Source organism: Candidatus Nitrospira neuquenensis, assembly GCF_979578155.1.
This window is the reverse complement of record NZ_CEFZDU010000037.1, coordinates 1-51,353: the sequence shown is the minus strand read 5'-3', so window position 1 is coordinate 51,353 and position 51,353 is coordinate 1. Positions and strand designations below refer to the sequence as shown.

The following is a 51,353-nucleotide window of genomic DNA, read 5'->3' as shown; positions in this document are numbered from 1 at the left end:
GCCGGCTGCTCCGGACGGGCGAGCAGCGCCGCAAGGTGGATGGGGGCGGGCGGTTCAGCTTCGAGGGCCGGTGGTATGCCGTGCCGGACTCGAACGCCTGGCGGGACTGGGTGTGGGTCCGATACCACCCCTATGAGTTTCCGGCGGTCGAGGCGGTGTGGCGCGGCGAGGCGGGCGTGCCCCGGGCCATCTGGCGCTGCCAGCCGCTCGCGGTGCGCGAGGACGGCTGGCTGGAGGATACGGCGCGGCCCGGCACGATTCGCCGGCCGGCCGCGACGGTCACGCAGCGGGCGCAGCCGGAGCTGGAGCGGGTGGCCAGCGAGACCTTCGGCGTCACGTGGACCGGCACGGGCGACAAGCGGCGCGCGGAGGCGCCGGCGCTGGGGATGCACCGGGTGGCGGTCTTCGGCCGCGAGGCGGAGGCCGCCGCGGGCCTGGTCACGCTGCCCCAGGCCGGCACGCCGCTGCCGATCGCGGACCCCGAGGCCGAGCGGCGGCTCACGCTCATGCAGCTCTTGGGCGAGCTGCATCAGGCGCTGGGCCGGTGGCTCACGCCGGAGGAGAACGCCCGCGTGCGGCAGGCCTGGCCCGAGGGCGTGCCGCTCCGCGAGCTCGGCGCGGTGATCGAGACGTTCACGCCGACACGAAAGGAGGACGACGATGCCGACCGCACGATCGCAGCCGGCTAAGCCGGCCGCGCCCCCCCGCCCGGCACCCCGGGCCGGCGGCGGGCTCCCCGCCGCCTATCAATTGCCCCAGGTGGCCCTCGCCCTCACGCGGGTCCTGCGGGACTGCGGCGTCTCCGACGAGCAGGCCGCCGCGGCGTTCGGCGTCAGCCGGACCACCTTCCTGAACGTCCGGACCCGCCGGGGCTACTACCCCGGGTTCGCCGCGGCCAAGTCGCGGCGACAGACCGAGGCCGAGCGCGCCGCCTGGCGCGCCCGGGTGGAGGCCTGGGTCTGGCGGCACCCGAAAATGCAGCAGTGGCTCTGCGTCCGCGGGCTGGACGTGGCCGCGATCTGGGAGGAGACCGAGGGGCTGCACCGCCGGATGCCGGCGGGCTTCAGTCGGCATCGACACTACCACAAACCGGACCACATCGAGGACGGGGCCCTGATCCCCTGGGAGGTGGAGATGTTGGACAGCAAAATCCTCAAGCATTTCCGGCTCTTTCGCAATCCCTTCGCGCTGGAGATCGAGCGGGATCGGGATCTCTTCTTCGGCGAGGAGCACCGGTACGTCTACGACTGCCTCTGGCAGGTGGCGCACGAGGCCGGCTTCTGTGCCCTGGTCGGGGAAGTGGGGTCGGGCAAGAGCACGCTGCGGGACAAGCTCTTCCGCGACCTCGCGCAGGAGGACCAGGTCACCGTGGTCTTTCCCCAGACCATCGACAAGACCCGCCTGACGGCGGAGTACATCGCCGATGCCATCGTGCTGGACATCAGCGGCGAGCAGCCGGCCCTACGGCTGGAGGCCAAGGCCCGGCAGATGGTCCGCCTGCTGCGGGAACGCGCGGCGGCCGGCCGCAAGCATCTGCTGGTCCTGGAGGAGGCCCACCTGCTCCAGCAGCGGACGCTGCGGTACCTGAAGCAGTTCTGGGAGTTCACGCTGACCACCGGCGAGGGTACCCAGCGCCTGCTCGGGATCCTGCTGATCGGCCAGCTCGAGCTCAAGGCCAAGCTCGCCGAGCGCGGCGACGGCTGGGGCATCCGCGAGATGGTCCGGCGCTGCCAGCTCGTCGAGCTGGGCCCCCTGAACGGCGACAGCCGCGCGTACCTGCAGCATCTGATGACGCGCGCCGGCGGGGCGCTCGATCGCGTGATCACCCCCGAGGCGGTGGACGCCCTGGCCGAGCGGCTCAAGACCCGAGACGCGAGCGGCCGGCGCACCGTGAGCCACACCTATCCCCTCATGCTCCACCGGTGGCTCGCGAAAGCGATGCGGGAGGCGGCGTTGCGGGGCGAGAGCACGGTGACGGCCGACATCGTGCGGGAGATTGGGGCATGCTGACCGCGGCGGACGTGCTCATCCTCGGCGTGGGCAGCTTCGCGCTGGGGCTCCTCATGGGGCTGGGCGCGGGACTGTGCCTGGCCCTGGCGGGACGCGACGATGACTGACGACGTCCGCCCCCACTGTCCGGCGTGCGGCGTCGCGCGGCTGCGCCCCGACGAATGCGAGGTGCGGCTCACCGCGGCGGACGCGCGCGCGATCGTCCAGGACGTCCTGGTCCTGCGCCGGGCGACCTGCGTGGCGCCGGATCAGACGCCGTGGCTCGACCGACTGGTCAATACGCTCGTGCTGCACGTCGCCGAGGCGACCGGCGTGCAGCTCATCCTCGACCCGCCGCAGGAGGTGGCCCATGGTGCTCGGCGCCGTCGTCCATAACCGCTGCCAGGGGCCCGGCTGCGCGCGCGCGGAGGCGGTCCTGGTCCTCGTGGCCACGCGCCACGGCCTGGTGGCGCTGTGTCCGGTCTGCAAGGCGGCTCGGGACCGCGTCATTCAACGGCACTTTGACCGCCGCACCGCCCAGGCCGCCAGCGCGGCCTTCTGGCGGAGGCGGGACCACAAGAAAGGAATGCCGGCATGACCGACGCCCCCACGTTATCCATCATCGAAACCCTGACCAAACGGTATGCGGAGGCCCGCGCCGGGCTGAGTGCGCGCGTCGGCGAGCTGCAAGCCGAGCTCGATGCGCTCAAGCGCAAGCGGCTGCTGGGGATCAAGACGGCGCTCGCGCACGCGGCGGAGGCCGAGGCGGCCCTGCGGACCGCGATCGAGGCCGCCCCGCACCTGTTCGTGCGGCCCAAGACCCTCGTGCTGCATGGGGTCAAGATCGGCTTCCGCAAGGCGCCGGGCAAGCTGGTCTGGGATGACGCCGACCAAGTGGTGGCGCTCATCAAGCGTCACCTGCCAGACCAAGCGGACGTCCTGATCGTGACGAAGGAGACGCCGAGCAAGCCGGCGCTGGCGCAGCTCCCCGCCGCGGACCTCAAGCGGCTCGGGGTGCGCGTGATCGAGACGGGCGAAGAGGTGATCGTCGCGCCGACGGACAGCGAGGTCGACAAATTGGTGGACGCGCTGCTGAAGGATGCGCGGGACACCGCGACGGAGGCGGCGTGAAGCAGTACTGCGAATGCGGGCGCCCCGCGCTGGTGCGGCTGCATCCGGGACGGAACCCGCACTCCTCCAAGCTCGGCCGCGCCGTCGCGATCCCCCAGCATCCGATTTGTCGGCAGTGCTGGCGCTCGCTGATCGCGCCGCATCTGACCGCCCAGCAGGTGGCCAAGGAGGCCGCCCGTCATGGAGCCTGACCGCGCCTGCATGAGCCCCGAGGAGGTCCTGCTCTGGGATCTCGTGAGCGGCCATCGCGGCCAGGCGCGGGCCATCGAGGTGGCGGCGCTGGCCTCGATGACGGGGCTCGACGAGCGCGTCGTGCGGCGGACGGTGAAACACCTGATCGAGCAGTTCGGCTGCCCGATCGCCTCGACGACCGAGCCCCCCTACGGCTATTTCGTGCCGTCCACGCTGGAGGAAGAGGAGCGGTACTACGCGTCGCTCCGATCGCGGGGGCTGTCCATCCTGGGGCGCGCGGCCGCCTTTCGCCATGTCACCTTGCCGGCGCTGTTGGGCCAGTTGGCCATGGACCTGCACAGCCAGGTGAGCCCGGAGGCCTCTGATGCGAACCCCGGCCACGCTGCCGATTAGCACAGACCAAATCAAGGCCATCAAGACGGCGCAGCGTGCACACGGGCTGTCGGACGAGACCTACCGCGCGATGCTCTGGTCGCTGTTCCGGGTCACGTCCTGCACGCAGCTCACGCAGGCCCAAGCCCGCGCGGTGCTAGACCGGCTGAACGGGCGTGGGACCTCACCGACCCGGCCGGCGCGGCCCGTGGTGGGCCGGCCACACACCTGGCCCTTCGACCCGGCTCAGGGCAGGCGCCGGCCGGGGAAGCCACGGTGGCCGAGCGGTCCGGATCCCGAGATCACGCCGAGGCAGCAGGCCTACCTCGATGGGCTCTTCGCGCGCCTGGGCTGGGATGCGATCCGGCGCGGCGCATTCTGTCAGAAGCTGATCGGCACGCCCTGGCCGCAGACGAATCGCCAGGTCACCGCGCTGCTCCAGGTCCTGCGGCCGCTGGTGACCCGCTACCCGCAGGGGTACGAGCGGGCGGGAACGAAGGAGGGCACGACATCCTGACGCACGCGGAGGCCTGGGTGATCGCTGAGGACCTGGTCGCGGAGATCCGCCCCTGTTGTGCTCGGATCGAGATTGCGGGGAGCGTGCGGCGGCGCACGCCAGGGGACGGACTGTTGGATCTCGCCACGGGAGAGGTGCTCCCCGTGACGTCCGAGCGGGATCTCTTCGCCCGACGGAATCTCCCCTATCGCGAGCCCTGGGAGCGGGACGCATGAGGCGCACGGACTGTCTGACCGAGCTGCTGGCCGACTTGACCCGCCAGGATCCGGGCCGGCTCCCGCTGGCCGCCGCGGAGGCCTGGCTGGAGGCCGTGGTGGATGTGCTCGCCGCGCTGCCCTGGCCGGGGGAACGGGCGATCTGGATGGAGGGCGTGGCCACGCTCCTGACCCAACACGAAGGCCGCCTGCTCCGGGCCGCGCGCCGCCGCTTCTGCCTGGCCGTCCTCCGCGAACGGGTGGCCCAGGCGGCCGCCAACCGACGAGGATGACGGACGACACCCTCCCACTCCTCTGTGAGGACCCGCTCGGCGAACTCCCCCGGCGGTCGCTCTATACCGTCGAGGAAGTCGCGGCCTATTTTCGCGTCGCGCCCAGCACCGTCTATCGCTGGATCGACGCCCTGGAGTTGCCCGCCGTGAAGGTCGGCGGCGTCATCCGCATCCCCCGCAGCGCCATCCAGAAAAAACTTTCGCATACATCGGAATAGTAGGCAATTTTACTGGCGCGCCTCCGCGGCGGCGGGTATGGTCCGCGTGGATGATTCGCGACCTCGCGGCACTCCATCCCCACGTGCGCGCCTTGGCGGAAGCGTTGCTCGCGGCCTGCGGGCAGGCCGGCCTGGACGTCCGGATCATTGAGACCTATCGCACGGACGAGCGCCAGGCGGCGCTGTATGCGATCGGCCGGACCACGAATCTCCACCTCCGGCCCGTCACCAACGCGCAGCCGGGCGAGTCGCTGCATGGGTACCGGCTCGCCTTCGATGCCGCCCCCTTCATCGCCGGCCAGCCGGCCTGGGACCGGACGGACCTCTTCACGCAGATGGGCGAGATTGGGGAACGCGTGGGGCTCCGCTGGGGTGGGCGGTGGCGGACACCGGACCGGCCACACTTCGAGTGGACAGGCGGACTCACGTTGGCGGCCCTGCGCGCCGGACAACGCCCTGCGGTCCCGGAGGGGCACACCGCATGAGCCGGGGGATGATCCTCGGCCTGCTGCTGCTTGGCACCCTGGCCGTGCCGGCGGGCGCGCAGGACGAGGTCGTCGCCTGGCACGTGCTGCGGAACAGCCTCGTCGAGCTCCAGCTCGATCGGGACGGCGACGGCGTCGCGGACCGGACGGAGCTGCATGTGGTGGCCCGCTGGGGGCGCACCGTGCTGACGGATGCCGAGCTGGACGCCCAAGCCGTGCAGGACCACGTGTGGCTGTTCATCGTGGAGGAGGACGACGGGCGGGTCATCTACTGGGTGCAGCCCGAGGTGCTGATGGACGGTGACGCACCCTGCACGAGGAGGGACGAACCATGTTGGCATTTCTGAGCGGCAAAAAGACGTATCTGATCGCGCTCACGGGCCTGGCCGTCATCGGGGCCTGGATGATGGGATGGGTGGACGGCGACGTGGCGGAGAAGGCGCTCGCGGCCCTGGGCTTCGGCGGCGCCATCACGCTGCGCGCGGGCCTGGCCAAGGTCAGCTGAGCCGTCGATGGACTGGGGCGCCCTCCTCCTGGGGATCGTGGCGCTGCTGGCGGCGATCCTGGATGAGCGGCGCCGGACGGCGCCGGCACGGGCGCGGCACGCCTTGGAGACGGACTATGACGATGCGGTGCGCCGAGCGACGGCGGCCCTGTCCCGCGGCGACGCCGACGCGCTCGCCCGGCTCTTCGAGACGGAGCGGCAGGCGGCGCTGCGTCGTGGGGATCTGGATCCTCGCGGCCCTGGGGCTGAGCTGCGCCCCGACCCCGGCGCCGCTGACCGCGGACCGGGCGATCGTGCCGCAGGGTGACGGGCGGTACCTGGTGACAGAGACGTGGCTGCTCGAACGCTACCAGCTCGAGCGGAGTCTCCGGCTGCGGCTCGAGCGCTGCGAGGCCCGGCCGGCGGCGGGGGGCGCCGCCGTGCTCCCGGCCCTGGGGCCGCCATGAGACGAGCCCTGCTCGTCAGCCTGATCGGGATCGGCGTCCTCACGCTGGTGCGGACGCTGGTCGCCGCGGCGACCGATCCGACGCCGCCTGGTCAGCCGTCGGCGGATCCGCTGGAGCTGCTGAAGTGGGGCGGGCCGTGGGTGGCGTTCGTCGTGTACGCGCTGAAGGAGCTGCGCGAGCGGCGGCAGGTGGACGAGGTCCTCCGGCACTACGAGCAGATGCAGCAGGACCATGTCCTGCATCTGACCCGGAACACCGAGGCGCTCACGCAGGTGGTCGAGCGGCTCAAGGCGGCCTCCAAGGAGACGGGGCCGCTGGTGGAGCACCTCACCTACAACACGCGGGTGCTCACGCAACTGGCGGAACGCCTCGAGGCCTGGGGGACGCGGAACGATGCATGAAGAGCGGCTGGCGATGCATGAAGAGCGGCTGGCGTTGAAGGGGCAGCTCGCCGAGTGCGAGCGGGACCTGCGGGCGCTGGAGCTCCAGGCCGAGGGCCAGGTCCTGATCCTGCGGATGAAGGCGCCCCCGACCGCGACGCTCGGGGAGCTGGACACCCAGGCGCTCGTGGCGGCCGCCGGCGAACTGGCGCGGCTCCGGCTCCTGGCCGACGGGATGCAGCAGAAAATCACGCGGCTGCGGGCGGCGCTGGGGGAGCGGTGATGGCCAAGAAGGCCGCGCTCTACGACGAGGCCCGGCGGCGGTATGTCGAGGATGGGCAGACGCTGGCGGCGATCGGGAAGGCGCTGCAGGTCTCCCCGACCACGCTCGTCGGCTGGAAAAAGGCCGGCGACTGGGAGCGGGATCGGGCCCGCCACCGCCAGCAGGTGGACTCGATCTGGGACATGATCCCCACCATCGTGCGCCGGACCTGCGAGCGCGTGCAGCAGGACCTCGATCGCGGCGAGGTGGATCCGCAGAAGCTGCACGCGGTCCGCGCGCTCTTGGGGCTCGTGATCAAGCCGCGCAAGGTGGAGGTCGCCGTGGCGACGCCCCCCGCGGACGGGGAGGCGCGGACACCCTCCCCGCACGAGCTGCGCCGCCTGATCGAGCAGATCCTGCAGACGGAGTACGGCGTCCGTGGCTAAGACGGTGCTCTACCCCTATCAGCGGCGGTGGGTCGAGGACCCGCGCCGCCTCAAGCTCTGGCTCGCCAGCCGCCAGATCGGCAAATCGTTCGCGCTGGCGTGTGAGGCGGTGCGCCTGGCGCTCCGCGGCAAGTGCGCCGTGCTCATCCTCTCCGCCTCCGAGCGGCAGAGCCGCGAGGTGATGGAGAAGGTGCTCAGTCACCTGCGGGCGCTCACGGCGATTGCGCGGCTCATGGGGCAGGCGCTGGTCCCCACGGAGAGCAAGACCGAATGCCGGCTGCCGAACGGCTCGCGCATTCTGAGCCTGCCGGCCGCGCCGAACACGGTGCGCGGCTTCTCCGGCCACGTGTTCCTCGATGAGTTCGCGTTCCATGAGGATGCGCGCGCGATCTACCGCGCCATGCTGCCCACGATTCTCCACGGCTACCAGCTCCGCATCGCCAGCACGCCGAACGGCCGGAGCGGGCTGTTCTATGAGCTCTGGCAGGACGAGGCCAACGGCTTCGCGCGCCACCGGACCACGATCTATGAGGCCCTGGCCGACGGCCTGGCCGTGGACCTGGCCCTGCTCCGCCAGGCGTGCCCCCATCCCGACGACTGGGCCCAGGAGTACGAGTGCGCCTTCCTGGACGAAGCCACCGCATGGCTGAGCTACGAGCTGATCAGTGCGTGCGAGGTGCCTGGGCCCCGGACCGAGCCGCCCAGCGGGCCGCTGTTCCTCGGCGTGGACATCGGCCGGCACCGGGACCTGACGGTGCTCTGGCAGGTGGAACAGGTGGGGGACGTGCTGTGGACGCGGGAGGTCCGCGTGCTGGAGCGGGCGCCCTTCGCGGTCCAGCGGGAGGTGCTCTTCAGCCTGCTGCCCTCCGTCCGGCGGGCGTGTCTGGATGCGAGCGGCCTCGGCATGCAGCTCGCCGAGGAGGCGCAACAGCGCTTCGGGGCGGCGCGGGTCGAGGCCGTCACCTTCAGCGGCGCGGTGAAGGAGGCGCTGGCCGAGGGCCTCCGGCGCCGCTGCGAAGATCGCACCGTGCGGATTCCCGCCGACCGGGCCATCCGCGAGGACCTGCACAGCGTCAAGCGGCTCGTGACGGCCACGGGCGCCGCGCGGTTCGACGCCGACCGGCACGACCGCTCGCACGCCGACCGGTTCTGGGCGCTGGCCCTGGCCTGCGAGGCCGCCGGCACGCCGGTCGGGCCGATCGAGTACGCGAGCGCCACGCGGTCCGCCTGGCGCGGGCCGATGCGCGACGACCGAGGGCCGGGCCCCGCCGCGCGCCCGTCCCCCGCGTCGGTCTTCGGTGGCTGGCGCGCCAGCCCGCACTGTGGATGGTGACCATGGCGACCCCGGCTCCGCCGCTCGTCGATCAGTTCGGCCGGCCCGTGTCGTCGCGGGAGGCCCCCGCGCCGAACCGCCTCGCCGTCGCCTCCGTGCGGGACACCTGGTACCAGTATCCCTCGCACGGGCTCACGCCCGAGCGGCTCGCGACGATCCTCAAGGAGGCGGACGCCGGCGACCCCGCGCGGCAGGCCGAGCTGTTCGAGGAGATGATCGAGAAGGACGGCAAGCTCGGCTCCCTGCTGCAGATGCGGATCCTGGCGGTGGAGGCGCTCGACTGGGCGATCGAGCCGGCGGACGGCTCGCCGGAGGCGAGGCGCGCCGCCGACTTCGCCCGCGAGGCGCTCCCGGCGGAGGTCCTGGGCGGGGCGATCGCGCATCTGCTCCAGGCCATTCCCTACGGGTACGCCGGCGCGGAGCTGCTCTGGGCCCGCGTCGGCCGCGTGCTGACCCTCTCGGCCATCGAGCCGGTGGAGACCCGGCGCTTCACGTGGCTGCCGCGCGGGTCCGAGCCGCTCCCGGCCGCGCCACGGCTCCTGACCGACGAGGCGCCGGTCTATGGCCGCGAGCTCCCGCCCTGGAAATTCGTCCTGCACCGGTACCGGGCCCGGGCCGGCTCGGTGACGCGGGCCGGGCTCATGCGCGCCTGCGCGTGGCTCTACCTCGTCAAGCACTACGCCTGGAAGGACTGGGTGGCCTTCGCGGAAGTCTATGGGATGCCGCTGCGGCTCGGGAAGTACCAGCCGGGAGCCAGCCAGGACGACCGCGAGGCGCTGCTCGCCGCCGTGCGGGCGATCGGCCACGACGCGGCCGGGATCATCTCCGCCTCCACCGAGATCGAGTTCATCAAGGCGGCGGAGCGGCCGGGGCCGGACCTCTACCAGCTGCTGATCGAGCTCTGCAACAAGGAAATGGCCCTGGCCGTCCTCGGGCAGACGCTGACCAGCGAGGTGGGGACCATCGGCTCGCTGGCTGCCGCGAAGGTCCATGAGCAGGTCCGCTTCGAGCTGACCGTCGCGGACAGCCAGGCGCTCAGCCGGACCGTCACCGCCCACATCCTCCGGCCCCTGGTCGGGTTCAACCTCGGCTGGGAGGTCCCGATCCCGCGCTTCCGGCCTCTGATCGAGCCGCCCGAGGACCTCCTGCAGACCGCGACGATGCTCAAGACGCTGGTCGAGGCCGGCGGCGCGCCGATGATCCCGGCGGCCTATGTGCACGAGAAGTTCAAGATCCGGCGACCGAACGCTGGGGAGCCGACGCTCGCGGACATGCAGCCGCCCGGCCCCGGCGGGTCCGCCGCGCTGAAGGTGCTGCCGCTGGCCGCCCGGCCGGCGGGCGAGACCTTCGCCGCCGCGGAGACGCTCACCGATCATCTGACGGATGAGGAGTGGGCGCGCGTCCTCGTGCCCCTGCTGGAGCCGCTGCACCGGCTCGCGCAGGAGGCCACGTCGCTGGAGGACTTTCGCGCCCGCCTGGCGGACGCCTATCGGGAGGCCGACCCCGCCCTGCTGGCACGGGCCCTGGCGCTGGCGATGCGGTGGGGATGGATTGATGCCGATGGCGCGAGGCGCGAGGCACGAGGCCATGAGTGAAGCTGGACTGGCTCATTGGATTGCTGGACCTGCCGCCGGGGGCGGCGGACGCGTACTTCCGCCAGAAGGGCTACGCCGTCACGTGGGACTGGCGGGAGCTGTGGCAGGAGGCGCATCACCGGGCGTTCACCGTGGCGAAGGTGCTGAGCTTGGAGCTGCTCAGGGATCTGCGCCAGGAGGTCGACCGAGCGATCCGCGAGGGCATCAGCTACAGCGAGTTCGAGCGGGCGCTGATCCCGGCGCTCAAACGGCACGGCTGGCTCCCGCACGACAGCGAGGGCTGGCCCACGCAGGAGTCGGCGACGATCCGTGGACCGGACGGGCAGCGGGCCCGCGTCGGCCCCTGGCGGCTGCGGACGATCTACGACACCAATCTCACGGTCGCCACGCAGGTCGGCCGGTGGCAGGAGATGACCAGCCCGGAGGTCCTGGCCGCGCGGCCCTATTGGCGGTACGCCTCGATCCTGGATGGCCGGACGACGCCCGCCTGCCGGGCCCGGCACGGCGAGATCCGGCGCGCGGACGATCCCTGGTGGCGCACGAACTATCCGCCGAACCACTGGGGCTGCCGGGCGACCGTCGTGACGCTGAGCGACGCGGAGCTGGACGAGTTCGGGTGGCGGGATCGGGTGACGGCCGGTGGGCCGAATGTCTGGGAGCAGGCCGGCACGGCCGGCGAGGGCTGGGGCTTCAACCCAGGCCTCACCGCCTGGCAGCCGGATGCCGACCGGTATCCGCCCGAGCTACGGAGGCATCTCAGGCCGTGAGGGGGGCGCCGACATGAAATCGACTTGCACGACGGAGCGAAAAACGCACGGAGAGGCGTCGAGGATGCCGCAAACGGCCTGGGGGCCAGTTCGACCCGCCCGACGCCTACAATCGGCGTTGACAGGGGGTTTGACTCGAATTGACAGGGGTCTTGCTTCCATCCCCCGACCGGATTGCCATCCAGGGCACCGGGTCCAGACCGGGAACAGCAAAAAGAGGTGCTGCCATGGAGTAGTGACCCACGGTAGCACGTCTGGCCACGTTCACGGACTTGAGCGCCGCCTCATTAGCGGCGCTGACCCCGGCCTGGACACGGTGTCCGCTGGACGTGGCCTCTTTTTTTCAGGCGACACGCCTGTTCAGGAGGTGTGTGATGGAGAAGTCTGCGCAGTCCCCCCGTCCGTCCCCGTCCAGTCCCGATCCGACCTTCGGCGGATCGGGCCGGAAAGGAGCGGCCATGAACCAGCGTCGCACGGTGCGCTTTGGCATGAAGTGCGAGGTCTGCGGACAGGATGACTGGATCGTCTACCAAGGCCACAATCGGTGCGCCTGCGGTCAAGTCATCTGGATCGAACGCTGGGCTGACCATGCCTGGCCGCAGAGCAACAAGAGCCAAGGGCCGGCCGCGCGATTCCGGTATCGGCAGGGGCCAGCCCTACCGGAGGACTATCGAGGCTGGGCCTTCGAGACGGAGTGAACTGGCCGGTGGGCGGGGCCCGGTGCCCCGCCCACCACTCAAGTGAGTGGGAAGCATGACGACGAGCAAACAGGCACGCGACATGGACGTCCTGGCGGCGCGGCTCGTGCCGCTGTCCGCCGAGTCCGGGGCGGCCATGCCGCCCACCGAAATCCAGCTCATCCCGGCCGGCTGGGTGGAGACCGAGACGCGGGGCCGGTTTCTGCTGGACGCCGAGGCGATCCGGGCCATCCAGGACGCCTTCTCGACGTCCGGCCGCCAGCTCGTGCTGGATTACGAGCACCAGACCCTCACGGGCGAGGAAGCGCCGGCCGCCGGCTGGATCACGCAGCTCCTGGACAAAGGCGAGGCCGGCCTGTGGGGTGCCGTGTCCTGGACCCCGCGCGGCGCGGACTATGTCCGGAATCGTGAATACCGGTATCTCTCCCCCGTCGTCCTGGTCCGCCAATCGGACCGCCGGGCCGTGCAGCTCCATTCCGTCGCGCTGACGAACACGCCGGAAATTCGCCACCTGCGGCCACTCATCGCCAAAGCGGCGTGCAGCTATCCGCTCGCCGCTCACAGCCACAGCCACGAGGAGGAGCCTATGCGAGAGCAATTGATCACACTCCTGACGATGAAACAGGATGCCACGGACGAGGAGATCCTCGCCGCCCTCACCGCGCGCCTCACGCCGCACGTCCCGTCGGCGGTCGTCGAGGCGCTGAGCCTCCAGGCCGATGCCACGGTGTCCGAGGCCGTGGCGACCATCCACGCCCTCAAGCAGGCGCAGGCGACGGCGCCCACGGTCGCCGCGCTGCAGGCCGAGCTGACGGCGCTCAAGCAGCAGCTCGCCAGCCGCGAGGCCGACGAGGCGGTGGCGCGGGCGCTCGAGGCCGGCAAGCTCACCCCGGCCCAGGAGGAGTGGGCCAAGGCCTACGCGCGCCGCGACCCGGCGGGCTTCGAGGTCTTCATCGCGAAGGCCCCGGTGGTCGTGCCGCCGGGGATGGTGGCCAGTCCGATGAGGCCGCCCGATCCCCACGCGGCCCTCGACGACGCCCAGCGGCGCGTGAATCGGCTGCTGGGGGTCAGCGACGAGTCGTTCCAGCGGTACGCGGTATAGGCCATCACCCACCCCTCTCCCCTCACCCGGTGCCACGGAAGGGCCCCGGGTCCCGGGGAGAGGGCGAGCATCGAACATCGAACTCGTAACCGGAGGACCCTATGGCTGCACTCACGAAGGATCGCAACACCCCCCGCCGGGCGGGCGAGCGGGTCTCGCTGCCCGTCGAGGCGGCCACCAAGCTCTACGCCGGGGCGATGATCGCCCGGAACGCGGACGGTCGGGCGGTGCCGGCGGCGAACACGGCCGGCCTGGTCGTGGTCGGCCGCGCCGAGCACCAGGCCGACAACAGCGCCGGCGCCGCGGGCGACCTCACCATCGAGATCCAGACCGGGCTCTTCGCCTACGCGCACGGCGGCCTGACCCGGGCGGACATCGGGAAAACGGTCTATGCCGCCGACGACCAGACCGTGACGCTGACGCCCGGCAACCGGGTCGTGGCCGGCGTCCTGGTGGACGTGGACGACCAGGGTGCCTGGGTCCGCATCGGGCCCGAGGCCCCGATGACGCCCGCGGACGCCCAGGCGGCGATCGCGACGGCCGACGCCGCCGTGGCCGCTGGCGCGTCCCCGACGAAGGCCGAGTTCGACGCGGTGGTGGCGCTGGCGAACGAGACGAAGGCGGTGGTCAACGGCCTGCTGACCAAGCTGGCGGCGGCACGCCTCCTGGCGTCGTCGTAAGGCCGAGGACGGACACACACTCACAACTGAAGGAGGACACCCGTGGGAACCAGAGTGCGCACCCTAGTGGCCGTGATGTTCGTCGCGGCCCTCGTCTGTGGCATGGCGGGAGGCGACGGCTTGGCGGCCGTCGCGCCCGCGCCGGTCGGGGGCGGCGAGGCCGACCTGTTCACCGTGCTGCTGAGCCTCGCCGTCGGGATCGGGATGGTCATCAACCAGGGCAATCTCCGGGCGATGTATCAGAGCTTCCGGGCGATCTTCCAGGAGGCCTTTCAAGGGGTCACCCCCACCTGGCCGCGGGTGGCGATGGAGGTCCCTTCGACCACGCGGCACGAAGTGTACGCCTGGCTCGGCGCCTTTCCACGATTGCGCGAGTGGATCGGCGATCGCCAGGTGCAGAACCTGCGGCTCCACGACTATACGATCAAGAACCGGGACTGGGAATCCACCATCGAGGTGGACCGCAACGACATCGAGGATGACACGCTGGGGATCTACCGGCCGATCGTCCAGGAGATGGGGCGGGCGGCCGCGATCCATCCCGACGAGCTCGTCTGGGGGCTGCTCCCCGCGGGCTTCAGCGCGGTCGGCTACGACGGCAAGCCGTTCTTCGCCACGGACCACCCGGTGGGGGATGGCACCGCCTCCAACACCGGGGGCGGCACCGGCACGCCCTGGTTCCTGCTCGACGTGTCGCGGGCCATCAAGCCGCTCATCTTCCAGAGCCGCCGCCCGCCGCAGTTCGTCTCGCTGGACCAGCCGGACGACCAGAATGTGTTCATGCGGAAGACGTACGTCTACGGCACCGACCGGCGGGACAACGCGGGCTACGGGCTCTGGCAGCTCGCCTATGCGAGCAAGCAGCCCCTCAGCCTGACGACCTACGCGGCGGCCCGGGCGGCCATGCTGGGCTTCAAGAACGACGCCGGCGTGCCGCTGGGCATCCTGCCAAACCTGCTGGTGGTCGGCCCGACGCTCGAGGAGAAGGCGCGGGAGATCCTCCAGGCGGAGCGCACCGCGTCGGGGGCCACGAACGTCTGGCGGGGCTCGGCCGACCTGCTGGTCGTGCCCTGGCTGATCTGAGGACGCTTCGCGCCGGCCCCCACGGGGGCGGGCGCGGGCTCGGATGAGGGGACATGTACGCGACCCGCGCGGACCTCGAAAAGCACCTGGCCCCAGAGGAGCTGATCCAACTCACCGACGACGACCGGGACGGCGCGGCGGACGCGGGCGTGATCGAGCAGGCGCTGGCCGACGCGCAGGCGGAGATCGACGGCTATGTGGCCACGCGGTACCAGCTGCCGCTCGCCGAGACGCCGGCGCTGCTCCGCCGGGTGGCCGTGGATCTCGCGCTCGCCCGGCTCTATGCGCGGCGGGATCTCACGACCGAGGCGCGGGCCAAGCAGCATGACGACGCGGTGGCGCTGCTCAAGCGCCTGGCGGACGGGACCGTGACCCTGGGGCTGACGCCCTCGTCGCGGGCGACCCCGCCGCCGTCCATCGTGAGCGGGGACCGGCTCTTCACCCGGGCCCGCACGCGGGGCTTCTAGGAGGGCCGGATGCCGGAGGTCTATGCGGTCTGGGACGATGCGGAGGCGCGGCGGACGCGGGCGTGATCGAGCAGGCGCTGGCCGACGCGCAGGCGGAGATCGACGGCTATGTGGCCACGCGGTACCAGCTGCCGCTCGCCGAGACGCCGGCGCTGCTCCGCCGGGTGGCCGTGGATCTCGCGCTCGCCCGGCTCTATGCGCGGCGGGATCTCACGACCGAGGCGCGGGCCAAGCAGCATGACGACGCGGTGGCGCTGCTCAAGCGCCTGGCGGACGGGACCGTGACCCTGGGGCTGACGCCCTCGTCGCGGGCGACCCCGCCGCCGTCCATCGTGAGCGGGGACCGGCTCTTCACCCGGGCCCGCACGCGGGGCTTCTAGGAGGGCCGGATGCCGGAGGTCTATGCGGTCTGGGACGATGCGGAGGCGCGGCGGTGGTTCGCGCGGCTCCCCCGGCGCCTGCAGAATCTCACCCCGTTCATGCGCCAGATCGGCGACCGGCTGATGCTCTCGACGCGGTTGCGGTTCGAGCAGGGCCGTGAGCCGCGTGACCCGCAGCAGGGGCTCACCGGCCGGCCGTGGCAGCCGGCCGGGCCCGGCGCGCCGTCGCGCCAGCGGGGCGGCCCGCCGCTCTCCGGACGGCACCTCGCCCGGCCCGGCCTCGGCTATGCGTATCAGGCGAGGCCAGATCGGCTCGAGCTGGGGACGCGCCTGCCGTACGGGCTGATCCATCACTTCGGGACCGTCGGCGCCGGCGGCTCGATGCCGGACCTCGTGCCGACGAGGGCCAAGGCGCTCACGATTCCCTATCCGGGCGTGACGCGGACGGCCCGGAGCTATGCCGACACGTTCATCGCGCAGGCCACGATCTTTCAGCGCCGGCGGCGGGGCCGGCCCAGGCCGCTCTTTCTTTTGCGCCGGCGGGTGGCGCTCCCGCCGCGGCCGATCTTCGGGGTCGAGGAGGGGGACTGGGCCTCTATCCGGGAGCTGTTCCGGCAGGCGGTGCTGGGGACATGATGCCCACGCTGACGGCGATCGAGGATCAGCTCCTCGCGCGCCTCACGGCCACGCTGCCGGCCGGGGTCGCGATCGAGAGCTGGCCGGCCAAGGGCCTCGAGCAGTGGGTCCAGAGCGGCGGCGCGAAACGGGCCGCGACCGTGCTCATCCATTACGTCGGCTCGGAGTTCCGCGAGCCGGAGACGCCGCGGCATAGCCGCCTCGTGCAAGCCCGGCTCGTGACGTACCGGGTCTTTGTCGTGGCCCGCTCGCTCCGGGATGCGAGCGCGGCGGCCCGCGGGGCCTATGCCCTCCTCGACGCGGTCCGGAGCGCCCTCACCGGCCTCGATCTCGGCGGGCCGGGCCGGCTGCGCCCGGCGGGGGAAGAGGTCGTGGAGCTGAGCGACACGCTGGCGATGTTCGCCGCCGAGTTCGACGCCGAGCTGCTCTGGATCGAGCCGAGCGAGGAGACCGGCCCGGCCTTCACGCGGGGCACGACGATCGACACGTTGCAGGGACCGTCCGTCTAGCCGCCCGCGCCGCGTGGCGGGCCACAAGGAGGAGACGCTATGCCAGCGAACTATCTGCATGGACTGGAGATGATCGAGGTCTCGGCCGGCGTCCGGCCGATCCGCACGGTCAAGACGGCCGTGATCGGCCTGGTGGGCACGGCACCGACCGGGCCGATCCACACCCCCACGCTGATCCTCAGTGAGCAGCAGGCGCAGGCGACGTTCGGCGCCCTGCAGACGCAGGGCTATTCGATCCCGGCGGCGCTGGACGCGATCTACGATCAGGGCGCCGGCACGGTGATCGTGGTCAACGTGTTCGACCCGGCGGTCCACCAGACCACCATCCTGGATGAGGCCCAGACCTTCACCCCCGACACCCTCACCCTCGCCCACCACGACGTGAGCGCCGTGGTGGTGACCAATGCGGACGGGACGGTCACCTACCTTGCCGGCACGGACTATACGGTGGACGCGGCGGCCGGCACGATCACCCGGGTGGCCGGGGGGGCCATCACGCCCGGGCAAGCCGTGAAGGTGGACTACGCCTACGCCGACGTGACGAAGGTGCAGGCGGCCGACCTGGTCGGCGTGGCCGGGCCGCCGCGCACCGGCCTGCAGGCCTTCCTCGACTGCCAAGGCCTCTTCGGGTTCAAGCCGAAGATCCTGATCGCGCCCGCCTGGTCGGACCAGGCCGCCGTCCGGACGGAGCTCATCGTCAAGGCCGACGCGCTCCGCGCGATCGCGCTGGTGGACGTGGCCAAGGGGCAGACGCCGCAGCAGGTACTCACGGCCCGGGGCGCCGGGCAGCCGCTCAACAGCGCCAGCCCGCGCGTGGTCTTCTGTTACCCCCACGTCAAGGTGATCGACGGGCAGGGCCAGGAGGTCCTGCAGCCGCTCTCCGGCCGGCTGGCCGGCGTGATCGCGGCCAAGGACCTCAAGCAGGGCTACTGGTGGTCGCCGTCCAACACGGAGATCCAGGGCATCGTGGGGGTGGAGCGGGCCCTCACCGCCGACATCACCGATGCGACCTCGGAGGTCAACCTCCTCAACGAGCAGGGAATCCTCACGATCTTCAATGCCTATGCGACCGGGTACCGCACGTGGGGGAACCGCTCGGCCGCCTGGCCCACCGAGACGCAGCCGAGCAACTTCATCAACGTGCAGCGGGTGGCGGACATCCTGCATGAGAGCATCGAATACTCGATGCTGCCGTTCCTGGATCGGCCGATCGTGCCGGCGCTGATCGACGAGATCGTCGCGAGCGTGAACGCCTTCATCCGCACCCTGATCGGGCGCGGCGCGTTGGTGGACGGCTCCTGCCGGTACGATCCGGCGGACAACCCCCAGACGGAGCTGGCGCTGGGGCATCTCACGTTCCGGCTGGACTTTATGCCGCCGACGCCGGCCGAACGGATCACGTTCCGCAGCTTCATCGATCTCGGACTGCTGCAGGCGGTGAACCAGGCTCGGTAGGGAGGGACCATGGACATCTATCGTCTGACGAACGCCAACGTCTATCTCAACGGGAACAACTTCTTTGGCCGAGCGGAAGAACTCGAGCTGCCGAAGGTCGCCCACAAGTACGCCGAGCACAAGGCGCTCGGCATGGCGGGCACGGCGGAGTTCTGGGCGGGGATCGACAAGCTGGAGGCCAAGATCAAGTGGAGCGCGCTGTATCCCGAGGCCTACGCCGCCATGGCGAACCCGACCCAGGTGGTGGCGCTCACCGTGCGGGCCTCGCTGGAGCAGTACGACGGCACGGAGGGCCGGACCGCGCAGCTCCCCGTGCGGGCCGAGCTCCGCGGCGCCTTCAAGGAGTTCCCGATGGGCACGTTCAAGCCCAAGGAGAACGTCGAGTTCGACTCCACGATGTCCGTCTACTACGCCAAACTGGTCGTGGACGGCCAGGAGCTGTTCGAGATCGACGTGCTGAACAACCTCTACAAGGTGGACGGCGCCGACCTGCTCGACCAGTACCGCGCCAACCTCGGGCTGTAACGGCTTTCACGAGGAGATCTATGCACATTCAGAAAGTGGACAGCGCCACGCCCGCCTACCAGGCGGTGCAGGTCCGCGATCCCTTGGTCGAGGACCTCATTCAAGCGGAACGCATGACGGGGAAGGAGCGGGGCATCGAGTTTGCCGTGGCCGTTGTGTCGCGGATCGCGACCTTCGATGGCCGGCACCTGCCGCCCGAGGATCTCCGACAGCTGGCGGTGCGAGATTTTTTGCTGCTCTCGGCCGCGCTGGAAATGACTGGCCTCGAGGCGTTGGCCAAGGAGCTTGTCTCCTCGCCCGGGAAGGCGGCTGGACCTACCGAGAGCTCCGCGAGTTAACCGTCGCGGAATTTGTATACTGGCTGGGGAAGCTGGACGCCACGCTGCGGATGCTCTATCGGGCACAACCCGACCGCAAGATTTGAGCGCGATCGTGAGGCTATCGGCGTAGCGCGCGCAGGACATCCCCGATGAGAGAGAGCGCCAGCACGGGCAAGACGAGAAAGAGGATGACGGCCACGAACGTATCCCACATAAGGCACCTCCACGATCGCCATGGATAGCGTATTCAAAATCGCGCTGGTCTTGCAAGGGGTGGACTACCTCACCGGGCCGTTGCGGAAAGTGACGGAGACGGTGAAGGGGGTCACCGCCCATGTCGAGCGGCTCTCCCGGGCGTCCGAACGACTCCATAACGTAGGAAAGAGCCTGCAAGCCGTGGGAAAAGGTGTCGCTCTGGGCGGCGTCGGCGGCGCCGCGCTCTTCGGCCTCGATCAGGTACCCTTCGCGGCACTGACGGCAGAGCATCGACTCCGTGCACTGGGCAATGTCGGCGGGTTGGCGAATCCCCAACTCCTCCAGATGCGCGGTCAACTCCTGGAAATCTCGCGGCTCACCAATCAAATGCAGGACGATCTCTTGAGCGGCGTGGAAGTCTTAGTCGCCGCCGGGATGGACGTGCAGGAGGCGCTGAATCTTCAGCCCGTGATCGGGAAGACGTCCACGGCCACGCAGGCCAGTGTCGAGGATCTCGCGAAGACCGGATTTGCGATGCGCGACAACTTAAAAGTCGCTGCCCAGGAGATGCAGTGGGCCATCGACGTGCTGAACCAGTCCGGGAAGGAGGGCCGATTCGAACTCAAAAACATGGCGCAGTTCTTTCCGGCTATCACCGCCGGGGCCGCGTCGTTGGGTATGAAGGGCGTGCCAGCTGTCGCCTCCTTGGGCGCGGCGCTGCAGGTCGCCATGAAGGGTGCCGGTGATCCATCCCAGGCCGCGAATAACCTCGTCAACTTTCTTGCGAAGATCACGGCCCCAGAAACCGTGAGGAATTTTGAACAGTTCGGGGTGGACATCCAGTACGAACTGCGCCGCGCCCTGACGCCTGGCAAGGACACGCTCTTCGAGTTGGTCAACCTGATCCACCAAGTGACCGGGGGCGATCGATTTGTCGTGAGTCAAATCTTCGGCGACCTGCAGGTGATGAGCTTTTTGAATCCGATGCTGCAAAACATGCAGGAATACCAACGCATCAGAAAAGAAGCACTTGCGGCGCAAGGCGTGACCGAGCGGGACTTCCAGCAGATGATGGACACGACGCTGGAGCAGTGGCAGAAGCTCAAGATCAATCTGGCCACGATCGCGATGCCCCTGCTGTTCAAGCCCATCGAGAAGTTGAATGCCTGGCTGGAGGCCGCCAACCAACACAGCACCCTCCTCACCGCCACGGTGTACGGCATCGGCGGCGCCATCATTGGAGGAGGGGCCCTGTTTGCGTTGGGCACGATCGTGACGATGGTGGCGAAAGGACTCTCGGGGGTCGCGACGCTGGTCCAGGGCGTGAGCTGGCTCATCAGCACAGGGCCGATGCTGGCCCACGGTTGGCAGATCGCAGTGGCCTGGGTGCGACGGCAAGCGTTCGAGGTATCCCGACTGATCGGCTGGCAACGTCTGCTCGCGGCGATCGACTATCGCGGGGGCTTCTGGAACGCGTTTCAATATTGGTTGATGATCGGCCGGTACCGAATGCTGGAATTGATCGCCACGTCGCGCGCCTGGATTGCGACGAACCTCCTCACGAGCGCGGGGCTCAAAGGTCTGGCCGCCGCGACCTGGGCGTGGACCACCGCGCTGCTGGCCAACCCGTGGACCTGGGTGGCGGTCGCCGTCGTGGGCGTGGCCCTGCTGATCTGGAAATTCTGGCAGCCGATCGCGAATTTCTTTGTCGGGTTCTGGCGCGGGCTCAGGGAGGGGGCGGCCGAGTTCGCGCCGGCCTTTGCGCCGCTGCTCCCGCTCGTCCGAGGGCTCGGGACGGCGCTCGCCTGGGTGCTGACCCCGTTCCGCTGGCTGTGGAATCTCCTGACCCGGCTCGTGACACCCGTGGAGGGCTTGGGCTCGGCGGGCGAGTCCCTGGGGGTGCGCTGGGGGCGCGGCGTGATGCGGATGCTGGCCGCGCTGGGGGGCCTCCCGGCGAAGATGCTGGCGGCCGGGGCCCAGATGGTCGACAGTCTCTGGCAGGGCATCCAGGAGGGCTTCGGAGCGCTGTACGCCCAGCTCCATGGCCCGCTGGAGAAGCTCCTCGGGTTCTGGCCGCGGTCGCCGGCCAAGGAGGGGCCGCTCCGGGATCTGCACCGGATCCGGCTCGTCGAGACGATCGCGGAGACGGTGCGGCCGGCGCCGCTGGTGGACGCGCTCTCGCGCACCGCGGCGGCGGCGGCCCTGACCGTGCCGCTGACCGTGACCCCGGCCCTGGCGGCCTTGCCGGCGCTGGCGGTGCCGCCGGCCGTGCAGCAGGTCCATCAGCAGCTCGAGCCGCTCCGGGCCGCGCCCGCCCTGACCGCGCCGCTGACCGTGCCCCCGGCCCTCACCCGGCGCGCGGGGGCCGGGCCGACCGGCGCGCCGGGGCTGGCCACCGCGTCGCTCGTCCAGACGGTGTCATCCGTCACCCGCACGGTCGAGCGCGCGCGCGGCGGACCGGCGGATGGCGCCGGGGCGGGGCCGATCACGATTCACTACGCCCCGCAGATCACGCTGGGCCCTGGCGCGGCCGCGGCCGGCGCCGGCGCCGTGCGCGAGGCGCTCCAGAGCCAGCTGCGACAGGATGCCGACGCACTGCTCCGGTTGATCGAGGCGGCCCAGCGCCGGCGCGACCGGACGAAGTACTGAGGCGGGCGCCATGCCGTGGGCCACCTTGGGCGACATCGCCTTCCAGCTCCTGCTCCCGGCCGTCACGTCGGCCGAGCTGACCGAGGGCTTCCGCTTTGTCGAGCACGAGCGGATCGGCCGGAAGCCGGCGCTGCAGTTCACCGGGCCGACGCGCCGGCGGGTCGCGCTCACGGTGGCGCTCTCACGGGCGTTTGGGGATCCCGAGGCCGAGCTGGCGAAGCTCCGCGCCGCCGCCGCGGCGGCCCAGGTCCTGCCCTTCACCTGGGGCCATGGCGAGCCGGCAGGGGATTTTGTCGTCGAAGAGGTGACGGTGCGCCTCCAGAAGACCCAGGCCGACGGGCGCGTGATCGCGATGGAGCTGGACCTGAAGCTGACAGAGCATGCCGGGCCGACGACGAAGCCGCCGGCGCCGGCGGTGAAGAAACGGTAGGACGAGGGGCTGCGTGCCATCAGCCCCTCCCACTGTTCAGACACAGTGCGGTGGCCAACTCATCGCAGCGAGGGCGGGATTGAGGTGCTGACCGTGGACGTGCTCCCGGGCGACCGGTGGGATCTGCTCGCCGACCGCCAGTATGGGGACCCCTACGGCTATGTGCGGCTCCTGCGGGCGAATCCGCCGGCGACGATCGGCGTGCCGGCCCCGATCTTCGCGGCGCGCGCCACCCTCACCGTCCCGATCATCGAGGCGGCAATCTCCGTGGAGGACCTGCCCCCATGGCTCCGCTAGCCGTCGCCACGGTCCCCCAGCCGCTGGTGCAGATCACGTACCAGGGCCAGGACGTCACGCGCGAGCTCGCGCCGATGCTGCTGGCCGCCACCTATACCGATCATGATCATGGCCAGAGCGACGAGATCGAGCTGCAGCTCGAGGATGTGGCCGGCCGGTGGCGGCAGCGCTGGCGCCCGAAGGCCGGGGACCGGGTGCGGCTGGCCCTGGGGTACGTCGGCGGCCGGCGGATGGACCAGTGGGTCGAGGGCACGGTGGACGAGATCGAGCACGCCGGCCCGCCCAGCACGGTCACAATCCGGGCGCTGGTCAGCGCGATCACGCAGGCGCTCCGGAGCCCGAAGACCGAAGCCTACGAGGGGCTGTCGCTGCGTGGCATCGCTGAGCGGATCGCGGCGCGGCATCACCTGACGGTGCGGGGCGAGGTGCCGGCGGCCACGCTCCAGTACGTGCTCCAGCACGACGAGTCGGACCTCGAATTCCTCCAGCGGCTGGCGGAGACGCACGGGCTGATCGTGACGGTGAAGGCGGACCGCCTGACCTTCCAACGGGCGGACGCGGACCGGCCCAGCCCGCCGCCGTCGGTGATGACCCTGCGGCCGGAGGCCCTCAGCCGCTGGACGCTCCTGGAGCAGATGTCGAAGACCGTGCAGGCGGCCGAGGTGCGCTACCACGACCCGGACGGGGCCCTGCATCAGGGGGTGGTCTCCACGTCGGAGGTGCCCTCGGCCGACGTGCTCCGGCTCAGCCAGCGGGTGGAGACCCAGGCCCAGGCCGACGCGGTCGCGGAGGCCGCCCTGGTGCAGGCGAACAAAGACCGCTTCCGGTTCACGGCGGACCTCGCCGGCGAGCCCCGGCTCGTGGCCGGCCTGACGGTCACCCTGGCCGGCTGGGGGGCCTATGATGCGGACTACTACATCGAGACGGCGCGGCATCGGGTGACCAGGGCGGCCGGGTACCAGACCTCGATTGAGGCCCGGTATGGGCGGCCGATCAAAACCGCACGAGGGCGTCGATGAGTCCCACCCCGGTGCCGTCCGGCGGCCAGATCCGCCTCGGTCGGGTGGTCCAGCAGGATCCGTCGCGCGCCCGGGTGCGGGTGGAGTTCCCCGACTGGCGCGACAGCCAGTCCCAGCCCGTCGTCTCCTGGTGGCTCCCGGTGGTCACCCACAAGACGCAGGCGGACCAGGTCTACTGGATGCCGGATCTCCAGGAGCACGTGGTCGTCGCGCTCTTCGGGCACGGGGTCGAAGACGGCGTGGTCCTGGGGGCGATCTACTCCCCGCCGTCCCCGCCGCCGATCGCGGAGCTCGACGTGGCCTACGTCGGCTTCCAGGATGGGACCTCGCTCGCCTACGATCGGGCCAAGTCGGAAGGCCGGGCCCTGCTGATGGGGGATGGGCAGGCGCAGCTCCTGGGAGACTTGCAGCTGCTGGTGGGGCAGGCGCTGAAGATCCTGGCGCTTGAGGGGATCGCGCTCGATGGGGGCTCGTCGGATCTCTCCGGGGTCGTGACGCGGGACTGCATCTGCGCCTTCACGGGGCGCCCGCACCCGCAGGCGTCGCGGAACGTGACGGCGAGCCGCGGGTAACGGCCCCGCTCCCCTTGCGGGAGAGGGGGAGGGGGAGGGGAACGATGGCGCTGTCGGCCGGTGTGCTCTCGGGGCTGATGCAGGCCCAGCTCCGCGCGCGGGGCTTCACCGAGGGGGAGTACGAGTCCTGGCGGATCCTCTGCGACGCGCTGGCTGAAGCCGTGGTGGCGCATCTCACCCAGGCGGCGCGGGCCGTGGGGACGGACTCGCGGGGGGACAGTCATGACCTGCCCATCGTCTGAGGGGACCGGCTCCGTGACGGGTGACGAGGGGACCGATGGCCGTCTGTGACTTCATCCATGCCGAGGTGGCGCGGGTCGAGGCCGACCTGCAGCGGCTGCTCGCGGTGCGGAACGCCCTCCGCCGGGCGGCGTCGGTCCTGAACAGCGTCCCGGACACCGTGGCCGATCTGCTCCCGCCGGTGCCGTCGCTGCCCACGGCGACCGAATGGCTCGCGGCGGCTGAGTCCTGTCCCTGGATCGCGGCGTTGCTCCCACCGGGCTTCGGCCCCGACAGTGTCCTGCCGCTGGCCCAGCTGCGCCAGCTGCAAGCGGGCTTCCGGGCCCAGATCGCCGCGGCGCTCCATGGCCCGATCGGGCGCGGGGTGCGCCTCCTCCAGATCGGCGCGGCGGCGCTGGCGCCGGTGAGCCTCCTGCTCGGGCAGCTCCAGCAGCTGGAGCAGTGTCTGTCCGGAGTCTGCCACCAGGTGGGGCGCGCGGCCCAGTGGGTGGACGAGTTTGAGTTCGACAGTCTGGGCAATCCCCTGATCGCCGCGAGCGAGCAGGCCCAGGCGAAGGCGTCGGCGGCGAAGGCCGCGATCGACGCCAAGCTGGCCCTGATCAATAGCTGGGCGTGATGACGTGGGCGAGCCTCAAGCTGGGGACGTTCGGGACCCTCGTGGAGGACCTGGAGGATGTCCGCCAGTGCCTCGGGATCATCCTCCGCACGCCGACCGGGACCGTCCCCCATCGTCCGGATTTCGGGTGCGACGCCTGGCAGTGGCTGGACGCGCCGCTCCCCGTCGCGACCCCCCGCCTCGTCGCGGCCGTCAGCGCGGCCATCCAGGCGCACGAGCCGCGCGTGACCGTGGAGCGGGTGCAGGTGCACCCGGGCGAGGCCCCAGGCCACGTGGTCGTGGTGATCACGGTGCGGATCCGGGAGACCGAGGAGCCCCTGACGGTGGCGGTCCCACTGGCCGCCTAAGCGGTCCCCACTCTCGGGCGCCCCTTGCACCTGCAAGAGCAAGGGGCACCCCGGGAGAGGGTCAGGGTGAGGGGACGCATGAGCGAGACCATCCAGCCCCCACAATTCGTCGAGGTCGATCCCGCCAGGATCACGCGGGACCTGATCGCCGACTACGAAGCGCGGACCGGCCGCACGCTCTATCCGGCCCAGCCCGAGCGGATCTGGCTCGATCTGCTCGCGTACCGGGAGACGCTGCTCCGCCAGGCGATTCAGCACGCGGCCGAGATGTCCCTGGTGCGGTGGGCGACCGGCCCCTACCTGGAGGAATTGGGCGTCCTGGTCGGCGTGACGAGGCTGGCGGCGCGGCCGGCCGAGGCCACCTGGACGGTCACCCGGACCGCCCCGCCCACGGGGAGCCTGACCGTGCCGATCGGGACCGAGGCCACGATTCACGGGACCCAGGTCCGCTTCACGACCACGGCCGACCTGGTCCTGGGGGACGGCGTGGCGAGCGGGACGGTCCGGGTCCAGGCGGTGGAGCCCGGCCCGGAGGGGAACGACTGGGCGGTCGGGACGCCGCTGACCTTGACGGTGCCGATCAGCGGGGTGGCGAGCGTCGTGTTCGCCTCGGTCCCGGCCGGGGGGGCCGAGATCGAGGACGATGCGCGCCTCCGGGAGCGGATCATCCTCGCCCCGGAGGCATTCAGCGTCGCGGGGCCGGCCGGGGCCTATCGGTTCTGGGCGCTCTCCGCCCACCGGGACATCGTGGACGTGTCCGTGGGCCTCGTCGCGCCCGGCCATGTGCTCGTCACGGTGCTGGCGGCGGTCCTGCCGGTCCCGGCGGCTATCCTGGACGCCGTCGCGGCGACGCTCTCGGACGAGTCGGTCCGCCCCCTGTGCGACACCGTGACCGTGCAGGGCGCGACTGCGGTGGACTATGCGATTGCGGTGGAGCTGATCGTGCTCCAGCACACGATCTATCCCGAGATCCTCAGTGCGGCCCAGGCGACCCTGGCTGCGTACGCGGAGGCGCTCCGGCGCCGGCTGGGCGCGGATCTCGTGCCCGCCCACCTGATCGGCCAGCTCCGCCAGATCCCCGGCGTGCATGACGTGGTGGTGGTCCAGCCGGCGGCGCGGGTGCTGAGTGGCACCGAGGTCGCGGTCCTGACCGGGACCCCGACGGTCACGATTACCGGCGAAGTGGAGGGCTGATGCCGGATCCGCTGCTGCCGCCCAGTCTGCGTCAGGACCCGAACGTCGCGGCCCTCGCCGACGTGCTGGCGGCCGCGATGCCCGTGGCCCTGCTCGACCGCGTGCTGGTCTACCGGATCGACCAGATCCCGGCCGCGGCCTTGCCCGTGCTGGCGCAGCAGTGGCACGCCGACTGGTGGGACGCGGAGTTGCCCGACGAGCAGCAGCGGGCGGTGGTCTCCGCCCTGCTGTTGGGGCATCGACGGAAGGGGACCGTCTGGAGCGTCCGGGAGGCCCTGGCGCGGCTGGGTCAGCCGGATGCCACACTGGTGGAGGGGGCGCAGGCGCACCGGCACGATGGCCAGATCCTGCGGGAGGGGTCCTGGTACTTCGATGGGCATCCCGCGGGGTGGGCCACCTATGCGGTCCGGCTCACGGCACCGATGACCGTGGACCGGGCGGGCCGGCTGGCGCGGGCCATCCGGAGCCAAGCGCCCGCCCGGTGCCGGCTGGTCCGGCTGCACTACCCGGAGGCGGGCATCCGCTATAACGGGGCGGTCCTCCACGATGGATCGTACACGCGCGGCGTCGTGGACGCCGTGTCCTGGGAGTAGGGGGAGACGATGGCGAATCTGGACGAAACGATCCAATGGGAAGCGGGGATCTACCAGCTGGAGACCACGGACCCGGTGGTGGGCGGGCCGAATGGGATCGATAACCTGCCCCACAAGCTGCTGGCGAACCGGACGCAGTACCTGCGGGCGGCGCTGGATCGCCTGAGCACCCAGGGCCCTGATCAGACCACCGCCGGAGGCGTGCTCACGCTGCCGGCGGCCGGGGGTTACTTCGTCGTCGCCGGCACGGAACCCCTCACCGAGATCTCCGCGCGCCCCCCCGGCGAGGTCCTGCGCCTCTGCTTTGCGGCTGTCCGCTCCATCCAGCATAATGCCGCGAAGCTGCGCCTCCCCAACGCGGTGAGCCTCACGGTCGCGGAGGGCGAGGTGACGACCTGGATCGCCGAGGCGACCGGCCTCTGGCGCCTGGCATCCCCTCGCGAGCCCGTCGGCCGGATCACGATGCACGGCGGTGGCGCGGCCCCCTCCGGCTGGCTCGTCTGCGATGGCTCAGCCGTCAGCCGGAGCACGTATGCCGGGCTGTTCAGCGTCCTGGGGACCACCTGGGGCGCGGGCGACGGCACGACGACCTTCAACCTCCCGGATTTGCGGGGGCGGACCCCCATCGGGGCCGGTCAAGGGAGTGGGCTCACGAACCGGACGCTCGGCCAAGCCGGCGGTGAGGAGGCGCATTCGCTGACCGTCAACGAACTCCCGTCACATACCCACGAGTTCTTTTCCTCCTGGGGAGATACGGGCTATCAAGTGATCAGTCCGGCGTCTGACCTCGGCCGCCGGAAACCCCACCCCGATGACAATACAACCCAATACCCCACGGAGGCCACGGGTGGGGGGCAAACGCACAACAACATGCCCCCGTTCGCGGTGGTGCAGTTTATCATCAAGACATGAGGAGCCGATGCAATTCCATCATCACCCAGACGGGCTGATCTACCTACGCACGGACCACGGCGTGTACGAGGACACGGTCGAGCACTTCGAGCAGGACGCGGGCAGTTACAGTGGACTTCCGCCTGGCATGATCGAACGTCGGTACGAGCCTGAGCAGTACCACGTACTAGTGTCCGCCGACTATGGGCAGACTGGCGGCGTAATGCCGTGGACGGAAGGCGACGGGCTCCTGGCGGCCTTCGAGCAGATCATCCATGCCCAACAGGCCAGGCGTGACCGGGAGCGTGCTGGGATGGGATGATCCGCGTCTCGCCCCCCGGCCCGCTGCAACCGTCTTGCAAATACACCCTGCTCAGGGCCACAGCACCGCACCGATTCAGGTCTATTCTGCAAGACAGTTGCACTCTGAGAGGGGAGGTCATTTCCGGCGGTTAGAATGCAAATTGCCCCCGCGCTAGAATGGAACGCTCCAGCCGGGGGGCGTCCGCAGCTTGACGAGCGGCAGGTTCCAGGCCTTCAGCTTCGCCTCCGGGACGGGGATGGCCTGGGGCTCCTGCTCGCGGCCGAAGGCCTCCGCGGCGGTCCTCGCGACTTCTTTCCTCGCGTAGTCGAACGCCTCGGCCACGGACACGACCCCGTCCTTGTTCCAGTCCGCGTCCCCGCCCATTCCCCGGAGCAGCCAGTAGGTGAAGAGCCCGTGCCGGCCCTCCTCGTATTCGACGGCGGCCTGGGCGCCGGTGATCCCGACGAGTTGGAGGAGGTCGCCCTGACTGACGGTCGCGGTGGCGGGGAACCAGTCCGGCTTGACCCCGTTCAGCCCCGGCGCATCGGGAGCCGTCGTCAGCGTGACGTCGAGGATCAGCACGACGTAGCGGGCCGGCAGCCGGGCGAGCGCCGACCGCAGCCGGCGCAGCGAGTACAGCCGACTCGTATTGGCCGGCTGCCCTTCGTAGGGCAGGAGGGAGACCGCCCCGGAGGCGTGATCCACGACGGCGCGGCCGGAAAAGAAGATGAACACCTCTCCGCCCGGCGCGACCTGCTGCGGCAGCCATTCTTCCAGCGCCTCGACCAGGTCCTGCTTCAGCGCCTGCTCCCCGGTGATCAGCCGGACTTTGTGCGCGGGGATGCCCATGGCGCCGGAGAAGTAGGCGGCCATGGTCCGGGCGTCCTGCGCCGCGAACTGCCGGGGCGGCACCGCCGGGTCGCGGGAGGCGCCGATGCCGATCGCCACGCCCACGGCCTGCTTGCGCTCCCGCGCTCCGCGACCGGGCACCTTGTCCACGTCCACCGGCTTGGGGTCCTTCGTCGGGTCCCGCCCCGGCCGCAGGGCCGCGACGAACTTTTTCGGGAGCGGCATGGGGACCTTCTCGCCGAGGGTCTCGAGCGAGATCACCAGCTCCGCCTCCCGTTCGACCGTCACGTGGGGCAATTCCCCCGTCGCCTGCAGGAGCCGGCTCTGTCCCGGCTGCAGGTCCCCGACCACCAGGGGAGAGCCCAGCCCCTTCACCAATTCCGGCGTGCCGTCGAGGACGACCATCACGGCCTTGATCGGATCGAGGCCGTGATTCTTCACCTCGATCTCCAGGTGCACCCGCTCGCCGCCCTCCAGGGTCTGGTTCTGGTTCCAGTCCCGGAACATGGCGTGGAAGGTGAGGGGCGAGGCGGCGCCGGGCGCGGGCGGAACGGCCGTGGGGAGGGGCGCGGGCGAGGTCGGCGGAGGCGGCGAGGCGATGGGCGCCGGCTCCCCGCCCCGCTTGGCCTGCACGATCTCGCGGATCTTGACCGCCGTGCCGAGGTTCTTCTTGAACCCCTCCGCCAGCCGCACGGCCGCCTCGGCGCCGAGGTCGGCCAGGTTGGCCACCTCGCACTTGTCCTTGTCCGTCTCGACCGTGCCCTTGGCGTCATACCGCAGGTTCTTGGCATAGACCTGTCCCCCTTCGGGGGTGAAAAAGGCGACGGTCCCGCCCAGCGACAGGGTGGCCGGGTACTCCTTCGTCGCGCGGCGGCCGATGAACAGCTCGAGTTCCTTGAAGCCGATCGAGACGGTGACCTCGCCGTCGAGCCCCGCCTCCCGCTCGTTCGGGCCCAGCTCCTTCACCTTGGAGAACACCAGCGCGATTTCCTTCTTGAACGCCGTCTTGAGGTCCTCGCCGAGGGGAAGGGTCTTCCGCTGCAGGCAGCCGTCCGTGTAGTCCACGCCCGCGCCAGTCACGCTCGGGTCGAAGCGCAACCCGACGCTCAGCGGATACCAGTAGCCTTGGGAGGTGGTTTCGGGGGCGAAGGTGTGGGGCGAGCGGGAGCCGCAGCCCGTCAGGCCCGCCAGCAGGATCGCCGCGCCGGCGGTACGAATGAGCAGGGAGGCAAGCGACCAGGAACGTGCGATCGCGCCGTTGGAAACCCGCACAGTGTCAGGTATATACCTGATCATGCCGGCAAAGGCAACCCTGCGGACGGCGAGGGAGGTGTTCCGCGTGCGTTGACAGGCTCGCGGGCGTCGGCGTAAGGTCCCTCCATGCCGCAGCCGCTGCCGCAGACCGTCCCGTCCGCCGACCGCGAGGGCGGGGACCGCCGGGGCGGATGGCGCGCGGGCGCCGAGTTGATCCGCCTGCCCAACCAGACCGGCACCCTGCTGCTCATGCTGCCGACCCTCTGGGCCCTGGTGCTGGCCTCGGAGGGGCGGCCCGAGCCGCGCCTCCTGGCGATCTTCGCGGCCGGCGCCTTCCTGATGCGCAGCGCGGGCGTCGTGCTGAACGACCTGGCGGACCGCGACCTCGACCGCCGCGTCGCGCGCACGAGGAATCGGCCGCTGGCGAGCGGCGCGGTGAGCGTGCGCGCCGCCGGGCTGCTGGCCGTCGGGCTGCTCGGGCTCGCCGCCGCGCTGCTGCTCCTGCTGCCTGCGCCGGCCCGCCGGCTGGGCCCCGGCGCGTTCATCCTGGCCGCGCTCTACCCCCTCGCCAAGCGCGTCATCCACGTGCCCCAGGCGGTGCTGGGCATGGCCTTCGGCTGGGGCGTGCTGATGGCCTGGGCCGCCGTGCGCGAGCGCCTCGAGCCGGAGGCCTGGCTGCTCTACGCCGCGACCCTGCTCTGGGCCCTGGCCTACGACACGATCTACGCCCTGCAGGACCTGGAGGACGACCGCCGGATCGGCGTCCGCTCCGCGGCGCTCCTGTTCGGCCGGGGGACCTGGCTGGCGGTGGCGGCGGCGTTGGGCGGCATGCTGCTCCTGCTCGCCTGCGGCGGTTGGCTGGCCGGCCTCGGCGCGGCCTTCTACGCGGCGCTCGCGGGCGTGGCGGGATTTCTCGCTTGGCAGGTCGCGCGGCTGCACGCCGCGACGGTGCCGCCGGCGCTCGCCTTCGCGATGTTCAAGCAGCACGTCTGGGTGGGATGGGCCGTGCTGGGGGGGATCTGGCTGGGGTTCCTCTAACCGGCCGGGCGCGACCGGCTACCTGCCCCGATCGGCCTTCTCGGCCGGCGGCTTCTTCGCCGGGGCCGCGGGCTCGGTCTGCTCGTGCGAAGGCGGCTCCGCGGGCGCGACGGCCTTGATCGAGGCCTGGACCTGGCGGAGCTGCTCCTTGAGCTGGGTCTCCTGCTGCCGGAAAAACTCGACCACGGCCCGGTTGGTGGCCTGGGTGGAGGCTTCGAGCGCCTGGTTCTGCCTCGCCAACTCGGCCATCCTCGCCTGGTTCGCCTTGAGCTCGTCCGACAGCTTCCCGAGCACGTCCTGGAGTGCCTTCAAGTCGGCCGCCATGCGGCGCTCGCGCTCGTCCAGTTGCTTCTTGTTGGCCTCGACCTCGCTCCTAGCCTGGGCCTTCAGGGCTTCGAGCTGGGCGGCGTTGGACCGCTGCATCTCCTGCTTGAGCGCGTCCAGGTCTCCTTGCGTCGCGCAGCCCGCGAGCATGAGCAGGACCGCCGAGCAGACCGCGGCGACCGTCATGGACCGTGGAGCGCTCCGGCTGGGCGGAGGAGAAGAGGGACCGGTGGGACCCGGGTGGATTCGGGGGTCGGGTTGGCGAAGCACCGCCGCGGTACGCATGGAACAACCCGCGCGACGAGGCACGGCGGGGAGCCGGCGGCCCCGTGCCGTGCCGGAAAGGGTCGCTCAGTTCCCGGCCGCGACGGCCGGCGCCTCGGCTTTTTCCGCCTTGAGGGTCGCCAGGTACATCGTGACCGCCTTGGCGTCCTGATCGCTCAGGCCGAGGTTGGGCATCCGCGTTTCCGGCTTCAACGACTGGGGGTACTTCACCCAGCGAAAGACCCAGGTAGGGTTCAGGCGAAACCCGGCCCGGTCGAGCGCCGGCCCGACGACGCCGCCCTCCTCGCCGACCCGATGACAGGCGTTGCAGCCGTACTTGTTCTGATAGAGCCGCCGGCCGACCTCGGCGAGCTTGGCCGCCTCCTCCGGCGCCATCGTCAAGTCGGGCCGCGGGATCGCCGCGAACTTGGGCCGGGCCGAGAAGCCCGCAGACGCGGCCTTGGCCGCCTCCAGCGCCTTGGCCGCCGCCGCCAGAGCCGCCTCTTCCTGCTCGGTGGCCGCCTCGTCCACCTCGCCGCCCTTGGCCTCGGCCGCCGCCTCCGCCTTCTTCTGGGCCTCCTCCAAGGCCTGCTTGGCCTGGTCGAACTTCTGCTGCGCGGCCTGAAGCTCATCCTGGAGCTGCTTCTTCCTGGCCTCCAGATCATAGGTCAGCTTCATCCCGTGGAGCGTCCTGACGTAGGCGACGATCGCCCAGATCTCCTCCTCCGAGAGGGTGTACTTGAAGGTCGGCATCGTGGGCACGGCGAACTCGTCGTCGCCGATCTTGTCCCCGACGTCCGGAGTCGTATCCTTCATGTCGCGGGAGACGGTGTTGAAGATCTCCTCGTCCTTGAAGGTGCCCATCTCGCTCTGGTTGGAGAGGTCCTTGGGCTTCGGGTCCGGCATCTTGCCCCAGTTGTAGCCCTCGTTTTGCCGGCCGTTTTCCCCGTGGCAATGCATGCAGTAGTGCGCGTAGAGTTTCTGGCCCTTGGCCACCTGCTCGTTCTGGAAGAGCGTGCAGCCGGCCCCGACGCCCGCGGCCGCGAGCAGCACCACCACGCCCAGCCGGGCCGTCCGCCGGCCGGCCCCCGACTCCCTGCCCCTCCGTGCCCTCATGTGGAGGACCCTTTCTTGAGCTTGCGGATCACCACGAACTGAAACCCCGCCGCGAGGCCGATGGCCAGGCCCGCGTACAGGAGGCTCGAGTAGTCCGGCGGCGGCTCGGCGCGGAAATACCACCAGGAGGAGACCGCCTTCTGCGAGCCCTTCTCCTTCGGTTCCCCGCTGGCCTCCATCTTCCCGTCCCAGATCGCGAAGGCGATGTTCAGGAAGTCGCCCGGCTTGATCCGGACGTCGTGCTCGGCGTCGCCGGTGGACAGGGCCCGAGCGAAAACCACGCGCCAGGTGCCGTTGTTGTAGGCGCCCGTGGCCGTCACGTCCTGCTTCTCCTGGGCCGCGAGGGTCCCGAAGCCCTGGGCGTTCATGTCCACGGCCTTCCCGTCCTTGTTCCGCCAGAACCAGATGTTGACCGGCCCACCCTCGACCTGCGCCATGGGCTGGCCGTGCGCGAAGTGCGCCTTCTTGTCCCCCACCATGAACTCCAGCGCGGCGGCGTCGTCGGGGTCCTGGGTCGGATCGGCGTACTCCAGGAGAATGGCGACCCGCTCCCCGTCGTGCAGGCCCCGCACCTTCACGCTCTTGGCCGTCACCTCACCGATGCGCTTGGGCCAGTGCACCTGCGGGGCGAGCGGGAACTCCGTGGCCGGCGCCTGGTCCCAGGCGGCGGCCATCGGATCGTCGGCGGGGAGGGTCCCCTTCACCAAGGCCGCCCGGGCGACCACGCTCTCCTGAGCCGGGGCGTCCGCCGGCCACGGCCCGCCGGCCGCGAGGGTCGCCCCGCCCAGCACCGCGAGCGCCCAGGGGTTCAGCCGACCCGATGTCCTCATACGACCCTCCACCTTCCCCTCACCGTCCGCCGGCCGATCGTCGCCGGCCCAGACTCATTCCCAGGTCCGCGGCTTCTGGCCCGCGCCGTCGTATTCGCCCATGATGATCTTCCAGATCCACTCGTCGGGCAGCTCCACCTCCCAGCGCGGCATGGCCGACTTCCAGGGCATCCCCTCGATCGGCAGGCCAACGCCGCCTTTCTTGATGCGCCAGAACAGGTAGCTCTCCTGGAGCATCGCGATCGTGGTCGGGTCGGAGAAATTGGCCGGCGGCGGGTTGAAGCCGCGGGCGGCCGGCCCCTTCCCGTCGAAGTTCGCGCCGTGGCAGGGCGAGCAGAAGGCCGCATAGAGCCCCTTGCCCATCATCACGTTCTCCGGCGTGTTGGGGACGGGGTTCGAGAGGCCGACGAACTCGCCGGGCGGCGCCGGATGGATCGTCCGGTTCTCGGCCGGCGGCTGGTCGCTCGGCCGCGTGGAGGCGAAGGTCTGGTAGCCGATCAGCAGGGGGATCGCCACCAGGACCGCCATCCGCACGGCCTTGATCGCCCCGTCCTGCCCTTCCCCGCTCAGGAACCGGAAGATCGGGCCAAGGAACGACTCCATCCACTCCCCGCAGAGGGTGTAGAAGATCATCACGCCGCTGAAGGTCAGGGTCAGGTAGAGGAAGATCAGGCTCGCCGGCAGCGGGGCGGTGAAGAGCGGCAGGACGAACTTCAGGAAGACGTAGATGCCGACGAGGAGGACCGCGGACTTCGCGAGCGCGCTGCCTTTCATGGTCGCACCCTTCCTTAGCCTTACTGGGTCACGCTGCCCGTGCCGGCGCCGGACGCGGGGGCCTGGGCGTGGGCGACGGGCACCGCCGCCCCGCCCTGCTCCGCCAGCACGATCTCCGACGGGCTCACGGTGATCGGCTCCCCGCTCATCTGCTGCAGGAACGCGATCACGGACAGGATCTCGTTCTTCGTCAGGCCGATCGGATTCCTGTTGATGTAGGGCATCCGGGCCGGGTACTCCTTCGGCGGCCCTTCATGCCGGTAGTCCAGGTAGATGTAGGCCTGCGGCTGGGTCAGGCTCTCATAGATGAACTCCCGGGTCAGCTTGGCGCCGATGCCCTTGAGGTCGGGGCAGCGGGCCGACTCGCTCGGCCCGATGGAGTGGCAGAGCGCGCACTGCCCCTTGCTGAAGAAGATCTTCTGGCCGATGGCCGCCATGTCCGCGGCGGTCTTGATGCTGGCCACGTCGAACTTCTCCTCGGCGGGCGGCAGCGACGCCATCTGCGGCACCCCCAGGGCGATGAGGGAGAACGTGCCCAGCACGATGGCCACGAACCCCACCACCCGGAGGAAGCGGGCCCTGATGAAGAGCAGGATCGCGACCCCCGCGCCAACGACGCAGAGGCCGATCAACTGCAACAGCGCGACTTCGCTCATAACCACCTACCCAACGAGGTAAGAAGCCGTCAGCCGGATGACTGCGTTCGATCCAATGCCGAAGACCCGCCCGCCATCGCCGGCAGGGCCCCCTCCGGCAGGCGTCCCTTCCCGTGGGGCTCCGGTGCCTTGCCCTTGTCCCCCATCGTGGCGACCCAGAAGATGAAGGCCACGAGCAGGCAGAACAGGAACGTGTTCAGCGACATGAAGGCCGCCGCGTAGCCCAGCGCCGGGGAGTAGGCGTACTGCGAGGAATCCCGCATGACGCCGTAGATGTGCCAGTGCACCCGGGACGAGGACCGGGCGTAGCCCATGAGGGTCATGAGCAGGATCACCATGACGGCGTTCAGGACGAGGGCGTACCCGGCCCGCGGCGGCATCCGCCCCCAGACCATCTCGGTGGTCGTCCTCGCGCTGCGCAGGAGCAGCGCGGTGAGCGGCGTGATCGTCAGCATGACGAACAGCACGATGAGCACCTGCGCCACCGAGAAGTAGTTGATCCGGACGATGGCGGGAACGAAGTAGCCCCAGACCCCCAGCACGATCACCACGAGGCCCGCCACGACCAGCACGCCGCCCATGACGGCCTTGGCGACCTTCGCCCAGGTGGCGGTCTCCTCCTTGCCCGCACGCCAGTACATGATGAAGCTCATGAAGGTCACGAGGATCATCAGGTTGGCGACCGTCATCTTCGCGGACATGACCCCGAAGACGCCCAGCAGCGGATGGTGCGTGCCGCCCATCTTCCGGGCCTCCTCGAGGCTCGCCACCAGGGAGTGCGGCGTCATCCAGACCCCCAGACAGAGCAGGAGGATGATCAGCATCGCGACGATCGGCCGGCGGTACTGGACCTCGGCCCCCGGGATGCGGTGGGTGATGCCCAGCCAGAAATAGTAGTTGGACCCGAGGAACAGCACGCCGATGAGCATGGCCTGCAGGATGAACAGCCAGGAGAGAAAGCCACCCATCAACGTGATGCCCATCTGCTGGTTGTACTGGTAGATCTCGCGCATCAGCCAGTAGCCGGCGAAGGGGAGCGGCAGGAGTCCGAACACGCCGATGAAGTTGCCGACGTAGCCCATCCAGTCGTAGTGGTCGCGCTCCTCGGCCGTCGCGGCGCCGAGGTAGCGGATGCCGGCGTAGGCCCCGCAGATGTAGCCGCCGAGCACGACGTTCGCGATCAGCCGATGGATGTTGACCGGCCACCAGGTCGGGTTCCAGGTCGCGGCCCAGGCGCGCTGGAGGTCCGTGCCCTCGGCGATCACGACCGGGCTGGCCTGGAAGGTGGCCCAGGAATTCGGCACGATCATGATGAAGAAGGCGAAGACGTTGAGCAGGAAGCCCAGGAACAGGTGAAGCGTCTTCTTGCCGCCCTGCATCGCGTCCCACCCGTACCAATAGAGGTAGAGGGTCGCGGTCTCCAGCAGGAAGAGGGCGCAATAGACGACGAACGACGGAAAGAAGACGTCCGTCAGGTAGGCCATCAGCTTGGGATAGAAGCCGATGAGCAGGAACAGCAGGATGCCGCCAAACAGCGCCGTCGTCGCGTAGGAGGAGGTGAGGAGCTTGGTGAACTCCTTGGCCAGCTTGTCGTAGCGCTTGTCCCCCGTCTTCCAGCCGACGATCTCGCAGAGCCAGGCGAAGATCGGCACGCCCAGCACGAAACCCGCGAGCAGGAGATGGAGCTGGGCGATGACCCAGATGATGTTGCGGCTCCCGCCCAACTGGGGAATGTCCCGGTAGGCGACCGATGCCTGGGCGCCCTGGGTCTGCTGCGCGAGGCCCGGATCGGCCAGGACCAGCGCCCCAGCCAGCACGGCCAGTCCGGCGACGAGCGCGCTCCGCCCCCGGAGCCGTTCCGCGATCCGCCCTCGATGTTCGCCGTGGTCGCTCATGGCATTCTCCTCGTGCGCGCGGCGGTCAGCGGCCCGTCCCGGCCCCCGCCCCGGCCGGCGGCGCGCCGGCTCCGCTCCCCGCCGCGTTGACGGCCTTCGGCGCCTCCGGCTTGGCGGCGCCGGCCTCGGAGCCCTTGCCCGCGGCCTTATTGCCCTTCTTGCCCTTGCTCTGCTCCTCTTCCTCGGCCTGCTTCTTGGCCTCGAGCGCGGCCAGCGCGGCCTCGGCCTGGGCGAGCAGCTTGTCGGATTTCTCCAGGGCCTCGACCGGTTTGACGACCGGCGGCGCCTTCTTGGCGCCGTCCTTCTCTTTGTACGACTCGTGCGGATGGGGCGTCGTGACCGGCATGGCCCCCCAGAACAGGAAGACCAGCAAGACCCCCGTAGCGGTGAAGGCGGTGAGCAACAGCGGCTGATCGCTCGGCACCCGCATCAGGTCCCAGGTCCGGACGAGCCCCTGGTAGGAAGCCTGCGCGGGAGCCGCCGCCCGGGCCTGCCGCCGGACGATCGCTCCGACGAGGGAGAACCAGCCCACGGTCAGGACCAGCAGCACGATCGTGGCCGGCGCGCCCCACAGGGTGAGCTCCACGCCGATCCGCTCGGCCACCGGCAGGGATTTCAACAGCTCCAGCTCCATGATGCTGTGCGTGACGGACTTCGCGACGCCCGTCGCGCCGCTCTGGACGACGTAGGCGAGGGGACCGTAGATCGCGGTCGCGGCCATGACCCTGGCCCACAGACCCAGCCCGAGCCCGGCGGGCGGCTCCAGCCGTAGCCGCTCCAGGAACACGGTCCTCGCGCTCAGCCCCCAGGCCCAGATGTCGAAAGGCATGGAACAGAGGATCAAGAAGGCCAGCCCCGGCATCTCCCAGGGATGGACGCCGAGGGCGAGGAAGAGCAGCGCGAGGCCGATCTTGAACGGGACGGCCGTCCAGAAGGCGGGCCAGGCGACCGCCACGCCGAGCCTGACGGAGGAGGTGCTGGAAAGCTGATCCGACATAACGGGGGGCGACGCCCCGCCTCCGACGATTAATCCAAAAATTCCCGGTTGATGATCGCGGATACCGTAAAAACCAAAATCGTGATCATGATGATGAGCCAGCCGACGAGGGCGACCGGCCGCTTGAACAGATTGCGCTCGGGGCTCCGGTCCAGGAACGGAAGCGCCGCCAGGAACAGCATGAAGGCCCCGGGGATCGCGACGGCGCCCAGGAACTGCCCGAACTCCCCGGCGAAAATCTTCAAGCGCAGCATCTGGAAGAGGAACAGGAAGTACCACTCCGGCTCCGGGTGGTACTCGCCGGGGTCCGGCGTGGCCTCCTCCAGCAGCACGACCGGCTCGATGAACGCCAGGCTGCAGATGGTGAAGAACACGGTGGCCATGGCCACGATGTCCTTCCAGATCTGCCGCGGGAAGAAATAGTCCGTCTTGGCCTTGAGCTCCTCCGGGCTCCCGCGGAACGGCCCGGCGGGGCCGGCCTTCCGGAACAGGAACAGGTGCAGACCGGCGAGCCCCATCAGCGCGGCCGGCAGGATCATGACGTGGATCACGAAGAACCGGCTGAGCGTCATCTGGCCCGGCGTCGGCCCGCCCTTCAAAAACCGGGCGAGGAAATCCCCGACGACCGGCGTCTTGTCCATGATCTCGACGCCCACGGTCGTGGCCCAGTAGGCCCGCTGGTCCCACGGCAAGAGGTAGCCGGTGAAGCCGAAGCCCATCACGATCCCGAACAGGGCGAGCCCGACGAGCCAGATCATCTCCCGGGGCTTCTTGTACGCCCCCCAGAGAAAGACCTGGGACATGTGGGCGAAGACCATCACGACCATCGCCGAGGAGCCCCAAAAATGGTAGCTCAGGATGAACCAGCCGTAGTCTACTTCGTGGATGATGTACTGGGTGCTCGCGTAGGCGTGGTCGGCGCTCGGCACGTAGTAGAACATCAGCAGGATGCCGGTCACCGCCTGCATGATGAAGATGAACAGGAGACAGGAGCCGAAGACGTAGGCCCAGCGCGACCCGCCGGGGACGGGCTCGTTGAGCATCTTGGCCTGAATCGTCTTCAGGCCGACGCGCTCGTCGACGAAAGCGATGACCTTTTCCAGCGCCGTGGGCTGCCCGTTCATCACTCCATCCATCCGCCCGTTCGGAAGCCTAGACGATGCGGACCTGGACCTTCGTCCCGGCCTTGAACTCCATGTCGATGATCTCGATGTCCCCCCCGGCCGACACGCGGATCGGCAGCGCGTCGAGCGGCCGCGGCGCCGGCCCGTCGAGGACGGTGCCGCCCGCGTCGTAGATGCTCAGGTGGCAGGGACAGAGAAAGACCTGGCCCAGCACCTTGTGGGTGCGCCACTTGTAGCCGCAGCCGAGATGGGGACACTTGCCGGAGAAGACGATGTAGGGGAAGTCTTTCTTGTTCGTCCAGACGAGGCGGCCGGCGGAGTCGTGAAACTCCATGTCCTTGCCGCGATAGACCTTCTCCATCGTGGCCGGCGTCGCCTTCAGGATCCAGACGTTCTTTTCGATCTCGGCCTCCGGCATGAAGGCTTCCTTCACCTTCTTCTTGTACTTGAACTGGACGCCCACGTCCTCCGTCTTGATCTTGCTGACGTTGCCGATCTTGATCCAGGTGTTGTCGAAGGGGGCGTACATCGGCTTCATCAGGTAGCGGATGACCGGGAAGACCAGGGGCAGCCCGATGAGGAGCCCGATCGCGTGCGTGAAGTTGGCGAAGAACGACCGCCGCTTGACGTCGCGCTCCAGCTCCGGCAGCGGGACGAGCACCTCGCCCGGCTCCACGTGCAGATGGTCCTCGAGGTGGGCGATCTCCACCTCCTTGATCGTGACGTAGTCGTCCCGCGTGAAGGAGGGGAATCGCTCCATCTCGGCGGCGGGCACGCGGAGCCGGACCGTGTCGTCCGTGACCGACTGGATCTGGGCGACGGGCACCTGCCGCTCCGGGGTCCCCGCCCCGTTCCCGCCGACGACGATGTGGCTCACCTCGCGGGAGAGGGGATCGACGATCACGCGGGTGATTTCCCCGACCTCCCGGTCGGCGCACAGGACCTTCGATTTGAGCTTGGGCTGCTGCACGGAGGCTATTTCTTCTTGATCGGCTTGGGCGTGGCCACAGCCGGGTTCTTGAGCGTCGCCAGGAACGCGACGAGCGCGTCCACTTCCTGGTCCGTCATCAGCTCCTTGTACTTGTCCGGCATCTTCTTCTTTTCGTATTCCTTCTCGAAACCCTCCGCCATCCAGGTCTGGGGATCGAGGATCTTCTGCTTGAGCTCCTCCGGCTTGAGCAGGTTGCCGATGTTGTCCAGCTCGGGCCCGCGCTTCTTCCCGCCCTCGCCGAAAAGCTTGTGGCAGTTGTAGCATTCCTGGAGGTTCCACTGCTCCTTGCCCAGGGCCACCAGGTCGCCGCTCGCCGCGGCGGGCGAAGCCCCGGGCTTGGCGCCGGCATCCGCCTGAGCCGCCGACACGGCATCGCCGCCGACCGCCTGCAGGCGGGCCATCAGGGCCTCGGTCTTCTCCGTCAGGGCCTTGGCCCGGGCGATCAGCTCCTCGGCCTTGCCCTGCTCCGTCGCGGCGCGCTTGGCCTTCAGCAGCTTCTCGATCTTGCCCTTCTCGTCCTCCGGGTCGTACTGCGGCCAGAGGGAGGCGCCCCCGATGTAGACCACGCAGAGGACCAGGTAAAAGACCAGGATCGCCGCGACCGCCGTCGCGCCGCTCACCGGCTTCAGCGATGGCGCGTCCAGCAGCGCGAAGACGGCCGCGCCCAGCATCGCGTAGGCGAAGAACATGATCTGAAAGATCACCGGGAAGGCCAGCGCCTTGGTCAGGCCCACCAGCGCGGCCCCTACGACCAGTCCCACGACGCCCTTCTTGATCACGTTCTTGATCAGACTCGGTTGCTCGCCCATGACAGTCCCCACAGTCCGCCGGCGCGGCGCCGGCTACTTCGCCCCGGCCGGAACCGGCGCGCCCTCGGCGGCGGGCTTCTTCGCCTCGGACGCCCGCAGGGTCACGATGATCGCGAAACTGACGACGACATAGAAGACCAGAGTGATCCCGGTGATCCACCAGGCCGAGTAGGCCAGCGTCGGCGTGAAGGACTCCGCCGTGAAGTCGGGCACCAGGTTGTAGGTGTGGAAGTACTTGCGGACGAGGGAGCGGACCGCGCCCATCAGGCCCATCGTCCAGATCGCGCTGAACGCGAGAAAGATCAGGACGAATTGGGAGGCGAAGTCGATCTTCCCCCACACGATCGTCCCCTGCCGGATCGCCCGGTTGTAGAGGATGTAGTTCACGACCGTGACGAACACCAGCGTGAAGGCCGCGGAGTTCTTGGCCGGCATGAGGGCGAGGAAGTTCCACTGGGAGGGCAGCTCCAGCTCCTCCACGAGCTTCGCCCCCGTGGCGACGAACCCGTGCGGCGTCATCCAGATCGCGTTGCCGACGATGACCATCAAGAAACCGACCTTGATCACCGTCCGGGACGACACCGTGAGGCGGCCGAGCGGCGGGATGATCTTGCCGAGGACGAGCGGCGAGAGGATCAGCGGCAGCAGCACGGCCAGCGACAGCGGGTCCGGCACCGGCAGGATCGTCCAGGTGTAGGTCATCACGAAGGGCAGGGCGAGCATGACCAGGACCGTCAGCACGGACATGCGCACGCGCTCGACGCCCTCGATCCGTTTCATGCTCAGCCAGATGTAATAGTTGGAGGCGAGGAAGATCAGCCCGATCATGGCACCCTGCATCTCGAAGAACATCGAGAGCTGGTCCGCCATCATGTAGGGACAGATCGAGGCGTCGTAGTCGCAGAGCTCGTAGGCCAGCAGGTACCCCATGAAGGGCAGCAGCAACAGGGCGCCGACCCCGATCAGGTTCCCGACGAAGCCCATCCAGTCGTAGTAGGAGCGCTCCTGCTCCGTCTTCGACCCCATGTACATGTAGGCCGCGATCAGCCCGGTGATGAACCCGCCGAACGTGACGTTGCCCACGAGCCGGTGCAGGTTCAGCGGCATCCAACTGTAGTTGAAGACCTTCTCCCACAGGGACGCCTGGGCGATGTAGTCCACGAGGGAGAGACCCTCGGCCGCCTTGGCCGGCGTGTTCATGAACGACGTGGGGCCGTCGATCACGAAGAGCGTCACCGTCCCGACCAGGTTGAGCAACACCCCCAGGGCGATGTGCCGCGCCTTCCGGTCGCCCTTCCAGGCGTCCCAGGTGTAGAAGTAAAGGTAGAGGACGATCGTCTCCCCGATGAAGAGCAGGGGATAGATCACCGCGAAGATCAGGAAGAAGTGGTTGATCAGCCAGGTGGTGAACTGGGGGTAGGCGGCCAGCAGCACGAAGATGAAGAGGCCGCCCGTCAGCGCGGTCATGCTATAGAGGATGACCGTGACCTTCATGACCTCCTTGGCCAGCCGGTCGTAGCGGGGGTCCTGGTTGCGGAACCCCAGCCACTCGGCGATGACCACGAAGATCGGCGCTCCCAGGATGAAGCCGGCGAAGAGGATGTGAAGCTGGGCGACGATCCAGACCGCCGTCCGGTTCCCGGTGTAGGGGAACTCGGCGGCCGGCGGGCTCGGCACCTGTGCGTAGGCCTCGGCTCCGAAAACGGCCAGAACGCCGAGCAGAACCAGGAAACTTCGCTGCCACGTTTTCATGGTGTCTCGCCGCCCCTCCTCACGCATCCCGACCGATTACTTCCCCCCGGAGGCCGGCGCAGCCGGCGTGGTCGGCGCGGGCGCGGCCGGCGCCGCCCCTCCATCAGCGGCCGGGGCCGCCCCTCCATCAGCGGCCGGCGCCGCGCCGGCCGGCGCGGCGGCCGAGGCGCTCCCCACCGGCACCCACTCCTTCTTGGCGACGTCCCACTCCTTGCCGGAGAGGCCGAAGTTGCGCTCGAACGCCACGAGCTTCCAGCGATCCTCCTCGGAGAGCTTGCTCTTCCAGGCCTTCATCTTGGTGTTCGGCACGCCCTCGGAAATGCGCCAGAACCACACCGAGTCCGAGTAGAGCTTCATGCGATCGGTCACCCGGAAGTCCCGCGCGCCCGCCTTCACCGGCTTGCCGTCCTTGCCGTGGCAGCTCGCGCAGTTCACGTCGGGGTTCTTCGCGCCGATGAAGATCTCGCGCCCCTCCTCGGCGATCTTCGGGTCCGCCCACCAACCCGCCGGCATGTGTTTGTCGGCATACTCGGCCGGCGGCGGCGGCGGCGCCACGATCGGCCCCTCTCCGCCCTCACCGCCACAGGAGGCGAGCGCCAACCCGGCACCCGCCACGCCAACCAGGATCATCCTCTTCGTTCCCGCGAAGCGCTTCATACGATTACCCCCGCTCCTTTCTAGTGGTCAGGATTCTCATTCTCAGCGTCGCCGCCGGAGCGACCCGGCGGACTTCACAAAAAAGACGCTTTCACTCAGGCCCTCTCGGCCTGGAGCGAAAGCGCCACCCGAAGAGATTGCCGACACCCGACGTGACCCGCCGCCATCGTCCCGCGTTCCGGGCCGGGATCAGGGACCGCTCCGGTGAGCGCCCTCTATGCCTTGGAGCCCTTCGGGGCCTTGCCCCGCTTCCGGGCCCGACGCCGACTCCGTGCGAACCTGGCCCCCGCGAACAGGGCGACGGCTACCACGCCGACTCCGGCGCCAACGTAGATCCACCGCGAGGTCCCGCGCGCCGACTGCCCGCAGCCCGTCCCGAAATGCACGACGGCCTTGCGCTCGGTGTGGACGTCCTTGGGGTCGAATTGCGCGGTGACCCGCTTTTCGTCATCGAGGGCAAAGACTGCGATCGGATCGCCGAGGTTGTCATTGTGGAGATGGAGCGTCGTCTTATAGTAGCCGTCGTCGTCGGTCATGGCCGACGCCATGACGTCCGCACGGGTATCCCGGGCCGTGACCTTGACGTTTGCGCGGGGCCGGCCGTCCGGGCCGCAGACAACCCCCTCGACGGCGAAGCGGTGGTCCGCCTCGTGCGTGGCCATGACGGCGGCGGGCAGGAGCAGGACGACGCCGAGGCCGGCGACCGCGATCCCCGCCCGATGAACGGTACCAGTGGCCACGCGGTGTCCGTTCTCCATTGCATCAGGCCTGTCACGCGGCGCCTCACGCCCGGCTCGAACCACGCCACCGCATCAAAATCTCGTCAAAAACCGCGCGGGCCGGTTCAGGGCGCGACACTTCTAGCATAGATGATATTCTTTGTCAATCATTTCCAAGAGGTGCGGAAGCCGCGCCAGACTTGGGGGAACGGCCTCTCGGGGGGTCGGCCGCCCGCCTCGATCCGATGCGGCCGCCGGGGGGGGACGGACGGGCCCGGGGCCGCGCTCCGGACTCAGAGATGGCCGCGCGCGCGGGCCTCGGCCTCCAGCTTGTCCGCCTCGGCGCGGCGCTGCGACGCCTTCTTGGCGACCCAGGCCTCCCACGATTTCCCGGAGGCCGTGTCCTTGCCCGTGAAGGCGATCGCGCGGATGTCGGCGTAGGGGATTTCCCGGGCTCCCTCGCGGTCCTTGGGGAAGACCTGCACGACCGGCACGGGGCCGGAAGGGGTGCGGTTGAACAGATAGCCTTCGAGGGTTTCCCCCGAGGCCAGCTCGAGGGTCACGTCGCCGCGGTAGTCGAACGCCTGCTCGATCGCCTCGGCAAGCTCCGCGGGGGTGGACGGCCGGAAGAACCGTCCTTCCGGCGACGCGGTCTCCGGGTGGTGGGGCTGGAGATCAGGCACGTCGGGCGATCCGATCGGCGCGCCGCCGGGCGCTCACGCGTCGGGCAGGAGCGTCGCCCGCACCGTCCTGGCGAAGCCCGACCAGGAGCCGAAGGTGTGCTCCACCGCGGAGGGCTCGTAGCCGCAGTGGACCATGCAGTCGGCGCACTTCTCGTTCCGGCCGGTGCCGTACCGCTCCCAGTCCGTCTCTTCCATCAGCTCGCGGAAGGTCTTGGCGTAGCCCTCCTGCAACAGGTAGCAGGGACGCTGCCAGCCGAAGATGTTGTACGTCGGGTTGCCCCAGGGCGTGCACTGGTAGTCCACGCGGCCCATGAGGAACTCCAGGAACAGGGGCGACTGGTTGAACCGCCAGCCGCGCTTGCGGTTCCGCAGGATCTCGGCGAACAGCTCGCGCGTTTTGGTGCGCTTGAGGAAATTCTTCCGGTCCGGCGCCTTCTGGTAGCTGTAGCCCGGCGAGATCATCATCCCCTCGACGCCGAGCGCCATCATCTCGTCGAAGAAGGCCCGCACACGCGGCGGGTCCGCGTCGTTGTACAGCGTCGTGTTCGTCGTGACCCGAAAGCCCCTCGCGAGCGCGGCCTTGATGGCGCGCACGGCCGCGTCGTAGACGCCGTCCCGGCAGACGGCCAGGTCGTGCTCCTCGCGGAGGCCGTCCATGTGGACGCTGAAGGTCAGGAACTTCGAGGGCCGGTACTCGTCCAGCTTGCGCTCCAGCAGGATCGCGTTGGTGCAGAGGTACACGTACTTGCCGCGCGCCACGAGCCCGCGGACGATCTCCGGCATCTCCGGGTGGATCAGCGGCTCGCCGCCGGGGATGCTGACCATCGGCGCGCCGCACTCGTCCGCCGCGGCCCAGCACTGCTCCGGCGTCAGCCGCTTGTCGAGGACATGGTCGGGGTACTGGATCTTCCCGCAACCGGCGCAGGCCAGGTTGCAGCGGAAGAGGGGCTCCAGCATCAGCACGAGCGGATACCGCTTCACGCCCCGGGCCCGCTGGGTCAGGACGTACTTCGCGACCGTGTACATCTGAGAGACGGGAACCGCCATGGCCCGGTCCTCCTCCTGCATCGCCGGCGCGGGCCGGCCGGACAAGGCCCCACGCTACTACATACGTCCATGGGTTTTCAAGCAACGGCCGCCGCGGCCGGTCCGGCGCCCGCGGCCGGAGCTCTCGCTTGCAAGCGCCGGCGCAGGAGCCCATACTACCACCGGCGCGACACGCGCACCGCCGCGGGGCCCCGCCGCGGCCATTCATTCTCACCCAAGGAGATCACCCATGACTCCCCTCCCCGTCACCGTGCTCGCGCTCCTCGCGTTGCTGTGGTCCGCCGGCTGCGCGGCCACCAAACAGGCCAACGAGGCCAAGCCCTCCGGGTTCATCGGCGCCTCGGTCCCGCTGACCAAGGGCAGCGGCGACATGCCGCTCCTCTACTACAAGAACTCGAAGGCCGACTGGAAGAGCTACGACAAGATCCTCCTCGACCCCGTCGCCATCTATCGCGGGCGGGACGCGAAGGACGGTGTCCCGAAGGAGGACCTGCAGCGCCTCGCGAACAACTTCTACAACATCATCTACGTCCGCTACTCCAAGTACTACAAGATGACCGACAAGCCCGAGCCCGGCACCCTGCGGATCCAGATCGCCATCACCAAGGCGGAGGAATCCATGCCCGTGGCGGACGTCGTGTCGTCCGTCATCCCGCAGCTCCGGGCCACCTCGCTGGTGAAGGACTTCGTGACGGGCAAGCCCTCCTTCGTCGGGGAGGCCAGCATCGAAGGCAAGGTCACGGACGCCGTCACCGGCGAGCTGCTGGCGGCGGGAGTGGACCGGCGCGTGGGCAAGAAGGACCTGACGGCCGAGTCCTTCAGCTCCTGGGGCGACGTCAACCAGTCCTTGGAGTACTGGGCCGCCAGGTCTACCTGGCGGCTCTGCAGGCTGAAGGGGCGGTCGGACTGCGAGAAGCCGGAGGAATAGGCCGGGGCGGGGGCGGAGCCCGGCCCTCCGAGCGACGCGGGCACGCCGCCGGGGGCCCGTTTCGACCGCCTGGGAGGAACAGGCTGATGAGCCGGTCCCGGACGCGGCGGGGCTCCCCGGCGACCTCGCGGCGGGAACCGTTCGGACCTTGGACCATCGTCACCGGTAGCGGTCAACACGACTCGTCATTCTTTGCGGATGAGGCGGTGGCGAGGTCGGTATGCGTGTTGCTCCCGCATTGGGATCATAGTAGAGCGCCTCCGCGCGCATCATTGCCAAGCGGACCCTCCGCGAATTCAGGGAACGACACCCGCGGGCGAGAGGTCCGTTGGAGGCATGGCACCAGGAGGTGGCTCAAGCGGACTGGGCGGGCCCTTCGGAAATCAAAGCTCAGTTTCGATCGGCCAGTGTCCTTCAGGACAACCGCGTCGTGTTCAACATCGCGGGGAACCAGTATCGGTTGGTCGTGAAGATCAACTATTCCTATCGAATCGTCTATGTGCGCTTCCTCCGGAGGAAGCGGCCCCATCCCCCTCAACACCTCGAAGACTCAAGGGTCCAAGGATTCACGCGCTCCAAGGGGCTCACGGCGTCTTCGCGCACCGGAAGCCGAGGAGGCCATTCCGCTTCGTCGGCAGGAGGTTGCTGAGGTATCACCACAAGGCGTGGAAAGAGGAAACAGGACGGGCGACCCCTTGCGTCCCTCTGCACCGTCGCGCTCCACCTACCCTGTGTCGAAGCGGTTCCGCAGCATGCTCCGGATCGTGGAGGGCCGCCACGCGCCGTTCCGCGTCGGAGCCTTCTCGTCGCGCCGTGCGTTGGCGATGGTGGGCAGGCTCCGGCCTTCAGCCGCCCAGCGGAAGATGCACTTCTCCCACAATCGCAGGACTCCTCCCTGGTAGGTATTGCCGCTGCCGTTCGACGTCCCTCCCGGGCCTGAAGGCCGGGAAGGCAGTCAACGAGCTGACGTGGGCCATCAGGCGGACGCAGCCCGCGCCGACTGGTCCGAGGACCTGACGGCGGCCTCCGTGCCGACCTGACGGAGGAACCGGAGCGCTCTCAGGCGAGGGACAGGAGGAATGAACGGACGCCGCTCACCGGCGCCGGCCGAGCGGGCGAGTCGGGTGGGCGCATGTCGGGGCGCGGCGCGGCCACCCCCTTCATGGCACCGGGATTCACGAGCGGATCATGGCGCGGCTCGCCAGCGTGGGGACACCGCGTGGGCATGGCCGTCTGCCGATGGCGCACCCACGCCATCGAGCGGCTGAATGAAGCCTTCCGTCGCCGGGTCAAGACGCACGGGGCGCTGCCGACGGCCCAGACGGCCGAGCGGCTGGTCGACGGCCTGTTGCTCACGGGCCACATTCGGATGCGACGCCTCGATGGGTGGCGCGAGCGGCCGGCGATCCTTCGGCCTTGGCGACGCCCGTCGCCGCGTGAAGGGGGAGGGCAGAGGTCAGGACGCCTGCCGATCGCCTCGTAGAAGGCAAACATGGAGGTCATGATTCCCAGGAAACGCGGGGAGAAGCCAATTTCTCCAGGAATCGAACACAACCGCCGTAGCTGCGTTTGACAGTGATCTTCAGTCCGACTTGGTGACGTGCTGCTTGACCAAGGCCATGAACTCGCTGAGGTCACCGCTGAAAGACCGGATACGTTCTTTTCCCTCATGGAGATGGTGCGGGAACGCCGTGAGGGACCGTTTTCGATAATCAGTCCGATGATGCGGAAGGGGATCAGCTCGCAAGAGGGGAGTGCCGGCTGGTCCCGTCAGGGCGTAGCTGTAGCTGCCGACGCGCAGTTGATGGCCAGTGACTTCGTATTCCTCCCTGATGTAGAGCGAATGCTGATCCGAGAGGCGCACGGTGAGGCGAAAGAGACCGGAGTGTGTGGCTCGCTCCACGAGGACCGGAAACTCTTCGTGGAAGTCCGGAGGAACTGAGACGTGTTCGTTCAGCAGGAGGTAAATGGACCAGCAGCGATCGATCAGGAGAGCCAGCCCATGGCTCTCACGGGGCATAGTGGCTCAGCTCTTTGAGGGGAAGCTTGGCTTGCAAGGCCCGGAAGTAGCCGCGATAGCACATGGCCCAGTTCAGAAAATCCGGCGTATCTTCCGCTGGCGTGCCGACAATGAGGGCATAAAAGACCTCGGAGCGCATCTTGTATTTGGTCTCGTAGGTGTGCAGCTCATCGGCCAGTTCGGCAATCACGGCATCGGGCAACATCGTGCCGGCACTGACCTGGCGGACGAATTCAGCCTTGGTCATTCTGGGAGCAGGCTTCTTGCTCGACATGGAGGTGACTGTATCCGGCCCGGCTGATCGTGTCAAGCCGCGACACGGGGGGCGACCTTCCGCCTCGCGGTGTCGCCGCAGGTCCGTGGTGCTGCGACCGATGACGACCCAGAGCGAACAACCTCGCCGCCGGGGCAGGACCTTCCATGACTTTCGCGCTCTTCGTCGCGCGCGCCCCGCGACCACGAAAGCCGGTGAATCGGGAGCACCATCGGCACCGTTGAAGGGGCGCACGTGGTCGGCGGAAGAGACACTCGCGATCGTGTTGGAGGGGATCACGGGAGCGACGCCGGTGGCCGAGAGCGGCCGGGAGCCTCAGATCGCCCAGACCCAGTACGACCACTGGCGCAACCTGTCTGCCGTGCCCGGCACAGGCAGGTCGCTTCCTGGATGGAGGCCAGCGGGCATGATGAAGGCAGATACCGTAGGCCTGGCTTGTTGGTCAGTTCATGGCATGCTATCATAATCTTGTCAGGTTGTTTGAGAGGTGGCTGATGGCTCCATTCACGACACATCTTAGCCAAGGAGGCAGGATCGTCATTCCTGCCGGGTATCGGAAAGCACTCGGACTGAAGCCGGGAGACGATGTCGTCCTCGTTCTCGAGGGGAATGAAATGCGGCTTGTCACACCCCATCAGGCCGTGAAACGCGCCCAATCGCTGGTACGTCAGTATGTCTCCAAAGGTCGCGCGCTGGCGGACGAGCTGATCGCAGACCGTCGCCAAGAGGTCCGACGTGAGCGGAAGAAACGGGCGGTTCCTGCGGGTCGGTCATGAGTGCAACAGTTCTCGACGCCACGGCCGTGCTCGCGCTGCTCAATGATGAGCCGGGAGCGAGAACGGTCGTCTCGCTCTTGCCACGGGCCGTCATCAGCACGGTCAACCTCGCAGAAGTGGTCGGCAAACTCGCTGAGGCTGGGATGCCTGAAGGAATGATTCAGACCGTCCTTGGCCACTTAGGGCTCGTGGTCATTCCCTTTGACGAGGCTCTCGCCGTCCGCACGGGCCTTTTGCGTCCTGCCACCAGTGACTACGGTCTCTCGTTAGGTGACCGCGCCTGTCTGGCTTTAGGGCAACACCTGCGTCGCCCCGTGCTCACCGCAGACCGGATGTGGAAAACGGTCAAGCTCGACGTTGAGATTCAGATGATCCGCTAAAAAGACACCCCACGCTGATTCGGCAGGTCCCGGCCCTTCTACCAATCTTCTCCCGGCGTCGGCCCCCCCCGGCCTCAGCCGTGGGGGGGAGACGCCTGTCCGCACCGGCCAGCGTTGCGAGCCGCTCGCCGATCAGATCTGGGCGGTACCGCTGTCGGCAGCCCTTGGCGTGTCCCTGGGCACGGGCCGATGACCCGTCGCCTCATCGCCCCGGTCCCGGGCCGGCGACTGGCCCACTGTTCGGGGCGCGGGCCGGTCCGGGATCAAGGTGGTGCGCTCTTCGGCCTCGCGCCTTCTCGGCGCGATCAGCCCGGGATCGGTCTGGACGCCCGTTCGGCACACTCCGCGCCTCCCCCATGGAGATGCGGACTCTGACCTACGGGCCGGGCGTCTTGGGCGCAACGGAAGCCAATATTCGCATTCCGTTTCGTCGGTACGTTCCTGTTCCGATTTGCGGATCGGATCCTGACCGGTTCATTGTTCCAGGACCCGCCACGGAGCACCTTCACTGACCAACCCCGCGCAGCCTGGCGACTAAATCCAGGCTACATTCATGAGCAACCTTCTGCGCAACACACAGGTATCCGCATGGCTCGCGTGCGCGATCCAACTCCGCACCCCGTCGCGGGCCCGTGCCACCGGAATCGAACCGGAGGCCACCGCCGTGTCATAGCTTTGGAGTCGCCGTCGAAACCGCCGGACATTCTCGGCATCTAGCCGCCGGTACGTCGGGAAGAGCCGATACCCCAGAAAGGTACAGCACCTCTCCCCCCCGGGGGGAGAGGCACGGTGAGGGGAGTCTTCGGATTCAGACCTCACAGGGTCACAGGGCCACAGAACACAGAGTTATTTCGGACCGTCCTGGGCGC

At 69.3% G+C, this 51,353-nt stretch carries 69 protein-coding genes and 2 pseudogenes (1 of these 71 running past the window's edge); 51 read left to right on the top strand and 20 right to left on the bottom strand.

The window, feature by feature from the left end:
* From AC1U7O_RS15420 to AC1U7O_RS15200, 45 genes are all read left to right on the top strand, one after another.
* Positions 1–689, top strand: partial view of a transposase family protein gene (locus AC1U7O_RS15420; RefSeq protein WP_479895744.1) — the 3' portion only. It extends 1,072 nt beyond the left edge of the window; the window shows 689 of its 1,761 coding nt (coding positions 1,073–1,761); its start codon lies off the left edge, out of view; the stop codon is at positions 687–689.
* Positions 661–2,010: an ExeA family protein gene (locus AC1U7O_RS15415; RefSeq protein ID WP_479895743.1), complete on the top strand. Its 1,350-nt coding sequence runs from the start codon at positions 661–663 to the stop codon at positions 2,008–2,010. Before AC1U7O_RS15420 ends, AC1U7O_RS15415 begins: the two co-directional genes overlap by 29 nt.
* Positions 2,011–2,109: 99 nt before the next feature.
* Entirely contained in the window at positions 2,110–2,385 is a 276-nt protein-coding gene (locus tag AC1U7O_RS15410; RefSeq protein WP_479895742.1) for a hypothetical protein, read from the top strand.
* Positions 2,360–2,587 (top strand): hypothetical protein, encoded by a 228-nt coding sequence (locus tag AC1U7O_RS15405; protein ID WP_479895741.1) that lies wholly within the window; start codon positions 2,360–2,362, stop codon positions 2,585–2,587. Before AC1U7O_RS15410 ends, AC1U7O_RS15405 begins: the two co-directional genes overlap by 26 nt.
* The gene (locus AC1U7O_RS15400) at positions 2,584–3,120 is read left to right on the top strand and encodes a host-nuclease inhibitor Gam family protein (RefSeq protein ID WP_479895739.1); all 537 of its coding nucleotides are present in this window, start codon (positions 2,584–2,586) and stop codon (positions 3,118–3,120) included. Before AC1U7O_RS15405 ends, AC1U7O_RS15400 begins: the two co-directional genes overlap by 4 nt.
* Positions 3,117–3,311 carry a hypothetical protein gene (locus AC1U7O_RS15395; protein WP_479895738.1) on the top strand — a complete coding sequence of 65 codons (195 nt, stop codon included), beginning with the start codon at positions 3,117–3,119 and terminating at the stop codon, positions 3,309–3,311. The genes AC1U7O_RS15400 and AC1U7O_RS15395 overlap by 4 nt, the downstream gene beginning before the upstream one ends.
* Positions 3,301–3,705 carry a hypothetical protein gene (locus AC1U7O_RS15390; protein ID WP_479895737.1) on the top strand — a complete coding sequence of 135 codons (405 nt, stop codon included), beginning with the start codon at positions 3,301–3,303 and terminating at the stop codon, positions 3,703–3,705. The genes AC1U7O_RS15395 and AC1U7O_RS15390 overlap by 11 nt, the downstream gene beginning before the upstream one ends.
* The gene (locus AC1U7O_RS15385) at positions 3,677–4,201 is read left to right on the top strand and encodes a phage protein GemA/Gp16 family protein (protein ID WP_479895736.1); all 525 of its coding nucleotides are present in this window, start codon (positions 3,677–3,679) and stop codon (positions 4,199–4,201) included. Before AC1U7O_RS15390 ends, AC1U7O_RS15385 begins: the two co-directional genes overlap by 29 nt.
* Positions 4,202–4,218: 17 nt before the next feature.
* Positions 4,219–4,416 carry a hypothetical protein gene (locus tag AC1U7O_RS15380; protein ID WP_479895735.1) on the top strand — a complete coding sequence of 66 codons (198 nt, stop codon included), beginning with the start codon at positions 4,219–4,221 and terminating at the stop codon, positions 4,414–4,416.
* Entirely contained in the window at positions 4,413–4,688 is a 276-nt protein-coding gene (locus AC1U7O_RS15375; RefSeq protein WP_479895734.1) for a hypothetical protein, read from the top strand. The genes AC1U7O_RS15380 and AC1U7O_RS15375 overlap by 4 nt, the downstream gene beginning before the upstream one ends.
* Positions 4,685–4,906: a helix-turn-helix domain-containing protein gene (locus tag AC1U7O_RS15370; RefSeq protein ID WP_479895733.1), complete on the top strand. Its 222-nt coding sequence runs from the start codon at positions 4,685–4,687 to the stop codon at positions 4,904–4,906. Before AC1U7O_RS15375 ends, AC1U7O_RS15370 begins: the two co-directional genes overlap by 4 nt.
* A 50-nt stretch (positions 4,907–4,956) precedes the next feature.
* The gene (locus AC1U7O_RS15365; RefSeq protein WP_479895732.1) at positions 4,957–5,391 is read left to right on the top strand and encodes a M15 family metallopeptidase; all 435 of its coding nucleotides are present in this window, start codon (positions 4,957–4,959) and stop codon (positions 5,389–5,391) included.
* The gene (locus AC1U7O_RS15360; protein WP_479895731.1) at positions 5,388–5,738 is read left to right on the top strand and encodes a hypothetical protein; all 351 of its coding nucleotides are present in this window, start codon (positions 5,388–5,390) and stop codon (positions 5,736–5,738) included. Before AC1U7O_RS15365 ends, AC1U7O_RS15360 begins: the two co-directional genes overlap by 4 nt.
* A complete protein-coding gene (locus tag AC1U7O_RS15355; RefSeq protein WP_479895730.1) occupies positions 5,723–5,896 on the top strand; it encodes a hypothetical protein in 174 nt (57 codons plus the stop codon). Before AC1U7O_RS15360 ends, AC1U7O_RS15355 begins: the two co-directional genes overlap by 16 nt.
* A gap of 7 nt (positions 5,897–5,903) precedes the next feature.
* Entirely contained in the window at positions 5,904–6,203 is a 300-nt protein-coding gene (locus tag AC1U7O_RS15350) for a hypothetical protein (RefSeq protein WP_479895728.1), read from the top strand.
* A 13-nt stretch (positions 6,204–6,216) separates the two neighbouring features.
* A complete protein-coding gene (locus AC1U7O_RS15345) occupies positions 6,217–6,342 on the top strand; it encodes a hypothetical protein (RefSeq protein ID WP_479895727.1) in 126 nt (41 codons plus the stop codon).
* The gene (locus AC1U7O_RS15340; RefSeq protein ID WP_479895726.1) at positions 6,339–6,743 is read left to right on the top strand and encodes a hypothetical protein; all 405 of its coding nucleotides are present in this window, start codon (positions 6,339–6,341) and stop codon (positions 6,741–6,743) included. Before AC1U7O_RS15345 ends, AC1U7O_RS15340 begins: the two co-directional genes overlap by 4 nt.
* Positions 6,736–7,005, top strand: coding sequence for a hypothetical protein (locus tag AC1U7O_RS15335; protein WP_479895725.1), 270 nt, complete (start codon positions 6,736–6,738; stop codon positions 7,003–7,005). Before AC1U7O_RS15340 ends, AC1U7O_RS15335 begins: the two co-directional genes overlap by 8 nt.
* A complete protein-coding gene (locus AC1U7O_RS15330; protein ID WP_479895724.1) occupies positions 7,005–7,430 on the top strand; it encodes a hypothetical protein in 426 nt (141 codons plus the stop codon). Before AC1U7O_RS15335 ends, AC1U7O_RS15330 begins: the two co-directional genes overlap by 1 nt.
* Entirely contained in the window at positions 7,423–8,763 is a 1,341-nt protein-coding gene (locus AC1U7O_RS15325; RefSeq protein WP_479895723.1) for a terminase large subunit domain-containing protein, read from the top strand. Before AC1U7O_RS15330 ends, AC1U7O_RS15325 begins: the two co-directional genes overlap by 8 nt.
* Positions 8,764–8,765: 2 nt before the next feature.
* The gene (locus AC1U7O_RS15320) at positions 8,766–10,358 is read left to right on the top strand and encodes a DUF935 domain-containing protein (RefSeq protein WP_479895722.1); all 1,593 of its coding nucleotides are present in this window, start codon (positions 8,766–8,768) and stop codon (positions 10,356–10,358) included.
* Positions 10,355–11,125 carry a phage head morphogenesis protein gene (locus AC1U7O_RS15315; protein ID WP_479895721.1) on the top strand — a complete coding sequence of 257 codons (771 nt, stop codon included), beginning with the start codon at positions 10,355–10,357 and terminating at the stop codon, positions 11,123–11,125. Before AC1U7O_RS15320 ends, AC1U7O_RS15315 begins: the two co-directional genes overlap by 4 nt.
* 458 nt (positions 11,126–11,583) lie before the next feature.
* A complete protein-coding gene (locus AC1U7O_RS15310; protein ID WP_479895720.1) occupies positions 11,584–11,823 on the top strand; it encodes a hypothetical protein in 240 nt (79 codons plus the stop codon).
* A gap of 55 nt (positions 11,824–11,878) precedes the next feature.
* Positions 11,879–12,925 (top strand): phage protease, encoded by a 1,047-nt coding sequence (locus AC1U7O_RS15305; protein ID WP_479895719.1) that lies wholly within the window; start codon positions 11,879–11,881, stop codon positions 12,923–12,925.
* A gap of 101 nt (positions 12,926–13,026) precedes the next feature.
* On the top strand, positions 13,027–13,605 hold the full coding sequence (locus AC1U7O_RS15300) for a hypothetical protein (protein WP_479895718.1): 579 nt from the start codon (positions 13,027–13,029) through the stop codon (positions 13,603–13,605).
* A gap of 42 nt (positions 13,606–13,647) precedes the next feature.
* Positions 13,648–14,688, top strand: coding sequence for a Mu-like prophage major head subunit gpT family protein (locus AC1U7O_RS15295; protein WP_479895717.1), 1,041 nt, complete (start codon positions 13,648–13,650; stop codon positions 14,686–14,688).
* A gap of 53 nt (positions 14,689–14,741) precedes the next feature.
* Positions 14,742–15,155, top strand: a complete 414-nt coding sequence (locus AC1U7O_RS15290) for a gp436 family protein (protein ID WP_479895716.1) — start codon at positions 14,742–14,744, stop codon at positions 15,153–15,155.
* A 29-nt stretch (positions 15,156–15,184) separates the two neighbouring features.
* Positions 15,185–15,535, top strand: coding sequence for a gp436 family protein (locus AC1U7O_RS15285; protein WP_479895898.1), 351 nt, complete (start codon positions 15,185–15,187; stop codon positions 15,533–15,535).
* A 9-nt stretch (positions 15,536–15,544) separates the two neighbouring features.
* On the top strand, positions 15,545–16,171 hold the full coding sequence (locus AC1U7O_RS15280) for a phage virion morphogenesis family protein (protein ID WP_479895715.1): 627 nt from the start codon (positions 15,545–15,547) through the stop codon (positions 16,169–16,171).
* Positions 16,168–16,680, top strand: coding sequence for a Gp37 family protein (locus AC1U7O_RS15275; RefSeq protein WP_479895714.1), 513 nt, complete (start codon positions 16,168–16,170; stop codon positions 16,678–16,680). The genes AC1U7O_RS15280 and AC1U7O_RS15275 overlap by 4 nt, the downstream gene beginning before the upstream one ends.
* 39 nt (positions 16,681–16,719) lie before the next feature.
* Entirely contained in the window at positions 16,720–18,135 is a 1,416-nt protein-coding gene (locus tag AC1U7O_RS15270) for a phage tail sheath family protein (RefSeq protein ID WP_479895713.1), read from the top strand.
* 9 nt (positions 18,136–18,144) lie between these two features.
* Positions 18,145–18,660 (top strand): phage major tail tube protein, encoded by a 516-nt coding sequence (locus AC1U7O_RS15265; RefSeq protein WP_479895712.1) that lies wholly within the window; start codon positions 18,145–18,147, stop codon positions 18,658–18,660.
* Positions 18,661–18,680: 20 nt separating this feature from the next.
* Entirely contained in the window at positions 18,681–18,998 is a 318-nt protein-coding gene (locus AC1U7O_RS15260) for a phage tail assembly protein (RefSeq protein WP_479895711.1), read from the top strand.
* Between the two features lie 216 nt (positions 18,999–19,214).
* Positions 19,215–21,824 carry a phage tail tape measure protein gene (locus AC1U7O_RS15255; RefSeq protein ID WP_479895710.1) on the top strand — a complete coding sequence of 870 codons (2,610 nt, stop codon included), beginning with the start codon at positions 19,215–19,217 and terminating at the stop codon, positions 21,822–21,824.
* A 10-nt stretch (positions 21,825–21,834) separates the two neighbouring features.
* Positions 21,835–22,254 carry a phage tail protein gene (locus AC1U7O_RS15250; protein ID WP_479895709.1) on the top strand — a complete coding sequence of 140 codons (420 nt, stop codon included), beginning with the start codon at positions 21,835–21,837 and terminating at the stop codon, positions 22,252–22,254.
* A gap of 84 nt (positions 22,255–22,338) precedes the next feature.
* Positions 22,339–22,551 carry a tail protein X gene (locus AC1U7O_RS15245; RefSeq protein WP_479895708.1) on the top strand — a complete coding sequence of 71 codons (213 nt, stop codon included), beginning with the start codon at positions 22,339–22,341 and terminating at the stop codon, positions 22,549–22,551.
* Positions 22,539–23,570, top strand: a complete 1,032-nt coding sequence (locus tag AC1U7O_RS15240; RefSeq protein ID WP_479895707.1) for a phage late control D family protein — start codon at positions 22,539–22,541, stop codon at positions 23,568–23,570. The genes AC1U7O_RS15245 and AC1U7O_RS15240 overlap by 13 nt, the downstream gene beginning before the upstream one ends.
* Entirely contained in the window at positions 23,567–24,142 is a 576-nt protein-coding gene (locus tag AC1U7O_RS15235; protein ID WP_479895706.1) for a phage baseplate assembly protein V, read from the top strand. Before AC1U7O_RS15240 ends, AC1U7O_RS15235 begins: the two co-directional genes overlap by 4 nt.
* A gap of 44 nt (positions 24,143–24,186) precedes the next feature.
* The gene (locus AC1U7O_RS15230) at positions 24,187–24,384 is read left to right on the top strand and encodes a hypothetical protein (RefSeq protein WP_479895705.1); all 198 of its coding nucleotides are present in this window, start codon (positions 24,187–24,189) and stop codon (positions 24,382–24,384) included.
* Positions 24,385–24,419: 35 nt separating this feature from the next.
* Positions 24,420–24,998 carry a hypothetical protein gene (locus tag AC1U7O_RS15225; protein ID WP_479895704.1) on the top strand — a complete coding sequence of 193 codons (579 nt, stop codon included), beginning with the start codon at positions 24,420–24,422 and terminating at the stop codon, positions 24,996–24,998.
* On the top strand, positions 24,998–25,345 hold the full coding sequence (locus tag AC1U7O_RS15220; protein ID WP_479895703.1) for a GPW/gp25 family protein: 348 nt from the start codon (positions 24,998–25,000) through the stop codon (positions 25,343–25,345). The genes AC1U7O_RS15225 and AC1U7O_RS15220 overlap by 1 nt, the downstream gene beginning before the upstream one ends.
* A 78-nt stretch (positions 25,346–25,423) precedes the next feature.
* Complete coding sequence (locus AC1U7O_RS15215; RefSeq protein WP_479895702.1) at positions 25,424–26,539, top strand: baseplate assembly protein; 1,116 nt, start codon at positions 25,424–25,426, stop codon at positions 26,537–26,539.
* A complete protein-coding gene (locus tag AC1U7O_RS15210; protein ID WP_479895701.1) occupies positions 26,539–27,132 on the top strand; it encodes a phage tail protein I in 594 nt (197 codons plus the stop codon). Before AC1U7O_RS15215 ends, AC1U7O_RS15210 begins: the two co-directional genes overlap by 1 nt.
* A 9-nt stretch (positions 27,133–27,141) precedes the next feature.
* Positions 27,142–28,044 (top strand): phage tail protein, encoded by a 903-nt coding sequence (locus AC1U7O_RS15205; RefSeq protein WP_479895700.1) that lies wholly within the window; start codon positions 27,142–27,144, stop codon positions 28,042–28,044.
* Between the two features lie 7 nt (positions 28,045–28,051).
* The gene (locus AC1U7O_RS15200) at positions 28,052–28,345 is read left to right on the top strand and encodes a hypothetical protein (RefSeq protein ID WP_479895699.1); all 294 of its coding nucleotides are present in this window, start codon (positions 28,052–28,054) and stop codon (positions 28,343–28,345) included.
* Positions 28,346–28,498: 153 nt separating this feature from the next.
* On the opposite strand, the gene AC1U7O_RS15195 is transcribed toward AC1U7O_RS15200, so the two are convergent.
* Positions 28,499–30,448, bottom strand: coding sequence for a caspase family protein (locus AC1U7O_RS15195; protein WP_479895698.1), 1,950 nt, complete (start codon positions 30,446–30,448; stop codon positions 28,499–28,501).
* 108 nt (positions 30,449–30,556) lie between these two features.
* Between AC1U7O_RS15195 and ubiA the strand changes: the two genes are divergently transcribed.
* A complete protein-coding gene (gene ubiA, locus AC1U7O_RS15190) occupies positions 30,557–31,468 on the top strand; it encodes a 4-hydroxybenzoate octaprenyltransferase (protein WP_479895697.1) in 912 nt (303 codons plus the stop codon).
* Between the two features lie 18 nt (positions 31,469–31,486).
* On the opposite strand, the gene AC1U7O_RS15185 is transcribed toward ubiA, so the two are convergent.
* From AC1U7O_RS15185 to hpnH, 15 genes are all read right to left on the bottom strand, one after another.
* Positions 31,487–31,978 (bottom strand): hypothetical protein, encoded by a 492-nt coding sequence (locus AC1U7O_RS15185; RefSeq protein WP_479895695.1) that lies wholly within the window; start codon positions 31,976–31,978, stop codon positions 31,487–31,489.
* A 165-nt stretch (positions 31,979–32,143) separates the two neighbouring features.
* Complete coding sequence (locus AC1U7O_RS15180; RefSeq protein ID WP_479895694.1) at positions 32,144–33,172, bottom strand: c-type cytochrome; 1,029 nt, start codon at positions 33,170–33,172, stop codon at positions 32,144–32,146.
* The gene (locus tag AC1U7O_RS15175; RefSeq protein WP_479895693.1) at positions 33,169–34,002 is read right to left on the bottom strand and encodes an ethylbenzene dehydrogenase-related protein; all 834 of its coding nucleotides are present in this window, start codon (positions 34,000–34,002) and stop codon (positions 33,169–33,171) included. Before AC1U7O_RS15175 ends, AC1U7O_RS15180 begins: the two co-directional genes overlap by 4 nt.
* 54 nt (positions 34,003–34,056) lie before the next feature.
* The gene (locus tag AC1U7O_RS15170; protein ID WP_479895692.1) at positions 34,057–34,776 is read right to left on the bottom strand and encodes a c-type cytochrome; all 720 of its coding nucleotides are present in this window, start codon (positions 34,774–34,776) and stop codon (positions 34,057–34,059) included.
* 20 nt (positions 34,777–34,796) lie between these two features.
* Entirely contained in the window at positions 34,797–35,432 is a 636-nt protein-coding gene (locus AC1U7O_RS15165) for a c-type cytochrome (protein ID WP_479895691.1), read from the bottom strand.
* A 29-nt stretch (positions 35,433–35,461) separates the two neighbouring features.
* Positions 35,462–37,327, bottom strand: a complete 1,866-nt coding sequence (locus AC1U7O_RS15160) for a cytochrome ubiquinol oxidase subunit I (RefSeq protein ID WP_479895690.1) — start codon at positions 37,325–37,327, stop codon at positions 35,462–35,464.
* Positions 37,328–37,352: 25 nt separating this feature from the next.
* Positions 37,353–38,324, bottom strand: a complete 972-nt coding sequence (locus tag AC1U7O_RS15155; RefSeq protein WP_479895689.1) for a hypothetical protein — start codon at positions 38,322–38,324, stop codon at positions 37,353–37,355.
* A gap of 29 nt (positions 38,325–38,353) precedes the next feature.
* Positions 38,354–39,448: a cytochrome b gene (locus tag AC1U7O_RS15150; RefSeq protein ID WP_479895688.1), complete on the bottom strand. Its 1,095-nt coding sequence runs from the start codon at positions 39,446–39,448 to the stop codon at positions 38,354–38,356.
* Positions 39,449–39,476: 28 nt separating this feature from the next.
* Entirely contained in the window at positions 39,477–40,418 is a 942-nt protein-coding gene (locus AC1U7O_RS15145) for a QcrA and Rieske domain-containing protein (RefSeq protein ID WP_479895686.1), read from the bottom strand.
* 5 nt (positions 40,419–40,423) lie between these two features.
* Complete coding sequence (locus AC1U7O_RS15140) at positions 40,424–41,248, bottom strand: c-type cytochrome (RefSeq protein ID WP_479895684.1); 825 nt, start codon at positions 41,246–41,248, stop codon at positions 40,424–40,426.
* Positions 41,249–41,281: 33 nt separating this feature from the next.
* On the bottom strand, positions 41,282–43,000 hold the full coding sequence (locus AC1U7O_RS15135; RefSeq protein ID WP_479895683.1) for a cytochrome ubiquinol oxidase subunit I: 1,719 nt from the start codon (positions 42,998–43,000) through the stop codon (positions 41,282–41,284).
* Positions 43,001–43,036: 36 nt separating this feature from the next.
* A complete protein-coding gene (locus AC1U7O_RS15130) occupies positions 43,037–43,657 on the bottom strand; it encodes a c-type cytochrome (RefSeq protein WP_479895682.1) in 621 nt (206 codons plus the stop codon).
* A 215-nt stretch (positions 43,658–43,872) separates the two neighbouring features.
* Positions 43,873–44,397, bottom strand: coding sequence for a carboxypeptidase-like regulatory domain-containing protein (locus AC1U7O_RS15125; RefSeq protein ID WP_479895681.1), 525 nt, complete (start codon positions 44,395–44,397; stop codon positions 43,873–43,875).
* Positions 44,398–44,669: 272 nt separating this feature from the next.
* Positions 44,670–45,059, bottom strand: a complete 390-nt coding sequence (locus tag AC1U7O_RS15120; protein ID WP_479895680.1) for a hypothetical protein — start codon at positions 45,057–45,059, stop codon at positions 44,670–44,672.
* 33 nt (positions 45,060–45,092) lie between these two features.
* The gene (hpnH, locus tag AC1U7O_RS15115; RefSeq protein ID WP_479895679.1) at positions 45,093–46,106 is read right to left on the bottom strand and encodes an adenosyl-hopene transferase HpnH; all 1,014 of its coding nucleotides are present in this window, start codon (positions 46,104–46,106) and stop codon (positions 45,093–45,095) included.
* Between the two features lie 229 nt (positions 46,107–46,335).
* Here hpnH and AC1U7O_RS15110 point away from each other — a divergent pair, with 229 nt between their 5' ends.
* Both AC1U7O_RS15110 and AC1U7O_RS15105 read left to right on the top strand, forming a co-directional pair.
* Positions 46,336–47,034, top strand: coding sequence for a DUF3313 domain-containing protein (locus AC1U7O_RS15110; RefSeq protein WP_479895678.1), 699 nt, complete (start codon positions 46,336–46,338; stop codon positions 47,032–47,034).
* Between the two features lie 268 nt (positions 47,035–47,302).
* Positions 47,303–47,545: pseudogene (locus AC1U7O_RS15105) on the top strand (type II toxin-antitoxin system HigB family toxin); the annotation flags it as partial.
* Between the two features lie 213 nt (positions 47,546–47,758).
* On the opposite strand, the gene AC1U7O_RS15100 reads toward AC1U7O_RS15105, so the two are convergent.
* Positions 47,759–47,914, bottom strand: a complete 156-nt coding sequence (locus tag AC1U7O_RS15100; protein WP_479895677.1) for a recombinase family protein — start codon at positions 47,912–47,914, stop codon at positions 47,759–47,761.
* A 345-nt stretch (positions 47,915–48,259) separates the two neighbouring features.
* Between AC1U7O_RS15100 and AC1U7O_RS15095 the strand changes: the two genes are divergently transcribed.
* Complete coding sequence (locus AC1U7O_RS15095) at positions 48,260–48,517, top strand: transposase (RefSeq protein ID WP_479895676.1); 258 nt, start codon at positions 48,260–48,262, stop codon at positions 48,515–48,517.
* Positions 48,518–48,616: 99 nt separating this feature from the next.
* On the opposite strand, the gene AC1U7O_RS15090 is transcribed toward AC1U7O_RS15095, so the two are convergent.
* Together AC1U7O_RS15090 and AC1U7O_RS15085 are read right to left on the bottom strand one after the other, a co-directional pair.
* Positions 48,617–49,054, bottom strand: a complete 438-nt coding sequence (locus AC1U7O_RS15090) for a toxin-antitoxin system TumE family protein (RefSeq protein WP_479895675.1) — start codon at positions 49,052–49,054, stop codon at positions 48,617–48,619.
* A complete protein-coding gene (locus AC1U7O_RS15085; protein WP_479895674.1) occupies positions 49,044–49,328 on the bottom strand; it encodes a hypothetical protein in 285 nt (94 codons plus the stop codon). The genes AC1U7O_RS15090 and AC1U7O_RS15085 overlap by 11 nt, the downstream gene beginning before the upstream one ends.
* Before the next feature lie 449 nt (positions 49,329–49,777).
* Between AC1U7O_RS15085 and AC1U7O_RS15080 the strand changes: the two genes are divergently transcribed.
* Entirely contained in the window at positions 49,778–50,104 is a 327-nt protein-coding gene (locus AC1U7O_RS15080; protein WP_479895672.1) for an AbrB/MazE/SpoVT family DNA-binding domain-containing protein, read from the top strand.
* The gene (locus AC1U7O_RS15075; protein ID WP_479895671.1) at positions 50,101–50,484 is read left to right on the top strand and encodes a type II toxin-antitoxin system VapC family toxin; all 384 of its coding nucleotides are present in this window, start codon (positions 50,101–50,103) and stop codon (positions 50,482–50,484) included. The genes AC1U7O_RS15080 and AC1U7O_RS15075 overlap by 4 nt, the downstream gene beginning before the upstream one ends.
* A 305-nt stretch (positions 50,485–50,789) precedes the next feature.
* Here AC1U7O_RS15075 and AC1U7O_RS15070 read toward each other — a convergent pair.
* Positions 50,790–51,002, bottom strand: a pseudogene (locus AC1U7O_RS15070) (SUMF1/EgtB/PvdO family nonheme iron enzyme); the annotation flags it as partial.
* Positions 51,003–51,353: the final 351 nt, after the last annotated feature.

What these genes read in the sequence shown, in the direction of transcription:
- AC1U7O_RS15235 (WP_479895706.1), top strand. Translation starts at nt 23,567, where the DNA reads ATGAGTCCCACCCCGGTGCCGTCCGGCGGCCAGATCCGCCTCGGTCGG.
- AC1U7O_RS15075 (WP_479895671.1), top strand. Translation starts at nt 50,101, where the DNA reads ATGAGTGCAACAGTTCTCGACGCCACGGCCGTGCTCGCGCTGCTCAAT.
- AC1U7O_RS15230 (WP_479895705.1), top strand. Translation starts at nt 24,187, where the DNA reads ATGGCGCTGTCGGCCGGTGTGCTCTCGGGGCTGATGCAGGCCCAGCTC.
- AC1U7O_RS15130 (WP_479895682.1), bottom strand. Translation starts at nt 43,657, where the DNA reads ATGAAGCGCTTCGCGGGAACGAAGAGGATGATCCTGGTTGGCGTGGCG.
- AC1U7O_RS15335 (WP_479895725.1), top strand. Translation starts at nt 6,736, where the DNA reads ATGCATGAAGAGCGGCTGGCGATGCATGAAGAGCGGCTGGCGTTGAAG.
- AC1U7O_RS15085 (WP_479895674.1), bottom strand. Translation starts at nt 49,328, where the DNA reads ATGTCGAGCAAGAAGCCTGCTCCCAGAATGACCAAGGCTGAATTCGTC.
- AC1U7O_RS15165 (WP_479895691.1), bottom strand. Translation starts at nt 35,432, where the DNA reads ATGAGCGAAGTCGCGCTGTTGCAGTTGATCGGCCTCTGCGTCGTTGGC.
- AC1U7O_RS15220 (WP_479895703.1), top strand. Translation starts at nt 24,998, where the DNA reads ATGACGTGGGCGAGCCTCAAGCTGGGGACGTTCGGGACCCTCGTGGAG.
- AC1U7O_RS15410 (WP_479895742.1), top strand. Translation starts at nt 2,110, where the DNA reads ATGACTGACGACGTCCGCCCCCACTGTCCGGCGTGCGGCGTCGCGCGG.
- AC1U7O_RS15095 (WP_479895676.1), top strand. Translation starts at nt 48,260, where the DNA reads ATGGCCGTCTGCCGATGGCGCACCCACGCCATCGAGCGGCTGAATGAA.
- AC1U7O_RS15185 (WP_479895695.1), bottom strand. Translation starts at nt 31,978, where the DNA reads ATGACGGTCGCCGCGGTCTGCTCGGCGGTCCTGCTCATGCTCGCGGGC.
- AC1U7O_RS15150 (WP_479895688.1), bottom strand. Translation starts at nt 39,448, where the DNA reads ATGAACGGGCAGCCCACGGCGCTGGAAAAGGTCATCGCTTTCGTCGAC.
- AC1U7O_RS15305 (WP_479895719.1), top strand. Translation starts at nt 11,879, where the DNA reads ATGACGACGAGCAAACAGGCACGCGACATGGACGTCCTGGCGGCGCGG.
- AC1U7O_RS15160 (WP_479895690.1), bottom strand. Translation starts at nt 37,327, where the DNA reads ATGAGCGACCACGGCGAACATCGAGGGCGGATCGCGGAACGGCTCCGG.
- AC1U7O_RS15215 (WP_479895702.1), top strand. Translation starts at nt 25,424, where the DNA reads ATGAGCGAGACCATCCAGCCCCCACAATTCGTCGAGGTCGATCCCGCC.
- AC1U7O_RS15250 (WP_479895709.1), top strand. Translation starts at nt 21,835, where the DNA reads ATGCCGTGGGCCACCTTGGGCGACATCGCCTTCCAGCTCCTGCTCCCG.
- AC1U7O_RS15365 (WP_479895732.1), top strand. Translation starts at nt 4,957, where the DNA reads ATGATTCGCGACCTCGCGGCACTCCATCCCCACGTGCGCGCCTTGGCG.
- AC1U7O_RS15310 (WP_479895720.1), top strand. Translation starts at nt 11,584, where the DNA reads ATGAACCAGCGTCGCACGGTGCGCTTTGGCATGAAGTGCGAGGTCTGC.
- AC1U7O_RS15260 (WP_479895711.1), top strand. Translation starts at nt 18,681, where the DNA reads ATGCACATTCAGAAAGTGGACAGCGCCACGCCCGCCTACCAGGCGGTG.
- AC1U7O_RS15405 (WP_479895741.1), top strand. Translation starts at nt 2,360, where the DNA reads ATGGTGCTCGGCGCCGTCGTCCATAACCGCTGCCAGGGGCCCGGCTGC.
- AC1U7O_RS15090 (WP_479895675.1), bottom strand. Translation starts at nt 49,054, where the DNA reads ATGCCCCGTGAGAGCCATGGGCTGGCTCTCCTGATCGATCGCTGCTGG.
- AC1U7O_RS15180 (WP_479895694.1), bottom strand. Translation starts at nt 33,172, where the DNA reads ATGAGGGCACGGAGGGGCAGGGAGTCGGGGGCCGGCCGGCGGACGGCC.
- AC1U7O_RS15080 (WP_479895672.1), top strand. Translation starts at nt 49,778, where the DNA reads ATGGCATGCTATCATAATCTTGTCAGGTTGTTTGAGAGGTGGCTGATG.
- AC1U7O_RS15225 (WP_479895704.1), top strand. Translation starts at nt 24,420, where the DNA reads ATGGCCGTCTGTGACTTCATCCATGCCGAGGTGGCGCGGGTCGAGGCC.
- AC1U7O_RS15140 (WP_479895684.1), bottom strand. Translation starts at nt 41,248, where the DNA reads ATGGGCGAGCAACCGAGTCTGATCAAGAACGTGATCAAGAAGGGCGTC.
- AC1U7O_RS15415 (WP_479895743.1), top strand. Translation starts at nt 661, where the DNA reads ATGCCGACCGCACGATCGCAGCCGGCTAAGCCGGCCGCGCCCCCCCGC.
- AC1U7O_RS15205 (WP_479895700.1), top strand. Translation starts at nt 27,142, where the DNA reads ATGGCGAATCTGGACGAAACGATCCAATGGGAAGCGGGGATCTACCAG.
- AC1U7O_RS15300 (WP_479895718.1), top strand. Translation starts at nt 13,027, where the DNA reads ATGGCTGCACTCACGAAGGATCGCAACACCCCCCGCCGGGCGGGCGAG.
- AC1U7O_RS15200 (WP_479895699.1), top strand. Translation starts at nt 28,052, where the DNA reads ATGCAATTCCATCATCACCCAGACGGGCTGATCTACCTACGCACGGAC.
- AC1U7O_RS15330 (WP_479895724.1), top strand. Translation starts at nt 7,005, where the DNA reads ATGGCCAAGAAGGCCGCGCTCTACGACGAGGCCCGGCGGCGGTATGTC.
- AC1U7O_RS15175 (WP_479895693.1), bottom strand. Translation starts at nt 34,002, where the DNA reads ATGAGGACATCGGGTCGGCTGAACCCCTGGGCGCTCGCGGTGCTGGGC.
- AC1U7O_RS15240 (WP_479895707.1), top strand. Translation starts at nt 22,539, where the DNA reads ATGGCTCCGCTAGCCGTCGCCACGGTCCCCCAGCCGCTGGTGCAGATC.
- AC1U7O_RS15270 (WP_479895713.1), top strand. Translation starts at nt 16,720, where the DNA reads ATGCCAGCGAACTATCTGCATGGACTGGAGATGATCGAGGTCTCGGCC.
- AC1U7O_RS15275 (WP_479895714.1), top strand. Translation starts at nt 16,168, where the DNA reads ATGATGCCCACGCTGACGGCGATCGAGGATCAGCTCCTCGCGCGCCTC.
- AC1U7O_RS15385 (WP_479895736.1), top strand. Translation starts at nt 3,677, where the DNA reads ATGCGAACCCCGGCCACGCTGCCGATTAGCACAGACCAAATCAAGGCC.
- AC1U7O_RS15370 (WP_479895733.1), top strand. Translation starts at nt 4,685, where the DNA reads ATGACGGACGACACCCTCCCACTCCTCTGTGAGGACCCGCTCGGCGAA.
- hpnH (WP_479895679.1), bottom strand. Translation starts at nt 46,106, where the DNA reads ATGGCGGTTCCCGTCTCTCAGATGTACACGGTCGCGAAGTACGTCCTG.
- AC1U7O_RS15360 (WP_479895731.1), top strand. Translation starts at nt 5,388, where the DNA reads ATGAGCCGGGGGATGATCCTCGGCCTGCTGCTGCTTGGCACCCTGGCC.
- AC1U7O_RS15355 (WP_479895730.1), top strand. Translation starts at nt 5,723, where the DNA reads ATGTTGGCATTTCTGAGCGGCAAAAAGACGTATCTGATCGCGCTCACG.
- AC1U7O_RS15135 (WP_479895683.1), bottom strand. Translation starts at nt 43,000, where the DNA reads ATGAAAACGTGGCAGCGAAGTTTCCTGGTTCTGCTCGGCGTTCTGGCC.
- AC1U7O_RS15340 (WP_479895726.1), top strand. Translation starts at nt 6,339, where the DNA reads ATGAGACGAGCCCTGCTCGTCAGCCTGATCGGGATCGGCGTCCTCACG.
- AC1U7O_RS15110 (WP_479895678.1), top strand. Translation starts at nt 46,336, where the DNA reads ATGACTCCCCTCCCCGTCACCGTGCTCGCGCTCCTCGCGTTGCTGTGG.
- AC1U7O_RS15375 (WP_479895734.1), top strand. Translation starts at nt 4,413, where the DNA reads ATGAGGCGCACGGACTGTCTGACCGAGCTGCTGGCCGACTTGACCCGC.
- AC1U7O_RS15280 (WP_479895715.1), top strand. Translation starts at nt 15,545, where the DNA reads ATGCCGGAGGTCTATGCGGTCTGGGACGATGCGGAGGCGCGGCGGTGG.
- AC1U7O_RS15400 (WP_479895739.1), top strand. Translation starts at nt 2,584, where the DNA reads ATGACCGACGCCCCCACGTTATCCATCATCGAAACCCTGACCAAACGG.
- AC1U7O_RS15350 (WP_479895728.1), top strand. Translation starts at nt 5,904, where the DNA reads ATGGACTGGGGCGCCCTCCTCCTGGGGATCGTGGCGCTGCTGGCGGCG.
- AC1U7O_RS15170 (WP_479895692.1), bottom strand. Translation starts at nt 34,776, where the DNA reads ATGAAAGGCAGCGCGCTCGCGAAGTCCGCGGTCCTCCTCGTCGGCATC.
- AC1U7O_RS15320 (WP_479895722.1), top strand. Translation starts at nt 8,766, where the DNA reads ATGGCGACCCCGGCTCCGCCGCTCGTCGATCAGTTCGGCCGGCCCGTG.
- AC1U7O_RS15390 (WP_479895737.1), top strand. Translation starts at nt 3,301, where the DNA reads ATGGAGCCTGACCGCGCCTGCATGAGCCCCGAGGAGGTCCTGCTCTGG.
- AC1U7O_RS15265 (WP_479895712.1), top strand. Translation starts at nt 18,145, where the DNA reads ATGGACATCTATCGTCTGACGAACGCCAACGTCTATCTCAACGGGAAC.
- AC1U7O_RS15255 (WP_479895710.1), top strand. Translation starts at nt 19,215, where the DNA reads ATGGATAGCGTATTCAAAATCGCGCTGGTCTTGCAAGGGGTGGACTAC.
- AC1U7O_RS15210 (WP_479895701.1), top strand. Translation starts at nt 26,539, where the DNA reads ATGCCGGATCCGCTGCTGCCGCCCAGTCTGCGTCAGGACCCGAACGTC.
- AC1U7O_RS15155 (WP_479895689.1), bottom strand. Translation starts at nt 38,324, where the DNA reads ATGTCGGATCAGCTTTCCAGCACCTCCTCCGTCAGGCTCGGCGTGGCG.
- ubiA (WP_479895697.1), top strand. Translation starts at nt 30,557, where the DNA reads ATGCCGCAGCCGCTGCCGCAGACCGTCCCGTCCGCCGACCGCGAGGGC.
- AC1U7O_RS15290 (WP_479895716.1), top strand. Translation starts at nt 14,742, where the DNA reads ATGTACGCGACCCGCGCGGACCTCGAAAAGCACCTGGCCCCAGAGGAG.